Genomic DNA, 42388 nt, shown 5'->3' with positions numbered 1-42388 from the left:
GTCGAAACTCACCGACTCAGGCTGATGGCGGCGACCCGCTGCGCCCGGCTCCGCCGCGCTTGCGATCACCGACCCAGGCTGATGGCGGCGACCCGCTGCGCCCGGCTCCGCCGCGCTTGCGATCACCGACCCAGTTTGTCGAGCACCGACGCAAGCTCGTCGGCGAAGCCCATCTCGCGGGCAATGCGGTCCAACTGCTCGTCGGCGTAGAGGTCGGTCTCGTCGAGGATCACGCTAAGCACCGCCTCGGGCAGACCCACATCGGACAGCAACCCGAGATCGCCCTCGGCGAACGGGTCGGCGTCTTCAAGATCGCCCTGCTCGATGTCGGCGTCAATGTTGTCCAGCACTTCTTCGGCGATGTCGTAGTCCAGTGCCGCGGTCGCGTCAGAAAGCAGCAGCCGAGTTCCGGACGGCGCCGGCCGGACGATCACGAAAAAGTCGTCATCGACATCCAGCAGACCAAAAACCGCTCCGGCACTGCGTAATTCGCGCAGTTCCGTCTCGGCCTCGGACAGACTGACCAAAACCTTGGGCCCCATCGCCGAGCAACGCCATTTGCCGTCCTCGCGCACGACAGCCACACCGAACCCGTCCGGCGTATCGGCCTGCGCAGACGCCCGCTGTGCTCCCATGGGCGCCTACGCTAGTCGCGCGGAAGCCGGTTGACCAGCGCAAGCCCAGCAAACCGCTATCGCGGTCCGCAGCCGGGTATGCCAACCTTGACGGGTGAGTTCTCCCGTTTCGACGACCCCGGCCAAGGCACCGGTGTGCGTGCTGGGCCTGGGACTGATCGGCGGCTCACTTTTGCGTGCCGCCACCGCGGCCGGTCGAGAAGCCTTCGGCTACAACCGCTCGGTCGAGGGTGCCCAGGCCGCCCGCTTCGACGGGTTCGACGCCACGACTGACCTGACCAAAGCGCTCAGACGCGCCGCGGACGTCGGCGCGCTGATCGTTATGGCGGTGCCGATGCCGGCGTTGCCGATCCTGCTCAGCCGCCTCAAACAGTCGGCGCCGGACTGCCCGCTCACCGACGTCACCAGCGTCAAGGGTGCAGTGCTGGACCAGGTGACCGCCGCGGGTCTGCAGGCGCGCTTCGTCGGCGGACACCCGATGACGGGCACCGCGCACTCCGGCTGGGAGGCCGGGCATGCCCGACTCTTCGTCGGAGCCCCCTGGGTGATCAGCGTGGACGACCACGTGGACCCGGCCGTATGGTCGACGGTGCTGCAACTGGCGCTGGATTGCGGGTCGGTGGTGGTGCCGGCCAGATCCGACGAGCACGACGCCGCCGCAGCGGCCATCTCGCATCTGCCGCACCTGCTTGCGGAGGCCCTGGCGGTGACCGCAGCAGAGGTGCCGCTGGCGTTTGCGCTGGCCGCCGGCTCGTTCCGAGACGGCACCCGAGTTGCGGGCAGCGCGCCGGATCTGGTTCGAGCCATGTGCGAAGCGAACGCGGGCCAACTGCTGCCGCGGGTAGATCGCGTCATGGAGCTACTCGGTGAAGCCCGAAAGTCACTGGCGCACAACGACTCCGTTGCCGATTTGGTCGAAAGTGGGCATGCCGCCCGGGCGCGCTATGACAGCTTCTCGCGGCCCGAGATCGTCGGCGTGTTCGTCGGCGACGCACATTGGCGCGGTGAGTTGGCGGCGGCCGGGCGTGCCGGCGGGGTGATCAGATCCGCTCTGCCAAGTCTGGATAGTCCACGATGAACCCGTCGGCGTCGACGGTCAGCGTGGTGTCCGACGTCGGCGAGCGGACCGTCACACCGTCGCCGACGCTGCTGTAGCTGACTGCCGCCGCGGCCACGCTCATCTCTGGCAATTTCACGTAGACCGTCGGCACCGTGATCGAGTCGGTGTGTTCGTGGAGTCCGATCCGGCGGATCGGCAGCGTGTTGAAGAACGGGCTGTACACCACGTCGACGTCGAGGGCACCTTCGTAGGCCGCGCGCGAGTCGCCGTGGTGATCGGTGACCAGCCAGACGTTCTCGTCATCGCGGGCGACCACAAGTTGCCGCTCACGCTCGGCCAGCGTCACGGTCATGCCCAGCCGCTTGGTCGCCCCGGTCTCGTCGGTCAGCAGGTCGTAGTAGGCGGCGAAGGCCGGGTTGGTGTCGGTTTTGGCGGCGACGATGCGGCCGTTGGCCTTGATTCGCTTGCCGGACAACTGCACCCGCACCGATTCCATCCGGCGGTGATCCTGTGAGCGCCAGGTCAGGATCGTCGACCACGCTTCTTTCGTCGGGTCGGACAGGGTTTGGCTCACGGGTCTACGTTAGGCGACGGCGGATAAGCTCTCGACGCCTGGTGGGGTGGCCTTCGGCGCAGTCGCCCGTTTCCGGGAAGTTCGGTTCCCTTTGCCCCGGCAACGGGTAAAGATGGCTTTATGAGCAGCGATCCGCCCGTACCACCTAAACAACCGCCAGTGCCGACCCCGCCGGTCCCGGGCCGGGTATCAGCGCCTGAGTCGGCGGTGAGATTCACCCGTACTGCCGGCCTGTGGTCATTTTTGGCAGCCGGCTTCCTGATCCTGATTGTGTTACTGATCTTCATCACGCAGAACACGGCTCCCGGGGACTTCGCGTTCCTGGGCTGGAAGTGGAGCCTGCCGCTGGGCGTGGCGATTCTGCTGGCCGCGGTGAGCGGCGGGCTGATCACCTTCCTCGCCGGCACCGCGCGGATCTACCAGTTGCGTCGCGCCGCGAAGAAGAACCTGTTCGCCGGCCGGTAGTCGGAGCCTTAACGCTCCTGCTAGGCCCGCTGCAGTTCGGCCAAACCGGCGGCGATCAACGGCGCCACCGTCTCACCCACGCGGTCGGACGCGGCCCCAGCATCGTCGGCACCGCCCGACATCCGCCTGCGGAAGTCGATGCCGGCCGCGATGATCGCCAGCTTGAAGTAGGCCAGCCCCAGGTAGAAGTTCCAGTGCGCCAACGGTTGTCCGGAGGTCTCCGAGTACTTGTGGGCCAGCTCGTCGGCAACCGGCAATTGCGGCGAGGTCCACGCGGCATGGGAGCCCAGGATCAGGTCGAGCGACGGGTCCCGGTAGACGCACATCAGCGCCGCGTCGCTGAGGGGATCGCCCAGCGTGGAGAGTTCCCAGTCGACGACGGCACGTACCTGCGTCGGGTCGTCGGCGTCCAGGATGGTGTTGTCGATCCGGTAGTCGCCGTGCACGATCGACGTCCTGCTCTGCTGCGGGACCGCGTCCTGCAGCGCCGTGCGCAGCCGCGCGACGTCGGCGTCGCGAGCGTCGTCGGGCCGGTGCACGTGCTCCCACTGCGAGCCCCACCGGCGGACCTGGCGCTGCAGATATCCGCTCGGCTTGCCGAAGTCGGCGAGGCCGACGGCCGCCGGGTCGACGGCGTGCAGGTCGGCCAGCACCTTGATCAGCCCGTCGACACACCCGTCGATGACCTGCTGATCGCCCATCGCCTCGAGCTCGACCCGGCTGCGAACAACCTGTCCGGCAACGTATTCGACCATCTGGAACGGCGCGCCGAGCACCGCTGCGTCGTTGCACAGCGTGACCGCGCGGGCCACCGGCACCGGGGTATCGGCCAGCCTGGCGACCACTGTGTATTCCCGCGCCATGTCGTGCGCCGAGGGCGTCAGGCCGTGCAGCGGCGGGCGGCGCAGCACCCACGTCGACGAGTCGTCGGCGACCAGGAAGGTCAGATTGGAACGGCCGCCGGCGATCAACTGTGCGGTCAGCTCACCGTCGCGGCTCACGCCGGCCGATCGCAGGTACTTGTCCAGCGCGGAGAGGTCCAGCCCGTCTAGAGTCACGGGTTCTGTTTATCACCGCCGATTTCTCGGCAGCAGGTCCCATACATGTTCGGTGCCGTTGACCGTCACCACGCTGGCCTGACCGGACCGGGAGAACAGCAGCCGGGTCACCGAGACGTAGTCGATCGGGAACGACAAGATCCGCCGGGTGCCCAGAATCTGGTGTAGCACCACGTTGATCACCCCGCCGTGGCTGAACACCGCGACGGTGTCGTCGTGCTCGGCGGTGGCGGCGACGTTGTCGACGGCGGCCTGCACCCGCGCCCGAAACGCGTCCTCGTCGACCGTGCTCGGCAAGTGTCCCTGCGCCATCCGCGCCCACTCCTGCGGGTTCTCGGCCCGGATCTGTTCGATCGGGATGTAGACCGGAAGCTCCCGGTCGTACTCGGCGAAGCGGTCGTCGATCTCGATGTCCAGCCCACGTGCCGCGGCGACCGGTTCAGCGGTCTGCACGGCACGGCGCTGCGGGCTGCTGATCACCCGGGTGATCGGAAATCGGGCCAGCGCCTCGGGCAGCCGCGCCACCTGCTCGCGTCCCTCGTCGGAGAGGTCCGGGTCGGCACGCTCCCGGTTCGCCGGACCTGGTTCGCTACGCAGCGGCAACGCGTGCCGGACCAGAAGCAACTGCATCCGGACAGCCTTTCATGCGCTTTGGCGGCCTCGTCAGCTCCATGGAGAATGCTATTCTCCGTGCGGAGATTGGGGTGTGCAGATGTTGGACGACGTGGTCCTCGGACGCTGGCTGGACACCAACGGCGCTCCCGGCACCGGCGAGAAGCCGCGGTTCGAGCAGTTGTCCGGTGGCTCGCAGAACAACCTGTATCTGATCCACCGCGGCGACGAGCGAATGGTGCTGCGCATGACCGGCGACCGCACCGACGCCGCCCGCATCGACGGATTGCTCCGCGAGATCAGGTTGGTCCGCGCGCTGCGGGGCACCGACGTGCCGCACGCCGAGTTGATCGCCGACGACGGTGGGGATCTGTTCGGCAGACCGTTCTACGTGATGCAGGCGATCGACGGCTGGAGCCCGATGAACGGCGGCTGGGAGGCGCCGTTCGACGACGACCCGCAGGCTCGTCGCGGCCTGGCCTTCGAACTCGTCGAGGGCGCAGCGAAGCTAGGCCGAGTCGATTGGCAGGCACAGGGTTTGGCGGGCTTCGGCCGGCCGGACGGATTCCACGAACGGCAGGTCGACCGGTGGCTGGCCTTCCTGCGCAGCTACCAGGTCCGCGAGTTGGCCGGCCTCGACGAGGCCGCGGAATGGCTGCGCGCCAACCGGCCCGCGCAGTACCGGCCGGGCATCATGCACGGCGATTACCAGTTCGCCAACGTGATGTTCGCTCACGGTGGACCGGCCCGACTGGCCGCGATCGTGGACTGGGAGATGACCACAATCGGCGATCCGCTGCTGGACCTGGCCTGGTGCCTGCTGGGCTACGACGGCGAACACCCCAAGGAAGACGGGTTTTATCTCGATATGACGGGGATGCCGACGCGTAGCGAGTTGCTCGAGCGCTACGAGCAGGTCAGCGGGTTGTCATGCGACAACATCGACTACTACCTGGTGCTGGCCAACTGGAAGCTCGGCATCGTGCTGGAAAAGACCTACGCTGCTGGGGTGCGCAACGGCAAGGTGGAGCGTGAGATCCAGGACGCGTTTGGTGCGATGGTCCCGCAATTGATCACCACCGCGGCCGAGCTGGCGGGTTCGTTGAAATGAGTTATGCCGGTAGGCTTTTCGACCTGACCGATCAGGTTGTGCTGATCACCGGCGGCAGCCGCGGGCTGGGCCGCGAGATGGCGTTCGGGGTGGCGCGCTGCGGCGCCGACGTGGTGATCGCCAGCCGCAAGTTAGAGAACTGCGTCGCCGTCGCCGAGCAGATCGAGAGCGAGACCGGACGCACGGCGATGCCGTACCAGGTGCACGTCGGTCGCTGGGAGCAACTCGACGGGCTTGTCGACGCGGTCTATGACCGGTTCGGCACGGTCGACACGCTGATCAACAACGCGGGGATGTCGCCGGTCTACGACAAGCTGACCGACGTCACCGAGAAGCTGTTCGACGCCGTGGTGAACCTGAACCTCAAGGGCCCATTTCGGTTGTCCGCGTTGGTCGGTGAGCGGATGGTCGCGGCCGGTCGCGGGTCCATCATCAACGTCAGCACCTCCGGGTCACTGCGCCCGACGCCCGACATCATCCCGTACGCGTCGTCGAAGGCCGGCCTCAACGCGCTGACCGAAGGCTTCGCCCGGGCGCTCGGCCCGCAGGTCCGGGTCAACACGCTGATGGCCGGACCCTTTCTCACCGACGTCAGCAAGTCGTGGAACATCGCGCAGGCCGCGCACAACCCGTTCGCCGGCCTGTCGCTGCAAAGGGCCGGCGATCCGTCCGAAATCGTAGGCGCCGCATTGTTTTTGGCATCGGACGCATCCAGTTTCAGCACCGGCTCGATCCTGCGGGCCGACGGTGGCATCCCCTAGCAAGGCGATCGCAAGCGCGGCGTAACCGCGTGCTGCGGGTCGCCTCTCATCAACCCAGTAGGAGCATCGACATGGCATGGGACTTTTCCACCGAACCCGAGTTCGCGAAGAAGCTCGACTGGATCCGCGAGTTCGTCCACGAGGAGGTCGAACCGCTGGAGGTGTTGTTCGGAGGCTGTGAGTTCCTGCCGCTGAACGACGAGCGACGCAGGATCGTCGACCCGCTCAAACAACAGGTCCGCGACCAGGGGCTGTGGGCGCCGCACCTCGGACCGGAACTCGGCGGGCAGGGCTTCGGCGCGGTCAAGCTGACGCTGATCAACGAGATACTAGGCCGTAGCCCCTGGGCACCCATCGTATTCGGGACCCAGGCGCCCGACACCGGCAACGCCGAGATCATCGCCCGCTTCGGCACCCAGGAGCAGAAGGACCGCTACCTGTCTGGGCTGCTGTCCGGCGAGATCTTCTCCTGCTTCTCGATGACCGAGCCGCAGGGCGGCGCCGACCCCCGGGTCTTCACCACCCGCGCTGTGCAGGACAGCTCCGGAACTGGGGATTGGGTGATCACCGGTCGAAAGTATTTCTCCAGCAACGCTTCCGTCGCATCGTTCTTCATCGTCGTCGCGATCACCAACCCCGACGTGGCGGTGCATCAGGGGGCATCGACATTCCTGATCCCGGCCGACACCCCCGGCCTCAAGGTCGAGGCCAACCACCATCTGGTCGGCGCCGACCCGCACGAGCCGGGGCATTCACTGGTGCACTATGACGACGTCCGGGTGCCGTCGACCGCATTGCTCGGCGAGGCCGGCCAGGGCTTCCTGATCCTGCAGACCCGGTTGGCCGGCGGCCGGCTGCACCACGCGATGCGCGCGATCGGAATGGCCCAGCGCACCGTCGAGATGATGGCGCGACGCGCGAAAAGCCGCTTCACCCAAGGCACGTTGCTGGCCGACAAGCAGCTGGTGCAGGAGTTCGTTGCCGACTCCCACACCGAGCTGACGCCGTTCCGGCTGACCGTGCTGCACGCCGCGTGGCTGATCGACAGCGGCGACGAGCACGGTGCCCGCGCGGAGATCGCCACGTGCAAGATCCTTGCCTCGCAGGTACTGAAATCCATTGCGCTGCGGGCGATTCAAGTCCACGGCGCACTGGGCCTGACCGATCAGATGCCGCTGGTCAACGTCCTGCTTGGCGGTATCGCGCTGGGCCTGGCCGACGGACCGACCGAGGCGCACAAGGTCAACCTGGCCCGGATGCTGCTCAAGAACGTCGAGGCCGAGAGCTCGGAGTGGCCCAGCGAGATGCTCGACGTGCGCCGCGAGGCGGTCCGGGCGAAATACGGCGCCGCCCTTGTCCAGTAACCGCGCCATCGCGATCCGGGTGATGGAACGCGGCGTCGCGATCGTCGTGGCGTATCTGCAACATCAGATGGCCAAGGAGCACACGCCGGCGGGTCAGGTGCGGCGTTGGATCGAAGGAGCGTCGATGCGCGATCTGCTGGTCGAGGCGATTGCGGCGTTGGGCGGCAACAATGTTCGCGGACTGCGGGTCGGCTGATGCGCGCCGCGATTTGCCGCGCCTACGGCCCGCCCGAAGACCTGGTCGTCGAGCAGGTCCCCGACCTGGTTCCGGGTCCCGGCCAGGTGGTGGTGCGGGTGTATGCGGCGGCGGTCAACTTCCCCGACGTGCTGCTGATCGACGGCAAATACCAGGTCAAGATTGCGCCACCGTTCACCCCGGGCAGCGAGTTGGCCGGCGAGGTGATCGCCGTCGGCGAGAAGGTGTCTTTGCGACCCGGCCAACGGGTCTCGGCCACAACGTTTGTCGGCGCGTTTGCCGAGCAAGCGCTGTTGCACGAGGCGGCGCTGACGGCCATACCCGACAGCGCCGATTTCGCGTCTGCGGCGGCGTTCGGGGTCACCTACCGCACCGCGTACCACGCGCTGCGGTCGATCGCCGAAGTCGGGCCGGGCGACTGGGTGGTGGTCCTCGGCGCCGCCGGTGGGGTGGGATTGGCCGCGGTGGATCTCGCCGTGGCGATGAAGGCACGGGTGCTGGCCGCCGCCTCGAGCCCGGAGAAACTCGAGCTGTGCCGCCGGCGCGGCGCCGAAGCGACGGTCGACTACGACCGAGAAGACCTGAAGACCCGCATCCGCGAGCTCACCGGCGACAGCGCCCGCGCGGTGCTCGACCCGGTCGGCGGGCGCTACGCGGAGCCGGCACTGCGCGCTCTGGCACGCGGCGGCACCTTCGTCACGCTGGGCTACGCCGCCGGCGCGATCCCGGCCATCCCCCTGAACCTCATCCTGCTGAAGGGAATCAGCCTCCGCGGCATGGAGATTCGCACGTTCATGGGCGACCGTCCGGACGACTGCGCGCGTGACATGCGGGAGTTGACGCAGATGTTCGCGACGGGCGTGATCCGGCCCTACATCGGCGCGCGGTTCCCGTTGGCCGACACCGCGGCGGCGCTACGACTGGTGGCCGATCGCAAGGCGATCGGCAAGGTGGTCATCGACGTCACGGCGTGACAGCCTTCTCGCGTCCCACCCGTCCCTCACGCCTCCACTCAGCGGGACCATGCGGTTTGCCCACCTCTGAGCGAATTCGTGACGCGAGAGCGGAATTCGCTCGAAGGCGGGCACATTGGTACCCGCCCAGCCGCGGCGACTGGTGGGACGAATGTGACAGCCTTCTCGCGGTGAGGCCGCGAAGCAGAAGTCAGGGTCGTGAATTCGGTGAGACCGCAGCCCTCGGTTCTGTTTCGCGGCGAGAGAGTGCATCACGTCATGGCGTGACGATGTTGAACGACGGATCGGGCCGGTCAAAGACACCCAGGAACCGCATCAGAGCCGCTCGATCGCCGGAGATCGCAAGACCCGGTGAGTCGAAGTCGCCGGCCGCTAACCTGAGGAGCCTAAAAGCGCTGTCCAGCTTGATGGTTGCGGCGGCGGTCGCCGAATCCGCGGGTACCCGCCGATGCACCAGTACCCCGTTACGCAGAGCCAGCCGGTAATTGTCGTCAGCGATCGTGACGTCAAAGGCCAGATCCAGATCCCAGGCCTGCGGCCCGTTGACGGCGATGGCCAGGCCGTCGAAGATCTGCGCCGGGGTCAACTGCGCCAACAGCGACGGCGACGACGTCTGCGCAGCGGTGCCGAAGTTGCCGTCGCGCAACTCGGTCGCCCCGGACAGGAAGAAGTTGCGCCACGTCGCATTCTCGGCGCCGAAAGCCAGTTGCTCAAAGGTTTCCGCCAGCAGCGCGCGAGCACCGGCGTGGCCGCTTTCGGCGAATACCGCGTGATCCAGCAGCGTTGCTGCCCAACGCAAATCACCGTCGTCGAACGCCTGCTGCGCGATCTCCAGCACTCGGTCGATGCCACCGATCGCCTCGACGTAGCGGGTGCCGAGCGCCTCCGGCGGGTGCGGCCACAGCCGGGCCGGGTTGCCGTCGAACCAGCCCATGTAGCGCTGATAGACCGCCTTGACGTTGTGGCTGACCGAGCCGTAGTACCCGTGGGTGTGCCAGGCCCGGTCCAGCGCCGGCGGCATCTGCATGGTCTCGGCGATCTCAGCGCCGCTATGCCCCCGATTGAGCAGCCGCAAGGTCTGGTCATGCAGGTATGCGTACAAATCCCTTTGCAGCGAAAGGAATTTGACGACTCGTTCGCGTCCCCACGTCGGCCAGTGGTGCGAGGCGAAGACCACCTCGGCACGGTCGGCGAACGAGTCGATCGCTTCGGTCAGATATCCGGCCCAGGCGTGCGGATCACGGACCAGGGCACCGCGCAGCGTCACCAGGTTGTGCAGGTTGTGAGTGGCATTCTCGGCCATACACAGCGCGCGGAATTGCGGGAAATAGAAATGCATTTCGGCCGGCGCCTCGGTGCCCGGCGCCATTTGGAATTCGATCTGCACCCCGTCGATCGTGTGTGCTTCGCCGGTGCTGCGAATGTCGACCGTCGGCACGATCAGTGCCACTTCGCCGGTTGACGGAGCCTGCCCCAGACCGCACCCGACGTGCCCGCGGGCCCCGCGCTCCAGCTTGGAGCCGTACATATAGGTCGCCCGTCGAGCCATCGCCGGCCCGGCATAGACGTTCTCCTGCACGGCGTGTTCGGTGAACCCTTCGGGCGCCAGCACCGCCACCTTGCCGGCGTCGACGTCGGCCTGCGACGTCACGCCCAGCACGCCGCCGAAATGGTCGACATGGCTGTGGGTGTAGATGACCGCGACGACGGGCCGGTCACCCCGGTGGGCGCGGTAGAGCCGCAGCGCCGCCGCGGCCACCTCGGTGGAGACCAGCGGGTCGATCACGATCAGACCGGTGTCGCCCTCGACGAGGCTGATGTTCGACAGGTCCAGGCCGCGAATCTGGTAGATCCCGGGCACCACTTCGTAGAGGCCGTGTCTGGAGGTCAGCTTGGATTGCCGCCACAGGCTGGGATGCACGGTCGCGGGCGCCTTTCCGGTGATGAACGCGTAGGCGTCGTTGTCCCACACCACCCGCCCGTCGGCGGCCCTGACCACGCAGGGGCTCAAGGCGCCGATGAAGCCCCGGTCGGCGTCGGCGAAATCGGCGGTGTCATCGTGCGGCAATGAGTCCACCGCGTCATCATGTCAGCGTCTATCGGTCTCTGACACTTGCTGACACGTGGGTGTCGCTGGTGTCGGGGACCGATAGACGCTTTCACGACTCAAGGTAAAGCGGCAACCGGACCGTGAAGTCGGTGTGGCCCGGAGCGCTCCGCAGTGCGATGGTGCCGTGGTGCGCCTTCACCACCGCGGAGACGATGGCCAGGCCCAATCCTGTGCTGCCGCCTTTGCGGGACCGCGACGTGTCGCCGCGGGCGAACCGCTCGAACACTTCCGACTGCAACTGCTCGGGAATGCCGGGGCCGTTGTCGCACACACTCAGCACCGCATGCGTGCCGTCGGACTCCAGTCGGGTCGTCACCACCGTGCCCGCTCCGGTGTGGACGCGGGCATTGGCCAGCAGGTTGGTCGCCACCTGATGCAGCCGCGCCGCATCGCCGGACACCATCACCGGCTCCTCGGGTAGGTCCAGCTTCCACTGCTGGTCCGGGCCGGCGACGTGCGCATCGCTGACCGCGTCGACCGCGACCCGCGAGAGATCGACCGGCTCACGTTCCAGCGGCCGCCCGGAATCGAGGCGGGCCAGCAGCAGTAGGTCCTCGACCAGGTGCGTCATCCGCTCGGTCTCGGACTGCACGCGGGTCATCGCGTGCGCCACCGCATCGCTGTCGTCGCCCATTCGCTGGGCCAATTCGGTGTAGCCGCGGATCGCGGCCAGCGGGGTGCGCAGCTCGTGGCTGGCGTCGGCGACGAATTGCCGCACCCTGGTCTCGCTGGCCTGCCGGGTCGACAACGCGGCGGCGATGTGGTCGAGCATCCGATTGAGCGCGGACCCGAGTTGGCCAACTTCAGTGCGAGGGTTGGCATCTGATTCGAGCACCCGCACCGGCAGGGTGACCTCACCGCGGTCCAGCGGCAGATCCACCACCTCGCCGGCGGTCTGGGCGACGCGCCGCAGCGGCGCCAGTGCTCGCCGGATGATCACGATGCCCGCGGTGGTCGCGGCGGCCACGGCGATCACGGTGACGACGCCGAAGATCAGCAGGACCCGGATCATCGTCGCGTCGACACCGGACATCGACAGGCCGGTGACGACGACGTCGCTGCTGCGGCGGGCGGTCGCGGCGACCACGCGATAGCGGCCGAGTCCATCGACATCCCGGGTCACCGGGCGCCGGTCGGCCGGCAGCGCGGTCAGCTCGGCCCGGGCGGCATCGGTCAGGCCGGCACGCCCGCCCGCCGCCGTCAGGTAGCCGGCCTCGATCGTCCCGTTCGGACTGACCACCGCCCCCACCATGCCCACCGGTTGCGCCGGCGCGTCGAGGAAGATCGGACCCGGCCCAGGGCGCGGGAAAGGGCGTATATGACGCCGCCACGGCGCCATCGGCGGCTCGCCGAATATCCGTGCCGACCGTTGCGACGCGTCATGCAACTCGGTGTCGAGCTGCGCGATCAGGTACTTGTACAGGGCAAGCTCGGTCGCCGCGCCAATGCCGACGCAGACGATGACGACGATGAGGACCTGACCGACCAGCAGACGCAACCGAAGGGACCAGGCCCCGCCCATGACTAGCGGGCCGGCTTGAGGAGGTAGCCGGCGCCGCGCAGCGTGTGGATCATGGGCTGGTGCCCGCTATCGATCTTCTTGCGTAGGTAGGAGATATACAGCTCGACGATGTTGGACCGGCCGCCGAAGTCGTAGCTCCACACCCGGTCCAGGATCTGGGCCTTGCTGAGAACCCGCTTGGAGTTACGCATCATGAAGCGCAACAACTCGAATTCTGTGGACGTCAACGAGATTGGCTCCCCCGCGCGAGTCACCTCGTGGCTGTCCTCGTTGAGCACCAGATCCCCGACCACCAACTGTGCGCCGCTGTCCTCGGTGGTCACCCCGGTGCGCCGCAACAGGGCACGCAGCCGCAGCACCACTTCTTCCAGGCTGAACGGTTTGGTGACGTAGTCGTCGCCACCGGCGGTCAGGCCGGCGATGCGATCCTCGACGGCGTCCTTGGCAGTCAGCAGCAACACCGGCAGCCGGGGCGTTTCCTCGCGGAGTTTGCGCAAGACGTCCAGCCCGCTCATGTCGGGCAGCATCACGTCGAGAACGACCACGTCTGGCCGCTGCGAGCGCGCCGACTCCAGAGCCGATGCCCCGTCGCCCGCGGTCGCGATGTTCCAGCCCTCATACCGCAACGCCATCGACACCATCTCGGCCAGCACGGCTTCGTCGTCGACCACCAGCACGTTGATCGGATTCCCGTCGGCGCGGCGCATGACGACACGTTCGACGGGGGTTTGAGGTTGGCTCACAACTAACCAGTGTGCGCCCGACGATGAGGGCCCGCTATGGCTTTGCTATGCGCCAGCTATGAGCCGACCAACAGCAATGGCTAGAACCAGACTTTCCGGCCACCCACCGGCCGCCCGACGGCCCCGAGAATCCACAGGATCACACCAATGACGATAAGGATCCCGCCGATTGCGTACAAGATGCTGAGGCTGGGCACAAGGTATCCGATGACGAGCAGAAGAATTCCGAGCACGATCATGATGATCCCTTTTCAGTTGTTGAGGCAGTTCTGTGAGAGTGAATGTGCGTCAGTACCAATGACGCCGGCCGCCCACCGAGCGACCGACCGAACCGAGAATCCACAAAACCGCGCCGATGACCAGCAACACCACGCCGATCGTTTTCAGCACAGCAACTTTGAGGACATATCCCACTATCAGAAGAATGACGCCAAGGACGATCATGACGCCTCCATTACTATCGGTTGGTCGATATCCAGAGTGGGCATCGAGCTGGGTTGCGGTAAATGGCAATCAGTCACTTTCGGGTTGACACCCGCGTAATTGAGCGGGCCCGCCAACACGGTGACTGCGATCGTGCCCAGAGTGGCACAATTTTGCTCGTTGTTTTTCAGGTAGTCCCGTTGGAATGCGGCGAGGACGCCGATCGCCAACCAAACCACCACGATCGCACTGATAAGACCTCCACCACGCATCCTGACCTCCGTCAATGTCGGGCACAACCGTAGAGCAGGGCTAATGTACCCGACCGGCGGAAGTCCAAACCCTCGGAAACGGTATCCGACACGCCGACGGTAGAAGGAGACCGGCGGTGTGACGTCAAACAGCGGATTCGCCGCGATGACGCGCCGCGCCAGCAAATCGGGGCTCGAGCCCCTTAGGGACGGCAGGCGGAGGTGAAAACGACGGGCGGCATCACATCGTCTGCGGGAACGGTACGCCCGTGCTCGGCCAGCAGGTCGGCCATGCCGATCGCCGTGGCTTCCCAACCGTGTTCGTCCAACCAGTCGACCAGCTCGGCGCGCTCCTCGGGGTACCAGAGCTCTTCGACGTCGGGGATCTCGGCGCCGAGGACCTGGGCCGCCGCGGCGCGAAAGCGCGTCGACTGCGCGCGCTGACGGGCCAGCAGCTCCGGATTCACCGCATTCTTCGACGGCCCGTTGGTGGCCAGCCGGCTGCCGGGAGCGCTGAGCGAGTCGATCCGCTCGAACAGCAGATCCTGCGCCGCCGCGGGCAGATAGCGCAGCAACCCCTCAGCCGACCACATCGTCGCTACAGATGCGTCAAAACCCGCGTCCTGCAACGCCTTCGGCCAGTCGTCCCGCAGATCGACCGGCACGCTCACCAATCGGGCGGCCGGCTGCGCACCATGGCGCGCCAGGGCGCCCGACTTGAAGTCCAGCACCTTCGCCTGATCCAGTTCGTACACCGTGGTCCCGTCGGGCCAGGGCAGCCGCCAGGACCGGGAGTCGAGGCCGGACGCCAGGATCACCACCTGCCGGACGCCAGATGACACGGCGTCGAGGAACAGTTCGTCGAACCACTTGGTCCGCACCGCCATGAAGTCGACCATCACCTGCCGGTAGGCGCCCACGTCGGGTTCCAGATCGGTCAGCGCCGTCGAGAGCTTCGGGTCGGAGGTCAGACTCCACATGCCCGGACCGGCGGCGTCGAGGAAGACCTGCGCGAACGGGTCCTGGATCAGCGGGTTCTCGCTGACGGTCTCGGCGGCACGCGCCGCGGCCACGCCGAGCGCGGTCGACCCCACGCTCTCGGTGATCTCCCATGAATCGTCGTCGGTCCGCGCCATCGTCAATCCTCTCGATAGTAGCCAGCATCGGACACTACGCGGGCCGCCTGTGAGAGCGCTGGGCCCTGCGGTAGCTTCACCTTCGTGGAGGAGCTCAAAGCCCCGGACGGCCTCGCGGAGTGGATGTCGGATCAGGGGTTGGGCGATGGCCCGCTGGAAAACGTCGCCCCGATCAGCGGCGGCACGCAAAACATCATGCTGCGGTTCACCCGCTCCGGACGAGAGTACGTGCTGCGGCGCGGGCCCAAGCACCTGCGTCCGCGCAGCAACGTGGTCATCATGCGCGAGACCGAGGTGCTGGCGGCGCTGGCCGGTAGCGACGTGCCGCACCCGCGCCTGATCGCCAGTTGCGCCGACGCCGAGGTGCTCGGCGACGCGGTCTTCTATCTGATGGAACCGATCGACGGGTTCAACGCCGGCGAGGAACTGCCGGCGTTGCACGCCAGCGACCCGGCGGTGCGGTTCGGGATGGGACTGTCGATGGCCGAGTCGTTGGCCAAACTCGGCGCGATCGACTACACCGCGGTGGGTCTGAGCGACTATGGCAAGCCGGAAGGTTTCCTGGAACGTCAAGTGCCACGGTGGCTTTCAGAGTTGGAGTCGTATCGGGGGTTCGACAACTACCCGGGCGCGGCAATCCCCGGCGTCGACGACGTCGCCACGTGGCTCGACGAGGCGCGCCCGTCGCACTGGACGCCTGGAATCATGCACGGCGACTATCACGCGGCCAACGTGATGTTCTCCCGCACCGGCCCTGAGGTCGTCGCGATCGTCGACTGGGAGATGTCCACGATCGGCGACCCCCTGCTCGACCTGGGCTGGCTGCTGGCCACCTGGGGACAGTCCGCAGCATTCGGCGGCCAGCTGTTCGAGTATGGCGGGATGGCCGCCCCCAGCGACCTGGTCGAGCGGTACGCCCGCAACACCACCCGCGACCTGACACAGGTCACCTGGTACACGGTGTTAGCGTGTTTCAAGCTCGGCATTGTGCTGGAAGGCACACATGCACGCGCCTTTGCGGGCAAGGCCCCCAAAGAAATCGGCGACCTGCTGCACGACGCCACCGTGCGACTGTTCGAGCAGGCCTTGACTCTGATGGACACTCGATGATCGACTTCGACATCCCGGCCGACGTCGCCGCGCTGCGGGACCAGATCCGCGCCTTCGTCGACGACAAGATTGTGCCGTACGAAACCGATTCCCGACTCACCCGGCACGGCCCCGACGACGAGTTGCGCGCCGAACTGGTCGGGCTGGCCCGCGACGCCGGGCTGCTGACGTTCCAGGCGCCCAAGCGTTTTGGCGGACGCGAGCCGTCGCACCGCGAACAGGCGGTGTTGTTCGAGGCGGCCGGCTGGTCGACGCTGGGCCCGATCGCGCTCAACTGCGCCGCGCCCGACGAGGGCAACATGTTTCTGCTGGGTCGGGTTGCCAGCGCAGAGCAAGTGGAACAGTTCCTTGTCCCGGTGATCGACGGACGCCAGCGGTCGGTGTTCGCCATGACCGAACCTGGCGGTGCCGGTTCAGATCCCAACCAGCTCAACACAACCGCCGAATTCGACGGCAGCCACTACGTGATCAACGGACGCAAGTGGTTGATCACCGGCGCCAAGGGCGCGCGAACCTGGATCATCATGGCCCGCGTCGCACCCAACCCGCACGGCGCCGACGGCCCGACCCTGTTCCTGTGCGAGGGCGACACCGCGGGCATCGAGATCGAGCGGGTGATGAACACCATGGACCGCAACTACGTCGAGGGACACGGCGTCGTGCGGTTCGACGATCTGCGACTACCGGCGTCGGCGGTGCTGGGTGAGGTCGGCCAGGCCCTGCGCTACGCCCAGCTGCGGCTGGCGCCGGCAAGGCTGACGCACTGCATGCGTTGGCTGGGCGCCGCATCCCGCGCTCAGTCGATCGCGATCAGGCACGCCCGCGAGCGGACGGCGTTCGGCAAGACGCTCGGTGAGCATCAAGGCGTCAGCTTCATGATCGCCGACAACGAAATCGCCTTGCAGCAATGCAGACTCGCGATTTGGTGGGCGTGCTGGACGCTGGACATGGGCGATCGGGGTACCGGCCGGCATGAAAGCTCGATGGTCAAGGCCTACGTGTCCGAGGAACTGTTCAAGGTCGCCGACCGGTGCGTTCAAATCCTGGGCGGCATAGGCATTTCCGACGAGACGCCGGTGGGGATGATCTTCTCCGACATGCGGGCCTTCCGGCTCTACGACGGCCCGACCGAAGTGCACAAGTACGCGATCGCCCGCCAGGTGCTGCGGCCGTAGGTGTTACGCCTCCGTCGCGCTTAGCGCGGCATCCAGCGTCGGGTACAGCGCGACGACACTGTCCAGGCCGGTCAGCTGGATCGGCCTGCTGGCCGCCGGACTGTTTGCCACTACCGCGATTCGGGTCGACTCGCCGACCTTCTCGTTGGTGGCCGCCAGTATCCGCAGTCCGATCGACGACATGAACGTAACCTCGGAGAGTTCGATGGCGAGAACGCTGGGATTGGCCGCGAGGGCCTGCGCAATCGCATCTTCGAACGCGGGCGCGGTGCTCAAATCGATTTCGCCGCCAATGCTGACCACGACGGCGCCACCCCGATGCGCGACGGAAGTGCTGATCGGACCCGCAGCTGTCAACGGCCATCCCTCATCTGAAGTCTCGTCGTTCCTGGCAGCGACCGTGCTGATCCGGACCGCGGTGGGAAATTCGCCACATATTACTGCACGGTCCGGGACCGTGTGGCTCGGTTAGTCTGAGCGTTAGACTTATGTCCAACGCGGAGAGCCCGGAGGTTCCATGTCGACGTCGTCGCGCCGGCTCTGGTGATCGCCGCGCCGGTGTCCACCGCATGAAGGTCGACGATTTCCTGATCCAGTACGCGGCAGCGCTGCGCGCTCACCTGCAGGCGAGCGGTGCGCGAGACCCCGCTGTGGGCAATCAGCTTGGGCGCCAGGCACTACACCACAACATCAGCATGCTCAAAATCGTCGAGGGACACGCTGGGCTTGTCCGGCAATTGGCGCTGGAGATTCCCGACTTCGACGGCGCAGAGGCGCTGGCGTTTCTCCTGCACACCCTCGCCCCCCTCGATGCCGCGACGCGGATATCCGAGGAACAGCGGGCCCGCGCGGAAGATCTCGCCGATCGCGATGAGTTCCGCGACGCCGTGGTGAACTCGCTGCAGGAGGGGTTTTTCGTCTCCGACCACACCGGCGCGGTGATCGAACTCAACGACGCCTTTGCCAAACTCACCGGCTACGGGGCCCAGGGGCTGCCGTACCGGTGGCCGCATCCGTGGCTGGTCGACGAGAAGGTGGCGCAGCTGCAACAGGCCCGGCTGAACGACGAAGCCCAGGTCCAGTACGAGACCCCGATCCGGCATCGTGACGGCCGGCTGGTGTGGGTCGCGGCGAACGTCAACCGGGTCACAGCCGACACCACCGACGGCGATGTCTTTGTGGGCACCCTTCGTGACGTCACCGCCGAGCGCGCATTCGCCGCCCGGGAAAGCTCGGTGCTGCGACTGGCCACGGCGGTCAGTGTGGCCAAGAGCATGTCGGACGTGCTGGCGATCACCCTCGATGAGTGCCGGCTGGCCCTCGACGTACACCGAGTGGTGGCCGCGGTATGGCCGACGGACGGCGTCGAGCCGATTATTCAGGTTGCCGGAGAAGGTATTTCGCCCGATTGGCGGCACCTCGATCCGACGCTGCGGGAAATCTTCGAGCAGGCTCGCCGCCAACTGCCGCTGACCGTTCAGCCGATTGAAAATCCAGCCGCGCCGGGCCAATCGAGTGGTGTGGTCGCGGTAATCACCGGCGGCGCAGGGGTCGCACTGTGGCTCGAGCTTCGGGTGCCACGACGGCTCAGCGCCGAAGATCGTCTGCTGATCACGGTGCTGGTCGGTCATCTCGGGCTCGCGATTCAGCACGTGCGCCAGTTCGAGGCGGCCCGCGAAACCTCGTTGACCCTCCAGCACGCCATGCTGTCACCCACCAAGCTGCCGCCCGGCTTCGCGGTGCGCTACGAGCCGGCGGTCCCACCGCTCGAAATCGGCGGCGACTGGTACGACGTGCTGCGCATCGGCGGCCATCGGATCGGCATCATCGTCGGCGACTGCGTCGGTCGCGGCCTTGCCGCCGCGGCGGTGATGGGACAGTTACGTGCCTCCGCGCGGGCGCTGCTGCTCACCGGCGCCGAGCCGGCGATGCTACTCGAGGAACTCGACGCGGTAGCCGAACTGATTCCAAATGCGTTCTGCACCACGGTATTTCTGGCCGTCCTTGATACCGAGTCCGGCGAATTCTGCTACAGCTGCGCCGGTCATCCGCCCGCGGTACTGGCGGTGCCGGGAAGAGCCCATACTTTGATCACCGACGCCCGTTCGGTGCCGTTAGCCGTGCGGCGCAAGGCTTCTCGCCCGCAAGCGTCGGTGCCCCTGCCACCGGGATCGACGCTGATGCTCTACACCGACGGTCTGGTCGAGCGGCACGACGTCTCCCTCGACGACGGGATCGCCCACCTCGGCGCGACGGTGGCCGGCGCGATGAACCAGACCGTCGACGACGTCGCCGACGCGGCGCTCACCGAACTCGCGCCGCCCGCCGGCTACGACGACGACATTGCCATCGTCGTGTACCGCCGGCCATACCCTCCGCTGTCCATCCACCGGGTGGTCAAAGCCGATCAACTCGGCGTTCTGCGGCACCACATCGCGGTGTGGCTGGGAGGCGCCGGGGTGTCCGAGGAGCGAGTGGCCGACATTGTGCTGGCGGTCAACGAGGCCGTCGCGAATTGCATCGAACACGGTTACCGAGGCCGCAAGCCGGGCAAGATCCGTCTCAAAGGCGAAAACGACGGCGCGCGAATCCGCATCAAGATCGCCGACAAAGGATCGTGGAAGCCCGCGGCCACCGACCCCGGCGTCCGGGGACGCGGGCTGCTGCTGATTCGCGCGGTGAGCGACTGGCTTGAGATGGATTGCACGTCAAAGGGAACGACGCTGGATATGAGTTTCAGCCTGACAACCTAGCTAGTTAGGGCAGCACGGTGTGCATCAGCATCACGTCGTACGCCGACCACAGCGACAGGTTGAAGTACAGATCCTTGCCGCTCGACCATGGGTGGATCATCGGCGCGTAGATACCGCCCGGCATCTGGAACGACGAGACGAGTGGCTGCTCGGGGCTCCACGGCCCCTCCGGCGCGGGCGCGGTGCGGGCGATGACGTCGTTGTTGCCACCGTTGGTGTAGAGCACCAGATACTGCTTCAGGTAGTCGTTGTACTGCGCCGACATCTCGCCCACCGGACCGGGGAAGATCGGCGTCGCCGCGGACGGATCGACCGGGACCCAGCCGCGTCCCTCACCGTTCCAGTACTGGTACTTGCCCAGATCCGGCAACGCATTCGGCTGCACCCGGGACAGGAAGGCCGCACCGCTACGGCCGGATGGCGTTCCGAAGTTGTAGAGATAGCCGTCCTTGCCGCGCATGAACGCACCCATCTGGAAGTTCTCGTTGCCGGGGAAGAACCGCGCGCCGGGCACGGTGTCCGCGGCGGCCAGCCGGATGCTGCCCGGGTAGACACCCCATGACTGACCGTTGTCCAGCGAGCGGGCGATACCCGAATAGTTCGTCGACCATTCGCCGTCGCGGCCCCAGTTCTTGATCGACATGAAGTTCATGTACTGGGTCCGCCCGAGTGAGATCGCCGATGTCGGGATCATGCCCGTCTCGTGACTGGCCTTGTGGATGCTGTTGAGCACCTGCTTGGACAGGCCGGGCGCCCACACCGGCGAGCCGGAGTACGGGTTGTTGGGCACACCGTCGGCGACGTGGATGCCGTGCGACAGGTCATGGTCGTTACTGCGGAACAGCACGTTGTACCGCCACTGCTGGCCGTGCACCGCGCAGTAGCCGAAGGTGTCGCCGAACGCCATCAGCACCTGACGATTGGCGGGATCGCCGTTGTCCCATGGGATCCCGAGGTCTGTGCCGGAAATCGCGAAGCGTTCCAGGGTTCGGTTCGGGCTGTTCGGTCCGGTGACGAATTCGACCAGTGAGGTCGGTGCACCCGCAATTCCAGCGGGCGGCGGCGACGGCGGCACCGGAACCGCCTCTGGGACAGCCTGATTGGCGTTGGGCGATTGCGGGACGGCGGCTCCGGGCACCGGCGGCGCGGGCGTCACCGCTGCCTGGAGTTGGGCAGGCCGCAGCGGAATGGCTTTGAGCAGGCCCGAGATCAGCGGACCCAGTTTGGGCAGCGGCGCGTTGTCATTGGTGCCGCGTGGCCTGCGGCCCGTCGGCGGTGCGGCCGGGCCCGGCGACGGGATGGTCGGCATCCCGGCAGGAGGCGGACCGTTGGCCTCGGGCGCGCTGCACGGGACCGCAAAGGCGGGCGGCGCGTAGCTGATCGGCACGATGAGCCCGACGACAGTCACCAGGGCCACGGGTACCGAAACAATTCGACGGGTCGTCGACATGTACCACCTCTCCAGTGGGCGAGCCGTCGCCGTTGCAACACTTTGACGTCCGCGGTTACTCATGTGACGATAGATGCGGATGTGATTTTTGGGACTGTCCAGTTTTCAATAGGTATGCATCTGTGACCGTGTCGCAACTCGACGGGACGCGACGAAAAGCGCCGCTAGACAGCCACTTATCGGACCAGTTCGAATGTTTGATCGCCCCGGGTGTCAGTCGGGGGCGTCGAGATGTCGGTGGGCCTTGGCGAACCGAGCAGGCATCAGGACTTGCTGGCGAGAGCCGACGCCGGCGAGGCTGAGCGGCCGCGTGATGGCGTCGTCGACGGGTCGCTGCGGCCCAGTGTCCTCCCGCACCGGAAAGCTGTCGCCCGCTCCGTGCTGCCGCAACAAGACACGCACCGACGCGCGGGTACCGACCGGTTCAAGGAGCGAACTGGCCGGGCGGGGGCGCACGATCTGTGGCCACCAGAACCAACGCCCCAGCAGCGCAGCGATGGCCGGCGTCATGAACGAGCGCACGATCAAAGTGTCGAACAACAGGCCCAGACCGATGGTGGTACCCACTTGAGCGATGATGCGCAGGTCGCTGACCGCCATCGCCATCATGGTGAATGCGAACACCAAGCCTGCATTCGTCACGACCTTGCCGGTACCACCCATCGCTCTGATGATGCCGGTGTTTATACCGGCGGCTATTTCCTCTTTCATCCGGGACACCAGCAGCAGGTTGTAGTCGGACCCCACCGCCAAAAGGATGATGACGCAAAAAGCAAGTACCATCCAATGTAATTTGATGCCCAGAATATACTGCCAGACCAGCACCGCCAGCCCAAACGATGCGCCCAATGAAAGCGCGATAGTACCCACGATGACTAAGGCGGCAATCAAACTTCGCGTCATGATCAGCATGATGACGAGAATGAGGCAGAGCGCAGCAATACCCGCGATCAACAGGTCATATTTAGAGCCGTCGCGAAAATCTTTAAAGGTCGACGCGGACCCTGCGACAAAAATCTTGGCGTTCGCCAAAGGAGTTGCCTTGAGCGCCTCCTCGGCAGCCGGCTTTATCCGCTCAGCACGCTTGAGGCCCTCGGGAGTTCCGGGGTCGCCGCGTTGGGAAATGATGAATCGAGCTGCTTTGCCGTCGGGAGACAAGTAAGACTTCATCGCGCTCTGGAAGTCTTTGTTCTGGAAAATCTCGGCCGGCAGATAGAAAGAGTCGTCGTTTTTGGCGGCGTCGAAGGCTTGGCCCATCGCGCTGGCGTCCTGGGTCATGTCGTCCAATTGGTCGAACATCCCGGACATCGTGCTGTACATGCGCTGCATCATGGTTCGCGATCTCTCCACGGTCGCGATCATCGGCGGGAACTGGGCCACCAGTTGCGGCATGAGCACATCCAGTTGATCGAGATCTTTGATGAGATCGTGCATTTTGTCGCTGAGCACGTCAATACCATCGATTGTTTCGAACACGGACTTCAGCGACCAACAGATAGGAATGTCATAGCAATGTTTTTCCCAGTAAAAGTAGCTGCGGATCGGCCTGAAGAAATCTTCGAAGTTCGCAATGTTGTCACGCAACTCGTCGGTGACTTGGGTGACTTCTTTCGTTTCCATAATCGTGTGATGAGTGATGGTGTTCATCTGCTGCATGAGGCTGTACTGCTTTTGCATCACCGCGAGCATTTTCGTTATCTCACCGATCTGCTGCCTCATGTCGTTCACGCGATTTTTCATGAACTTCATGTCTTGCACCATGCTGGCGTTCTGCACGCTGAGAAGAAACGGGATCGACGTATGTTCGATCGGCGTACCCTCGGGGCGCGTAATGCCTTGCACTCGAGAGATTCCATTAACTTTCAGAATTGCCTTCGCTACCCTGTTCAGTATCAGGAAATCCGATGGGTTGCGCAGATCATGATCCGACTCGAGCAGCAGGATCTCGGGCATCATTCGCGCCTGGGAGAAATGGCGATCCGCGGCCGCGTAGCCCTGGTTGGCCGGCAAGGCTTTGGACATATAGAGCCGGTCGTCGTAGCTCGTCTTATATCCCGGCAGCGCTAACAAGCCTATCAGCGCGATGGCGCAAGCACCGGCCAGAATCGGCACGGGCCAGCGGACGATGGCGGTACCGACCCGGCGCCACCGGTAAACCCCGATCGTGCGCTTGGGCTCGAATAGCCCGAAACGGCCCCCGGCGGATAAAACCGCTGGTACCAGCGTGACCGCCACTGCGACCGTGACGAGCATACCGACTGCGCACGGGACGCCCATGGAGTGAAAGTAGGGCAACCGGGTGAAAGTCAGACACAAAATTGCCCCGGCGATCGTCAGACCGGACGCCAAGACCACGGGCGCTACGCCGCGATATGCGGTGTAGTAAGCCTTTTCAGGATCCTCGCCGGCCTGACGTGACTCTTGATATCGACCGAAGAAAAATATTCCATAGTCGGTTCCAGCGGCCATCCCGAGCGCCACCAGGAAATTGGTGGCAACGGTCGAGAGGTCAAAGACATTGTGCTCACCGAGATATGCGACGATTCCCCGAGCGGCGAGCAATTCGAGTCCGACCATGACCAACAACAGAATTACGGTGATGATCGATCGGTAGACGACCAGCAAAACCAGGCAGATTATCACGGCGGCTGCCACGGTGATCTTCACAATGGATTTGTTGCCGGTGTGCTGCATCTCCGAAACGAGCGGTGCCCCGCCGGTGAGGTAGACCTTGACCCCGGCAGGCGGCGGCGTCCGATCGACGATGCGCCGGACCGCCTGCACGGATTCCTCGCCCAGGGGCGTGCCTTGGTTGCCGGCTAGATTCAGTTGCACATAGGCGGCTTTTTCGTCGGGGCTTTGCGCACCCGTCGCCGTGAGTCGATCTCCCCACAAATCCTGCACATGCTCGACGTGTTTCGAGTCGGCTCTCAACTCGCGAACCAACACCGAATAATAGCTGCGGGCATCGTCGCCAAGAGCCTGCTGACCCTCCAGCACGATCATCGCGAAACTGTCTGAATCGGATTCTTGGAAATCCTTGCCCATGCGCTTCATGGCCAGCGCCGCCGGCGCGTCTTGGGGTGCCAGCGATACCGAATGCTCGTCCCCGACCTGTTCCAGCGATGGAACCGCGAACGTCACCAGCAGAGTCAGCGCCACCCAAGCCAGAATGACCAACGGCGAAGCCCTGCGGATTGCCCGTGCTACCCATGGGAACTGGGGGCGCTCGCCGCTCATACGTCCTTCAATCGGCGGAAGGTCGACGCCACATCGTCATTGCTTGCGCGCATTATGACGACCCACAGTGGCAGTGCCCCACATGAATGCTCCCGCGGCCGTCGTCGCCGTCATGCCCGGGTATAGACACGATCACCGTTCTGTCGCTGAGACGTATCCTCGCCGTGCTGCCCGTTGCGAACCGCCGCACCGTCACCTGCGGGGGGCTCTCGCAACAGCAGGGCACGAACCAGCGGACGCGGGCCTGTCGACCGGAGCAGAGAACTGGCGGGACGCGGACGCACTAATTGCGGCCACCAGAACCAGCGTCCGAGCAACGCGGCGACCGACGGCGTCATGAACGCCCGCACAACGAGCGTGTCGAACAACAGACCCATACCGATGGTGGTGCCCAATTGGGCGATACTGCGCAGGTCGCTGACCGCCATGGACGCCATGGTGAAGGCGAACACCAGGCCCGCGTTCGTCACAACCTTCCCGGTACCGGCCATCGCTCGGATGATGCCGGTGTTTATCCCAGCACCTATTTCTTCTTTCATTCGTGACACCAGCAGCAGGTTGTAGTCAGACCCCACCGCCAAAAGGACGATGACCGACATCACCAGCACGACGTAATGCAACTGCGTGCCGAGAAGGTACTGCCAGACGAGCACGGACAGTCCGAAGGATGCGCCGAGGGAGAGCGCTACGGTACCCACGATGACGAGGGCGGCGATCAAACTGCGCGTCACCATCAACATGATGATGAAAATGAGGCAGAGCGCGGCGACTCCGGCGATCAATAGATCGTATTTGGAGCCGTCCACAACGTCTTTCGTCATCGCTGCCGTGCCGGAGAGGTAGATCTTGGCATTTTCGAGCGGCGTTGCCTTGAGCGCCTCTTCGGCCGCGCTTTTGATCGGGTTGACCCGGGCGATTCCCTCGGGAGTCGCGGGATCGCCACTCTGGGTAATGAGCATGCGGGCGGCTTTCCCGTCCGGCGACACGAAGACCTTCAGGATGCGCTGAAAGTCTTTGTTCTTGAAAATGTCCGCCGCGATGTAAAAAGAATCGTCATCTTTGGCGGTGTCGAACGCCCTACCCATGGCGCTGGCGTTCGTGCTCTGTTCGTCCATCTGGCCGAAGATTCCGGCCATTGTGCTGTGCATGGTCAGGAGCATGGTCCGCATGCTCTGCATGGTCTCGATCATCGGCAGAAGCTGAGCCAACATTTGCGGCATGAGTATATCCAGCTGATCCATGTCTTTGACGAGATCCCGCATCTTGTCGCTAACCTCGTCGACACCGTCGAGTGTGTCGAATATGGATCTGATCGACCAACAGATGGGAATGTCGTAGCAGTGTTTCTCCCAATAGAAGTAACTGCGGATCGGCCTCCAGAAATCCTCGAAGTCCGAAATGTAGCCCATCAACTGCTCGATCACATTCTGAAGGTCGTGCGTTTCGGCGACCATGTGATGAGTCGTGATGTTCAGTTGTTGCATCAACCTGTACATGTTCTGCATCAAGCTGATTGATTTCGCCATGTCGTCAGCCTGCGTGAGCAGATCTTTCATCCGTTCTTTCTGGAAGCCCATATTTTGGAGCATGCCGGCGCTTTGCATGCTGAGCATAAACGGTATGGACGTGTGCGGGATCGGAGCGCCGGTAGGGCGAGTTATGGACTGCACACTGGAAACCCCGGGAACCGCCAGGACGGCTTTGGCTAATTTGTTGAGGATCAGGAAGTCGGCCGGGTTACGCAAATCATGATCGGCCTCCACCATGAGCAGCTCGGGTGCCATCATTCGGGACTTAGAAAAATGTCGGCCGGCAGCCTCGTACCCCTGATTGGCGGGGATGCCTTTGGGGATGAACTGCTGGTCGTTGTAGCTGGGTTTATAACTCGGCAGTGTTAATAGCCCGATAAGCGCAATTGCTATTGTCGCAGCGAGAATTGGCCCGGGCCAACGGACGATCGCGGTGCCGACCCGCCGCCAGCCACCGACTCTGATCATGTGCTTGGGGTCGAACAACCCAATGCGACTGCCGACGGCAATCACTGCCGGCACGAGCGTGAGAGCCACCGCGACCGCGACGAACACACCCACCGCGCAAGGGACACCCATGGCTTGGAAGCTGGGCAGCCGGGTAAAGCTCAGGCAGAACAGGGCTCCGGCGATCGTCGAACCGGAGGCCAATACGACTTTAGCGACCCCACGGTAGGTGGTGTAGAACGCCGTTTCCCGGTCTTCACCGGCCTGGCGTGCCTCTTGATAGCGGCCGACGAAGAATATTCCATAGTCCGTTCCCGCCGCGATCCCGATGGATGTCAGCATATTAACGACAAAGGTAGTAAGACCGATGATCCCGTAATGGCCGAGGAACGCGACGAACCCCCTAGCCACCATCAATTCGATCCCGACCATCAGCAGTAAAAGAATTACTGTGAAAATCGAGCGGTAGACGAGGAGCAACATCACGAAGATCACCACGAGGCTGACCGCGGTGATTCTTTCAACCGTGCTGTCGCCGCTGCTGCGCATATCCGCAGAGATGGCCGCCGGCCCGGTGACATAGGCTTTGACTCCCGGCGGAGGTTGCGTCCGCCCGACGATGTCCCGGACAGCCTGTGTCGAATCGTGCGCTAAGGCCGAGCCAATGTGACCGGCAAGGTCCAATTGGACGTACACGGCCTTACCGTCGCCGCTCTGCGCGGCACCCGCGGTGAGTGAATCTCCCCAGAAATCCTGAATGTGCCGCACATGTTTCGGATCAGCCTTCAACTGACCAACCAGCTGATCGTAGTAGCGGTGAGCGTCATTACCCAGGGGTTGCTGGCCCTCCAGGACCACCATCGCCACAGTGTCGGAATTCGCTTGCTTGAAATCCGTGACCATGCGATCCATCGCCTTGAACGACGGCGCATCTTTGGGTGTCTCGGATACTGAATGCTCTTTCTCGACCTGCTCGAGCGGTGGGAGGCCGACAGTCACGATGACGGTGATTGCCAACCACGCCACGATGACGGGCAGCGCCAGCCGATGGATCGTGCGCGCTACGAACGGCCGGTCATTGGCCAGCTGATGGTTGCTCATTGGTCCTTCAATTTGCAGGAGGTAAACGCGCTCGCCTCGTGCGTGGTCTTCTGCGCTTTGACCACGCCGTCCACCAAGATGCGGCAACCGAGGCTGTCACCGGTGCCCTGCGCCGCGACGCCTGCCAGGGCCGTCGCCTCGGTCATGGCGAACTCGACCGACCACGGCAGCTGCGCTTCTTCGACTCGCCGCGGGTCAGCATCGACGTCGAAGTAGCTGATGCTGGCCACGGTCCCGGGCGGTCCGAACACCTCGTATGTCATGCGCTTGGGGTTGAAGGGTGTGCTGTCGCTGATTCTGATATCGGCATACAGCGGGCGTTCCTGGGTGCCGAAAACGCCGTGCAGCCGCGACACGGTCCATCCACCAGCGCCGATCACCGTCACGATGACCAACGGGATCCACAGCCGCCTCAAGACCCTGAAAATCGCGAATTCCCTTCACCTGATATTCGGTGCCAGGTCACCCGCTCGAATATCGGCGCAGGTCGGCGAAGAGCTGCTGCCGTCAACGCGGTCGGACAGCTTGACACTCACCGCGTCTCCAGGGGGCTTAGTTGACACGAGTGGAACAAGTCAAAAACATACTGTAGGTCACAGCGACGATCCAGTGTTTCGGTAAAAAGGTCCGAGTTTCGGACCGTCCGATCGCCCGAGCGACGACACCCGCGGATCGCGTTCTTACTAGGCACACGTGTTATAGGGTGATCCGCTATGGCGCTCCTCGACGACACAGAGCGGGCATTACCTGTCGCTGCGACACAACGCCCGGAATGCGCAAGCGCGACCCCCGTCGAACCGACTCGGATGCTGACTCGCCACTTCGTCGCCGTGGTCAGCGCGCTCAGCGGCATCCAGTTGCTGGCGACGATGGACGGCACCGTCGCGATCTTCGCGCTTCCGAGGATCCAAGACGATCTTGGACTGTCGGACGGCACACGGAGCTGGGTGATCTCTATCTACGTGCTGGCCTCTGGCGGCCTGCTGCTGCTGGGCGGCCGCATCGGTGACACCATCGGGCACAAGCGCACCTTGCTCATCGGCGCCGCGCTGTTCACCATCACCTCGGCGATGTGCGGCATCGCCTGGGGCGGGGGGGTGCTTATCTTTGCTCGGCTTCTGAAGGGCGTGGCCGCCGCTATCGTCACCCCGACCGCGATGGCGCTGGTGGCAACCATGTTCCCGAAGGGCCCAGAGCGCAACACCGCGATGGTGGTGTTCGGCACCGTGGCCAGTGTCGGGTCGATGGTGGGCCTGGTGGCGGGTGGAGCGCTCACCGAGGTCTCCTGGCGGCTGGCGTTTTTCGTGAACGTGCCGCTCGGGCTAGTGGTGATCTACCTGGCCCAAGCCGCGCTGCAGGAAACCCAGAAGCGGCGGATGAAGCTCGACGCCGCCGGCGGTGTGCTGGCCACGTTGGCCTGCACCGCCGCGGTTTTGTGCATGTCGACGGGTGCGGAGCATGGGTGGCTGTCGGCGACCACGCTCGGTTCGAGTCTGGTGGCGCTGGCCGCTTTCGTAGCGTTCACCCTGGTGGAGCGCACGGCCGAGAACCCCATCGTGCCGTTGAGCCTGTTCTCCGACCGCAACCGGGTAGCCACCTTCGCGACCATGTTTTTCTTCGGTGGGGTGACGTTTGCCATAACTGTGCTGATCGGCCTGTATGTGCAAAACGTCATGGGCTACGGTCCGCTGCGCTCGGCTGTCGGCTTTATCCCGTTCGCCTTCGCGACGCCCATCGGAGGGATCCTGTCCACACGGTTGGTGACGCGGCTCTCACCGCGGGTGGTGGTGATCGCCGGCAGTATTCTGCTTATGGGTGCGATCCTCTGCGGCTCGACACTGCTGCACCGCGGCGTCCCCTACTTCCCGAACCTCGTGCTGCCGATCGTCCTCGGCGGTATCGGTCTCGGCATGATCGGCCTTCCCCTCGGGCTGGCGCTGATCGCCAGCGTCGGCGCGGACCGCATCGGGCCCGCCTCGGCAGTCTCGGTGATGTTGCGCAGCCTCGGCGGGCCGCTGGTGCTGGGCGTCGTCCAGGTCGCCGTCACGGTACGCACGCTGCACCTCGGTGGCACCACCGGGCCGGTGAAGATCATGAACGACGTCCAGATGTATGCGCTGGACCACGGCTATACATTCGGCCTGCTGTGCTTAGGAGGGGTCGTCATCCTGATGTGCGGGGTGGCGCTGCTGATCAACTACACCGCACAGCAGATAGCGGTCGCGCAGGAAGCCACCGACGCCGACGGACAGTAGCTCAGCGCGACGATTTCTCAGTCGATCTGCCCCGCCAAGTCGAACTCAGCCAGTGCGCGCGCAGCCAGCGCACGCAACGCGGGCTTGGTGTTCTCGGCGCCCGGTTGGTAAGCGAGGACGTGGATGGAGATTTTGCCGCACACCGGCAGGCGGAAAGACAGCAGCTGCATCTGACCACCGATCCGCTCAAGCCACTGCCGCGTTACCCGTTTTCTGGTACCTCGCGCGTAGGCGTATTCGCAGTGGGTGCCGTCGGGCTGGCTGATTATCTGGCCGACGTCGCCGATGTTGGAATACACCACCGGGCGATCGGGGTCGGATAACGCCGCTTCGACACCCCGCTTCCACGTCCGTTTCGGCGTGAACGGGACCAGCGAGGCGAGCTGCAGTGACTCATCGGGCGTTTCCCGCCGAGTGTCCAGCGCCTGTTTGATGTCGGCGCGGGTGTCACGCAGATCCGTCGTTGCCCGCGTCGGGTCGACGGCGACGTGCGCAATCGACACTGCCAACGCACGTGAATCGTCGCCGTCCGTGCGCTCGCTCATGATGAGTTGCACGGTGACGGCGCCGTCACCACGACGCCGCCCGATGCGCTCCCCGAGCTTTGCGGTCAACGCGGCGGCCAAGGTGTTACTCGTTCCGCCGAGGGCTTTCGCTCGGGCGTCCCATTCAGCCAGGTCGACGGCGATCGTGATGCCGGGCACGACGACAGGGGTATCGCCTTCGACTCCACCGAGTGCGACACGCTGCGATGACGATGACTGGGCAGTATCGTCCCGGCGACCCGCCTGCTTGCGGGCCAGCTTTGCCGCCGCGACGAGCGCCCGGGCAACCTGAGGTAAGTCCCGGGCCGTTTGACGGGCATCCTGAACCACCGCACCCAGCCGAGTGCGTGAACGGGGTGGCGGGTAGCCGGGGTCACGCGTGTTGCCGAGGATCGCATCGGCCATCGCGGCGCATAATCCAAGGCCGTCGAGCAGGTAATGGGAAGCCACCAGGCTGACCGCGGTGGAGCCGTCGGTAAGGGGAAGGACACCGAGATGCCAGCCGGGCCCCTCTTCCGGATCAGTCTGCAGTTGTGCGCGTTCGTCAGCCCAGTCGCTGAGTTCAGCGCGTGGGCGGGCACATTCGGCGATGTCGATGTCCGGCGGTTCATGATCAGCGACCCACCGGTGCCGGCCGAACGGCAGCGGCGAACGCTCGATGCGCCGTCCCAACCACCCGTGACCGAGAAGACGGTGAAAACGCCTGAGGCCATCGAAGTCGAGGGCATGCTCGTAAACCCATACGACCTGCATGACTTCGTCCTGGCCTGCGGCACGCTGCCCGGCAAAGAAGCCCTGGTCCACCAACGCCAGCCGATTGTCAGGCCGCGCATCACGGGCAGGACGTACCCGGACTGCCACCGATCACCCTTGATTCGGGTCGGACCAATTCATCAGATGTAGAGTAGCCGACGCCATGGCCACCCACCGACGGATTGCCGCGAAGCCCTAGGGGCCACGGAGACGCGATGAAATTTGTGCTGGCGTTCTACGGAACTCGTGGCGATGTCGAGCCCGGTATCGCTGCCGGTCGTGAGCTGCTGCGCCGAGGCCACGACGTCCACATGGCCGTCCCGCCCGACCTGATTGGCTTCGCCGAGTCCGCCGGGCTTGCGGCGGTCGGCTACGGGCCGGATACGCAGGCGTGGCTGGAAGTGACGCGCAACTTCTGGGCGCGCTTCTTCCGCACCTGCTGGAAGGTGCGGGAGCTGAAGAAGATGCTGCGCGAATCTCGCGAGCCCGGCACGCAGAGCTGGGGCGAGATGAGCACGACGCTGGCGTCACTGGCGGACGGGGCCGACCTGCTGATAACCGGCATGAGCTACCAGGAGCTCGCCGCGAATGTCGCCGAGTACCAACAGATTCCGTTGGCGACGCTGCTCTGGTTACCGATCCGGGTCAACGGGCACATCGTTCCGTTCCTGCCGGCGCCGTTGATCCGCTCGGCGATGACGGCGTATGAGTGGCTGGTGTGGCGCGGGGTGAAGAAGGTCGAGGACGCGCAGCGCCGCGAGCTCGGCCTACCGAAGGCCACCGGCCCCGCGCCCCGGCGCATCGCAGAACGCGGATCCCTGGAAATCCAGGCCTACGACCAGGTGTGCTTTCCCGGGTTGAGGGCCGAATGGGCGAGATGGGACGGCCAGCGGCCCTTTGTCGGCACGCTGACGATGGAGTTGCCGACGGATGCCGATGACGAGGTCACGTCGTGGATTGCCGCAGGCACACCGCCGATTTTCTTCGGCTTCGGCAGCATCCCCGTCGAATCTCCGGCGGACGCGATAGCCATGATCGGCGGGGCCTGCGCACAGTTAGGCGAGCGGGCGCTGGTTGGCGCCGGCTGGAGCGACTTCAGCAGCGTCGCGCACCTCGACCACGTCAAGGTGGTAGGCGCGATCAATTACGCGGCGATCTTCCCGGCCTGCCGCGCGCTCGTGCACCACGGTGGCGCGGGCACCACGGCCGCCGGCCTGCGCGCCGGAGTCCCCGCGCTGATCCTCTGGATGGCCGACGTCCAATTCATCTGGGGTGCTGCCCTCAAACGGCTGAAAGTCGGCACCGCACGGCGTTTTTCGACCACCGACGAGAAATCATTGGTCGCCGACCTGCGTCGCATCCTGACTCCGCAATACCGCGCCCGCGCCCGCGAGATCGCCGCTCGGATGAACCAGCCCGCCGAAAGTCTCGCGGCCGCCGCTGATCATATGGAGAACTTCGCTCGCCTGCGGTCTGTCGGCTGAGGGGCGACCGCCTGGTTGTCAGTTGGCGAAATGCGCGTGGTTGATGTGCGCGGCCACCCGCAAGGCGTTGGCGGCGACCGTCAAACTGGGATTCAGGCCGGTGCTGGAAGGAAAAAACGAGGCGTCCACCACGTAGAGGTTGTCCACCTCGTGCGCGCGGTTTTGTGGGTCGAGCACGCTGACGGTGGGATCGGTGCCGAAGCGGCAGGTGCCGCAGACGTGGCCCAGGTTCGAATTGTTGGCGCCGGTCCGCAGGGTGAGTGTGCGAAACGCGTTCAATGCCTCTTTTACCTGCGGCACAAACACTGCGCGCCGCTCGATTTCGTTGGCGTGCAAACGGTATTGCATGCGTAGCCGCTGGCGGTTGTCCAGGCCGGGCCGATCACTCGGCAGGACGCGGTTGTCCAGATACGGCAGGTCTTCCATCATCACGGTCAGCACCAGCCCACCGCCGACGACGCGGTCATAGACCGGCCGCAGCGCCGGGCTTGCCAGACGCAGCGCCTTGGGCCGCCAGCCGGGCTGGTTGGTCAGCATCTCCATGGATGCCAGCGAGGCCATCGCGCCGGCCGACTGCACGGTGCCGTATTTCTGGCCCTCCCAGAAATAGAAATCGTTGAGCCCGATCTCTTTATTTTCGGCCGTGATCTTGCAGCCGCGCTGAGGCCAGACCTCGATCCAGTCGAGCAGATGACGCATCAGGTTGCGGCCCACCGAGTCTGAGCCGTTGGCCAATCCGCGCGGCCAATCACCGGAGCGGGAATTGAGCAGCAACAGCGGGGTGGCCAGTGCGCCGGCGGCCAGCACCACCAGCTTGGCCTGCAGGGCCAGCGTGCCGGAGCGACTCTGACAGATCACCTGCCGCACCCGGGTGCGGTCGGCTTCCAGGCGCAGCACCCGACATTGGTCCAGCAGGTGTGCGCCGTGCTCGGCGACGGCGGGCAGCACCCCATTGCGGCCGGCGTCGTATTTGCACGACTTCTCGCACAGGTAGGCCTGACAGGTGGCACAACCCTCGGTGTAATCACAGGCCATCGGCAGGTGATAGGGATGCAATCCGCGAGCAGCAAAATGCTCGACCAGCGGCTGATTGTCTGGCGAAAACGGCGGTGCCGGTGGCAGACCGACGTCGGCGGCTTCCGGGCGCAGGGGATCGGGCTGGCCCCGCACCCCCAGCAGCTTTTCGGCTTGCGCGTACCAGGGCCGCATCTGGTCATAGGTGATCGGCCAGGCCTCGGGCACGGTGGAATCACCGGGGTTGCGGAAGTTCTGCCGGGGAGTGAAATCGGCAGCGAAGAATCGTTCGCAGACCATGCCGTAGAGGGCCGAGGATCCGCCGGTGCCGCTGCCGATGAACGGCACGAACCGGCGCGGGAATCGCCGGCTGATGTCCTCGATCTCGTCGGTGGAGCGCCCGGCCCGGGCCAACGCATCGAAGTACGCATCGGGGGATCGGCCCGCTCGCGGCTCGGCCAACTCTGGCATCGCAGCGCGGATCGTTCCCGGCGTGCCGGGCAGCGTCGAGCGTCCCTTTTCCACGAAGAGCACTGTGCGGCCTGACTGGGCCAGCCGGTGGCCCAGCATCCCGCCACCCATACCGGTGCCCACGACGATCACATCCCACATCACGCGTTCGGCCTCGCGTGCAGTCAGTTCGCCGTTAGCCAATCGAGCTCCTCTTCGAACCGAGAAGTTATCACACGGCTGTTCAATAGAGCTGTTGGTCAACTGCTAGCATCCCGCCCTATGTCTGGACGCGGCGCCCCGGTGCGGATCGGGGTCCTGGGGGCAGCACGCATTACACCGTCGGCGCTGATCAAACCGGCTCGGATAAACGACGAAGTCGTGGTGGCCGCGGTGGCAGCCCGCGACGTGTCGCGTGCTCAAGCCTTCGCTGACAAACACGGCATCGCCCGGGTGCACGACAGCTACGAGGCACTGATCGCCGATCCGGACGTGGACGCTATCTACAATCCGCTGCCGGTTGCTTTGCACGGCAGGTGGACTCGGGCGGCGATTGCGGCGGGCAAGCATGTGCTGTGTGAAAAGCCGTTCACCGCCAATGCCGCCGAGGCTCGCGAGGTCGCCGAACTGGCCGCCGAGTCAAACCGGGTGGTGATGGAGGCATTTCATTACCGCTACCATCCGTGTGCTTCGCGCATCGACGACATCATCGCCTCGGGAGAGCTGGGCACGCTGGAGCGGGTGGACGCGCATTGGTGCTTCTGGATGCCGAAGTTCTCCGGCATCCGCTACGACTACTCCCTCGCCGGTGGTGCGCTCATGGACCTCGGTTGTTACGCGGTCGACATGGTGCGCAGGTTCGGCGGCTCGACGCCGGAAGTTGTTTCGGCGCAGGCGAAGCTGCGCGGTCCGGAGATTGACCGGGCCATGACGGCTCGGTTGCGGTTCGCCGGCGGGCACACCGGCCGAGTGCACTGCTCGATGTGGTCGACCGATCTACCGCGCTTCACCGTGAAGGTGGTCGGCGACCGCGGCGAGCTTCGGCTGCATCCACTGATCCCTTTTCAGCGGTTCTCGGTTCGGTCAACCAGCGGAAAGCGTGTGGAGAACTTTCCGGGGCACTCCACCTATGCCAATCAGCTTGACGCTTTCGCCGCGGCCGTGCTTCGGGGTGGACCGGTGAAGACGACGCCGGAAGAGGCGGTCGAGAACATGACCGTCATCGATGCGATCTATCGTGCCGCCGGCCTCTCGCTCCGGCGACCGGCCTGACCACCGAGGGTGCGCAGAATCCTAGAGGCCAAGAATGGCAGCGAGTTCATCGTCGTGACGGTCTCGTTGGAAGCGCTCCGCTGATTCGATCGCGCCAACGGCGAGGCTGCGCCGCAGGTCCTCGTTCGATTCGAGCGCCATCAGATTGGCCGCAAGTGCAGTCGCGTCGCCGGCTGGGCCTAGCAGTCCGTTGACTCCTGGATCGATGATCTCCGGCGTGCCACCAGTATTCGTCCCGCACACCGGCAGCCCGGCCCGCATCGCCTCCACCGAAACCCGGCCGAATGCCTCGCATTCACTGCACATAAGGCCGACGTGGGCAGCGGCCCAGTACCGGCCGAGGTCGCGCGTCGGCCCGTCGATTGTCACCAGGTCGTCGACGCCCAAACATTGAGCAAGCTTGCGAAATGGTTTCTGGTTTCCAGAACCGACGAGTGTCAACTCGATGTCGACGCCCGCCTTTCGAGCAATAGCGATTGCCTCGATCGCCAGGCGTTGTCCCTTGGCGTGAGATAAATAGCCGACCAACACGGTTCGCATCGGTTCACCCGGGAGGCGCTTCGGTGGCGAGCCGAGTGGGGTGTCGACAACCGGGTGCACTACGTAGGTCATCGGCTTGGAATCTATTGCTAGGAAAGCCTTCTCGACGGCGTATGAATTGCAGATCACCGACTCCGACAGGCGACCGATCAGGCGGACGCTCCTGCGATGGCCCAACAGGAACCAAAGCTGATGGTCGGCCTTGCCGAACTCGCGGACCATCCAGTAGTGCGGAATGCCAAGCAGTTTGGCGGCGATTGCATGCGCGGGAATGACCATCGTGTTGGTGAGGACCAGCCTCGGGCGTTCTCGAACGAGTAGCAACACTGCCGGCACGATGCCCGAAAGGAGAAGCGCCACGCGGAGAAGCGCACCGATGAGTGCCTCAACGCGGGGAGCCGGCCCCCATACAAGAAAAGCCCACCCCGGCATCCAGGCAATCTTGGTCCGGACGCCGTTCCGAGCGCACTCCGCCGCCAGCGTCCCCTTCCCCGGGCAAACGGCGACCACATCCAAGTCCGGACGCCTTTCCCGGATCGCCGAGACCATGTCACGAAATCCGACTGCGCCGCCGCCACCGAAATTACCTACGTTCGAGACCACCACCACCCGCGGCGAAAGGCTCTCTTTGCTTAATGCTGTGATCGTGCGCATCCGGGCTCCCATGCGTCGCAAAACCCCAGCGTCAGACATTGCCAGAGTGTATGTCGGCGGTGACACGCGCTGACAGAGGCGAGCCGCACTTGTCCGTGGGTCATTTCCGGACGGCCGGCGCACCGTTCTGTGTAAGGATTGCCCGGTGGTGAAAGCCGAGATCGTCACGTTGCCCGAGACAGCGATGGTGACGCTGTGGTGCCGGGCAAGCGAAGCGCGCCGACCCGACGGGATCATCGATGATCCGGTGGCGATCCGGTTGGTGGATTCAATCGACTACGACTTCAGCAAATTCAGCCTCGCCGCTCGCCAAGACGTCGCGCTGCGGGCGCTTGCATTCGACGGCAACGCGCACCGCTATCTTTCCGATCACCCGCAAGCCACCGTCGTAGCGCTCGGCGAAGGGCTGCAGACCAGCTTCTGGCGCCTTGATGCCTCCGGCCTCGGCGATGAATTCCGTTGGCTGACAGTCGATCTGCCGGCGATTATCGACCTTCGTCTGCAGTTGCTACCGCATTCGCCGCGCATTTCGACATCCGCCCGGTCGGTGCTGGACTTCACCTGGATGGATCAGGTGAACCCGCAGGATGGCGTGTTCATCACTGCGGAGGGATTGCTGCCATACCTGCAGCCGGACGATGCGCTCAGTGTTATCCGCGAGTGCGCGCGCCGCTTCCCGCGCGGCCAGATCATGTTCGACCTGCCGTCGAAGTTCCAGGCGTTTCTGGCCCGCCGGCGCATCTGGACCACGCTGCGCGGCGGATGGCCGCGGACGCCGTTTGCCCTCTCCGCACGTGAGGCTGCCGGCTTGGCCGACCGCGTGCGGGGCGTTCGCGCGGCGCACAATCTGCCGGTGGCCCGCGGCCGCGGCCCGGTGATCGATCAGATGCTCTGGCCGACGGTGGCGACGTTGACTCTGCTCGAGTTCGACTCCTAGCGTCGCGCGCCGAACGCCACCGCCCACGGGCGCTGCCGCGGTTCTCCGTCAATCTCGAAGCAAATGACTGAACCGCCCCCGGCGGCCGCGGAACTAGAAATAATGACCGATGCCGCTGACATTGCACATGCGTACAACGACTGAAGGCCAGGATCCGCGATGAAATTTGTGCTGGCATGTTACGGAATGCGTGGCGACGTCGAGAACTCCATCGTTGTCGGCCGTGAGCTGCTGAGCCGGGGGCATGACGTGCGCATCGCCGTCCCGCCCAACCTGGTTGACTTCGCCGAGGCGGCTGGGCTTGCGGCAGTCGCTTACGGGCTGGATTCGCGGGCCCTCTCGGAAGCGCAGCTCAAATACTGGGCATGTTTCTTCCATAAACCCTGGAGGGTTCAGGATCTGGACAGGTTGGGGCGCGAAATTTCGGAGTTCGTTACCCGGTGCTGGACGAAGGCGGCGACGACGACTCTGATTCCGCTGGCGGATGGGGCTGACTTACTCATCGCCGGCTTGGGTTTCGAGCAGTTCGCCGCCAACGTCGCGGAGTACTATAACCTGCCGTTGGCCACGCTGCATATGTCGCCGATGCGGGCCAACGGCCAGCTCCTGCCATTCCTGCCGGCGCCGTTGGGCCTGCGCGTGATGACGGTTTGGGATCGGCTGTCTTGGGGCGGCGCGATGAGGGACGTCGAGGACGCGCAGCGTCGTGAACTCGGTCTGGCGAAGGCAACATGCCCCTGGTCGCGACGGATCGCCGAACGCGGGTCGCTGGAAATCCAGGCCTACGACGAAGTGTGCTTTCCCGGGCTGGCAGCCGAATGGACGAAATGGGGTGGCCAGCGGCCGTTCGTCGGCACGTTGACGTTGGAGTTGCAGACCGACGCCGACGGCGAGGCCGCGTCGTGGATTGCCGCGGGAAAACCGCCGATTTACGTCGGGTTCGGCAGCATAGCGGTTGGATCTGCCGGCGAGACGCTTGCCATGATCAACTCGGCCTGCGCGCAGATAGGCGAGCGGGCGTTGGTGAGCGCCGGCGGGACCGACTTCAGCAGCGCCCCTCGTTTCGAGCACGTCAAGGTGGTGGGCCCGCTGAACTACGCGGCGATCTTTCCGCTGTGCCGCGCGGTCGTGCACCACGGTGGCTCAGGTGCCACCGCCGCGAGCCTGCGCGCCGGAGTTCCGCAGGTGATCCTCTGGACCCTGACCGATCAGGCGGGCTTCGGAGGTGCGGTCAAACGATTGGAGGTAGGCACCGCCCGGCGCCTCTCGACCACCACCGAGAAATCGCTAGGCGCGGACCTCCGCCGCATCCTTGCCCCGCACTACCTCACCCGGGCCCGCGAGATCGCCACCCGGATGACCAAACCCACCGCAAACGCCACGGCCGCCGCTGATCTATTGGAGGATTTCGCCCGTGTGGGACGTGTTGGCTGATCGGCGAACCTGACGAGAAGATTCACGTGAGGTGAGTTCGCGGGGTGAGTGCCTCGTTCTCGCATTCCCCATTCGACAACAACAACGGCGCTTCCGGTGCCTAGCTGAAATAAGGACACCGACCTACACCTTTATTTGCGAGACACGGACACGCCGACGGATTCAGTCTTACTGATTGCAAAGGTGTCCGGGGTGTCGGTCGCCTGAAAGCCCAAGCGCAGGAAAATATCTTGGCACGGGCCGTTGACCTCGGTTGGGCTGATCGTGCCGAGGATGAAAGGTCCTTCGTCCTGGTCACGGACGAGGTCCAGAATCTGCTTTAGGGCGTCAACTTCGACATCATTGCCGAGTACGCGACAGCTCATCACGAACTGACGTATGACGCCTCCGCTGACGAAAACCGCGCCCACCAGACCATAATCGGCAAACTTGTCCTGCACACTTACGGCGAACACCGCGCCCTGGTTCTTGATAAAGGTGGTCAGTTCAGTTGGTGTCCACTTCAAGCCGGTGGTGTTGAACTGGGTGGTCTTGTTCGATAGCTCCAACACGCGGGGCAGCAGCGGCGAATCGATTTCGGTGAGGTGATCGAGTTTGACGCGGATTTGCAGACCCCGCAGAAAGGACTCGCGATCCATCGACACCATCTCCCCATTGCGCGCGATGATGCCGCGATAGGATGTCTCTCGGTTCATCGATTCGTCGGTCATAACGCTGCGCTGCGTTTCGGCCGACCACAACAGAATTCGGCGAGTCACGAACGGGTTGCCGCCGATCGCGCGGATGCCCGGCACGCCGCTGAGCACCTCGCTGCGCTCGACAGGACTGTCATCGACGAACAGGGCACTCTTGGAGGTAAGGTTCAGTTCCGACAGGATGGCTCGGACGTTTGCCGATTTGCGTTGCCAGTTGATCTTCGGCGCGATGAAGTCATCTAACGAGATCCACGGTAGGCTAACTGGGCGCGACCAGCGGTCGCGGACCAAGGTTTCGTCGTTCTTCGAACACAGGGACACAAGGATGCCCCGCCGCCGAAGGTGATGCACGGTCTCCCACATGCCGACTGGCCAGTTGTGTATGTCCGGCCAGGCACGCCCGGTTTCGTAGTGCTCCGCGATCTGCCCGCGCCACAACGTGTTGTCGAGGTCGAAGATGACGATCTTGACCGGATCCACTTGCTGTGCCACGCGATACAGATAGCGGATTTGGTCGAGAATTAACTTACAGAAGGGTTCAGGCTGCAGCTGATATAACCCGGCGAGGTCAGGCACCGGCTCGACACGCGCGCAGTTTGGAGCGGACCAGACCGGCCAGTTATCGTGCTGCGCCCAAGCCTCGTCAATTGCAACCTGGCTGCCGAGTATGGAGCCGTGGCTGTAGAAATAGACGATGTCGTCGAGGAAGTGGCGCTTGCCGTACGAATTCGCCAGACTGTTCACGTCTGCCACATACGCGTTCTTGTACTTGCGCACCAGATGGGTGAGCGCACTGTTCAATTCGGTTATCAGCGCAGCGAGATCGTCTTCGCCGCCCAGGTTGGCGAGGCTGGGCGCGGCATGGCCCTGGGGTACAAAAAAATTGGCGACGAGCGTCAGCAGCCCGTGCTGCTTGTTGTAGGCCATTGCAGCATCGAGCATCGCAGCCAGGATGGCGCGTGCGTCGTCGATAATCTCGCCGAAACCGTGTGCCCGGTCGATATCGCAGACGCGGACGATGCGGTCGGTCAACACCTCGCGCAGCGGGAGCTGAATGTACTGCAGCTGGTACGTATCAAGTTGGGCCGCTTTAAGCGTCGGTAATTGCTGGAGGTTGTTCAAGAAGATGTGGCGGACCTTCAGGCCGGGATCGATCTCGCGGAAACGGTTCACGTATTCCTGGCTCAGACAGGAGCCGATCAGCAATATCTTCTTCAAGGGGACATCGGTGACCTGTAATTCGTTCGGGAACAAATAAGTGGAAATGTCGATCGGATCATCGTCTGCCGGCCCGGCCACTGTGCTGTCTGCGGCGAGGAGAACGGCAGCCTGACGGGCCAGGGACTGGTGGTAACGCTGCCCACGGGCGGTGCGCGGAATCAGATTTCTGTGATTGAAGAGATACATGATCCAGCGTTGACGGACTGCACTCAGAGAGGGCGGCTGCCTGCCACTGCCAAACCGGCGGGATCGACTACCCCCGCGGCGCAGGCGGGCACCTTGATCGACGCCGAGGATGCGGTGATGCGGTTTCTCGGGCAACATATCTCCAGCGTTGCTTGGGGCTCCGAGCATAGCCGAACGGAGCGCTGCTGACCGGCAAGACCCATGCGCCATCTGGCTTGACCCGTCTGTTGGACGCAAGGCCGAGCGGCTTGTGCCGTCCGAGTGGGGTCGGCCTTCGCAGTAGACACACTTGACCTCAGCGCCGGCCGATTGTGCGTAGGTTACAGACTCGTCGGTCCAGCCGCGGGCAGCCGGCGTAGCGGCCGCCTTGGACAGACATTAGTTAGGTACCGGTTTTAGATCTCGACTGTCATTGTGGCGAACGGTCCTAATGCTGCGTTCTCGCAGCACACCGCAGGGCGGCCAACGGAGCGGAGCAGGTCGTCCTCGCGGGCGCACCATGCGAGCCGCAATGACGTCTACTGGCTGGATTCAATCGGTCGTCGCGATACCTGGATTTTCCGGAACGCCGTGGCAGGTCGTTGGCGAGCTGGCCGGTGGGCAGTGGAGGGGGCGAAGCAAGCCCCACCATGGGGACCGGGCGTGGTGCACAAGGTGGAGTCCTGAACGAAACCGGCGACCGCGGGATCAGATCTAGGGACCCTTGGTCCCTAGGACTCATGGACTTGTCTTGAGTTTTCAGGCTACTTTGAGTGGCAGTCTGGCGGCGTCGATGTACTGGACTACGTGAGTATTGATGGTGCGCAGGGCTTTTTGGAGTGTTGGTGGCGCGGGCGGTTGAACCGAACCGGCAGCCCACCCGGCACCGTCAGCGTTCGGTTATGTGGAGTGGGAACCTCAGACGGTGATCTCATCAGGAGTCCTGGGGTCAGGACGCCGTGGCCTACCCAGATCCGGGCACCTTCGGTGGTGTCGATCTAGCTGCGATCCCAGCAGTAGCCTCGTTTGAGGGTGCTGACGCGGCCTTCACAGCCTGTGCGCCATTTGATGGTTCGTCGAAACGCGGGCCAGCGTGGCCGTGACAGCCTGAACTGGCCCCGGGAGGGCGGCTTGAAATGGCCCCACCTGCGAGGCGGCTGGAGTGTCGT

Annotated in this window: 35 protein-coding genes; 15 read left to right on the top strand and 20 right to left on the bottom strand. The window is 64.6% G+C overall.

Annotated features, from left to right (window positions below; all coding sequences use genetic code 11):
- Nucleotides 1–122: 122 nt before the first annotated feature.
- On the bottom strand, nucleotides 123–635 hold the full coding sequence (locus tag ABDV69_RS11430) for a tRNA adenosine deaminase-associated protein (RefSeq protein WP_343574298.1): 513 nt from the start codon (nucleotides 633–635) through the stop codon (nucleotides 123–125).
- Between the two features lie 133 nt (nucleotides 636–768).
- Between ABDV69_RS11430 and ABDV69_RS11425 the strand changes: the two genes are divergently transcribed.
- Nucleotides 769–1713, top strand: a complete 945-nt coding sequence (locus ABDV69_RS11425) for a prephenate dehydrogenase (RefSeq protein ID WP_343574307.1) — start codon at nucleotides 769–771, stop codon at nucleotides 1711–1713.
- Here the strand turns inward: ABDV69_RS11425 and ABDV69_RS11420 are convergent.
- The gene (locus ABDV69_RS11420) at nucleotides 1676–2191 is read right to left on the bottom strand and encodes a putative glycolipid-binding domain-containing protein (protein ID WP_343574305.1); all 516 of its coding nucleotides are present in this window, start codon (nucleotides 2189–2191) and stop codon (nucleotides 1676–1678) included. The genes ABDV69_RS11425 and ABDV69_RS11420 overlap by 38 nt on opposite strands.
- A gap of 198 nt (nucleotides 2192–2389) precedes the next feature.
- On the opposite strand from ABDV69_RS11420, the gene ABDV69_RS11415 reads away from it, so the two are divergent.
- On the top strand, nucleotides 2390–2734 hold the full coding sequence (locus tag ABDV69_RS11415) for a lipopolysaccharide assembly protein LapA domain-containing protein (RefSeq protein WP_343574297.1): 345 nt from the start codon (nucleotides 2390–2392) through the stop codon (nucleotides 2732–2734).
- Between the two features lie 20 nt (nucleotides 2735–2754).
- Here ABDV69_RS11415 and ABDV69_RS11410 read toward each other — a convergent pair whose 3' ends face one another.
- Together ABDV69_RS11410 and ABDV69_RS11405 are read right to left on the bottom strand one after the other, a co-directional pair.
- Nucleotides 2755–3792 (bottom strand): phosphotransferase family protein, encoded by a 1038-nt coding sequence (locus ABDV69_RS11410; RefSeq protein WP_343574295.1) that lies wholly within the window; start codon nucleotides 3790–3792, stop codon nucleotides 2755–2757.
- 12 nt (nucleotides 3793–3804) lie between these two features.
- Nucleotides 3805–4422, bottom strand: a complete 618-nt coding sequence (locus ABDV69_RS11405; protein WP_343574293.1) for a histidine phosphatase family protein — start codon at nucleotides 4420–4422, stop codon at nucleotides 3805–3807.
- An 82-nt stretch (nucleotides 4423–4504) separates the two neighbouring features.
- Between ABDV69_RS11405 and ABDV69_RS11400 the strand changes: the two genes are divergently transcribed.
- The 5 genes from ABDV69_RS11400 to ABDV69_RS11380 all read left to right on the top strand — a co-directional run bounded on the left by ABDV69_RS11400 (nucleotide 4505) and on the right by ABDV69_RS11380 (nucleotide 8810).
- A complete protein-coding gene (locus tag ABDV69_RS11400; protein WP_343574290.1) occupies nucleotides 4505–5515 on the top strand; it encodes a phosphotransferase family protein in 1011 nt (336 codons plus the stop codon).
- Nucleotides 5512–6276, top strand: coding sequence for an SDR family oxidoreductase (locus ABDV69_RS11395; RefSeq protein ID WP_343574287.1), 765 nt, complete (start codon nucleotides 5512–5514; stop codon nucleotides 6274–6276). Before ABDV69_RS11400 ends, ABDV69_RS11395 begins: the two co-directional genes overlap by 4 nt.
- 71 nt (nucleotides 6277–6347) lie before the next feature.
- Nucleotides 6348–7640, top strand: coding sequence for an acyl-CoA dehydrogenase family protein (locus tag ABDV69_RS11390; protein WP_343574284.1), 1293 nt, complete (start codon nucleotides 6348–6350; stop codon nucleotides 7638–7640).
- Nucleotides 7630–7836 carry a hypothetical protein gene (locus ABDV69_RS11385; protein WP_343574313.1) on the top strand — a complete coding sequence of 69 codons (207 nt, stop codon included), beginning with the start codon at nucleotides 7630–7632 and terminating at the stop codon, nucleotides 7834–7836. The genes ABDV69_RS11390 and ABDV69_RS11385 overlap by 11 nt, the downstream gene beginning before the upstream one ends.
- Entirely contained in the window at nucleotides 7836–8810 is a 975-nt protein-coding gene (locus ABDV69_RS11380) for an NADPH:quinone oxidoreductase family protein (protein ID WP_343574282.1), read from the top strand. Before ABDV69_RS11385 ends, ABDV69_RS11380 begins: the two co-directional genes overlap by 1 nt.
- A gap of 256 nt (nucleotides 8811–9066) precedes the next feature.
- On the opposite strand, the gene ABDV69_RS11375 is transcribed toward ABDV69_RS11380, so the two are convergent.
- From ABDV69_RS11375 to ABDV69_RS11345, 7 genes are all read right to left on the bottom strand, one after another.
- Nucleotides 9067–10887, bottom strand: coding sequence for an alkyl sulfatase dimerization domain-containing protein (locus tag ABDV69_RS11375; RefSeq protein WP_343574279.1), 1821 nt, complete (start codon nucleotides 10885–10887; stop codon nucleotides 9067–9069).
- Nucleotides 10888–10969: 82 nt separating this feature from the next.
- Nucleotides 10970–12442, bottom strand: a complete 1473-nt coding sequence (locus ABDV69_RS11370) for a HAMP domain-containing sensor histidine kinase (RefSeq protein WP_343574276.1) — start codon at nucleotides 12440–12442, stop codon at nucleotides 10970–10972.
- A 2-nt stretch (nucleotides 12443–12444) separates the two neighbouring features.
- Nucleotides 12445–13149, bottom strand: coding sequence for a response regulator transcription factor (locus ABDV69_RS11365; protein WP_343574303.1), 705 nt, complete (start codon nucleotides 13147–13149; stop codon nucleotides 12445–12447).
- 116 nt (nucleotides 13150–13265) lie between these two features.
- A complete protein-coding gene (locus tag ABDV69_RS11360) occupies nucleotides 13266–13424 on the bottom strand; it encodes a DUF6131 family protein (RefSeq protein ID WP_343574274.1) in 159 nt (52 codons plus the stop codon).
- A 49-nt stretch (nucleotides 13425–13473) separates the two neighbouring features.
- Nucleotides 13474–13629, bottom strand: coding sequence for a DUF6131 family protein (locus ABDV69_RS11355; protein WP_343574271.1), 156 nt, complete (start codon nucleotides 13627–13629; stop codon nucleotides 13474–13476).
- Nucleotides 13626–13880 carry a hypothetical protein gene (locus ABDV69_RS11350; protein ID WP_343574270.1) on the bottom strand — a complete coding sequence of 85 codons (255 nt, stop codon included), beginning with the start codon at nucleotides 13878–13880 and terminating at the stop codon, nucleotides 13626–13628. Before ABDV69_RS11350 ends, ABDV69_RS11355 begins: the two co-directional genes overlap by 4 nt.
- Before the next feature lie 182 nt (nucleotides 13881–14062).
- On the bottom strand, nucleotides 14063–14995 hold the full coding sequence (locus tag ABDV69_RS11345) for a class I SAM-dependent methyltransferase (RefSeq protein ID WP_343574269.1): 933 nt from the start codon (nucleotides 14993–14995) through the stop codon (nucleotides 14063–14065).
- Nucleotides 14996–15118: 123 nt separating this feature from the next.
- Between ABDV69_RS11345 and ABDV69_RS11340 the strand changes: the two genes are divergently transcribed.
- Nucleotides 15119–16105 (top strand): phosphotransferase family protein, encoded by a 987-nt coding sequence (locus ABDV69_RS11340; protein WP_343574301.1) that lies wholly within the window; start codon nucleotides 15119–15121, stop codon nucleotides 16103–16105.
- Nucleotides 16102–17280, top strand: a complete 1179-nt coding sequence (locus ABDV69_RS11335) for an acyl-CoA dehydrogenase family protein (protein WP_343574266.1) — start codon at nucleotides 16102–16104, stop codon at nucleotides 17278–17280. Before ABDV69_RS11340 ends, ABDV69_RS11335 begins: the two co-directional genes overlap by 4 nt.
- 3 nt (nucleotides 17281–17283) lie before the next feature.
- Here ABDV69_RS11335 and ABDV69_RS11330 read toward each other — a convergent pair whose 3' ends face one another.
- Complete coding sequence (locus tag ABDV69_RS11330) at nucleotides 17284–17637, bottom strand: STAS domain-containing protein (RefSeq protein ID WP_343574263.1); 354 nt, start codon at nucleotides 17635–17637, stop codon at nucleotides 17284–17286.
- A gap of 212 nt (nucleotides 17638–17849) precedes the next feature.
- On the opposite strand from ABDV69_RS11330, the gene ABDV69_RS11325 reads away from it, so the two are divergent.
- Nucleotides 17850–20033 (top strand): SpoIIE family protein phosphatase, encoded by a 2184-nt coding sequence (locus ABDV69_RS11325; protein WP_343574261.1) that lies wholly within the window; start codon nucleotides 17850–17852, stop codon nucleotides 20031–20033.
- A 4-nt stretch (nucleotides 20034–20037) separates the two neighbouring features.
- Here ABDV69_RS11325 and ABDV69_RS11320 read toward each other — a convergent pair whose 3' ends face one another.
- The 4 genes from ABDV69_RS11320 to ABDV69_RS11305 form a co-directional block, all read right to left on the bottom strand.
- Complete coding sequence (locus ABDV69_RS11320) at nucleotides 20038–21483, bottom strand: DUF4185 domain-containing protein (protein WP_343574259.1); 1446 nt, start codon at nucleotides 21481–21483, stop codon at nucleotides 20038–20040.
- A 213-nt stretch (nucleotides 21484–21696) separates the two neighbouring features.
- Nucleotides 21697–24723, bottom strand: a complete 3027-nt coding sequence (locus tag ABDV69_RS11315; RefSeq protein WP_343574257.1) for an RND family transporter — start codon at nucleotides 24721–24723, stop codon at nucleotides 21697–21699.
- 110 nt (nucleotides 24724–24833) lie between these two features.
- Entirely contained in the window at nucleotides 24834–27800 is a 2967-nt protein-coding gene (locus ABDV69_RS11310) for an RND family transporter (protein WP_343574254.1), read from the bottom strand.
- A complete protein-coding gene (locus tag ABDV69_RS11305; protein WP_343574252.1) occupies nucleotides 27797–28216 on the bottom strand; it encodes an MmpS family protein in 420 nt (139 codons plus the stop codon). Before ABDV69_RS11305 ends, ABDV69_RS11310 begins: the two co-directional genes overlap by 4 nt.
- Before the next feature lie 297 nt (nucleotides 28217–28513).
- Between ABDV69_RS11305 and ABDV69_RS11300 the strand changes: the two genes are divergently transcribed.
- Nucleotides 28514–30055 (top strand): MFS transporter, encoded by a 1542-nt coding sequence (locus tag ABDV69_RS11300; protein ID WP_343574250.1) that lies wholly within the window; start codon nucleotides 28514–28516, stop codon nucleotides 30053–30055.
- A gap of 17 nt (nucleotides 30056–30072) precedes the next feature.
- On the opposite strand, the gene ABDV69_RS11295 is transcribed toward ABDV69_RS11300, so the two are convergent.
- Entirely contained in the window at nucleotides 30073–31461 is a 1389-nt protein-coding gene (locus ABDV69_RS11295; RefSeq protein WP_343574248.1) for a hypothetical protein, read from the bottom strand.
- A gap of 107 nt (nucleotides 31462–31568) precedes the next feature.
- On the opposite strand from ABDV69_RS11295, the gene ABDV69_RS11290 reads away from it, so the two are divergent.
- Nucleotides 31569–32837 (top strand): glycosyltransferase, encoded by a 1269-nt coding sequence (locus tag ABDV69_RS11290; protein ID WP_343574246.1) that lies wholly within the window; start codon nucleotides 31569–31571, stop codon nucleotides 32835–32837.
- Between the two features lie 18 nt (nucleotides 32838–32855).
- On the opposite strand, the gene ABDV69_RS11285 is transcribed toward ABDV69_RS11290, so the two are convergent.
- On the bottom strand, nucleotides 32856–34505 hold the full coding sequence (locus ABDV69_RS11285; protein ID WP_343574244.1) for a GMC family oxidoreductase: 1650 nt from the start codon (nucleotides 34503–34505) through the stop codon (nucleotides 32856–32858).
- A 78-nt stretch (nucleotides 34506–34583) separates the two neighbouring features.
- On the opposite strand from ABDV69_RS11285, the gene ABDV69_RS11280 reads away from it, so the two are divergent.
- Nucleotides 34584–35573: a Gfo/Idh/MocA family oxidoreductase gene (locus ABDV69_RS11280; RefSeq protein WP_343574243.1), complete on the top strand. Its 990-nt coding sequence runs from the start codon at nucleotides 34584–34586 to the stop codon at nucleotides 35571–35573.
- A 21-nt stretch (nucleotides 35574–35594) separates the two neighbouring features.
- Here ABDV69_RS11280 and ABDV69_RS11275 read toward each other — a convergent pair whose 3' ends face one another.
- The gene (locus tag ABDV69_RS11275) at nucleotides 35595–36767 is read right to left on the bottom strand and encodes a glycosyltransferase (RefSeq protein ID WP_343574241.1); all 1173 of its coding nucleotides are present in this window, start codon (nucleotides 36765–36767) and stop codon (nucleotides 35595–35597) included.
- A gap of 145 nt (nucleotides 36768–36912) precedes the next feature.
- Here ABDV69_RS11275 and ABDV69_RS11270 point away from each other — a divergent pair, with 145 nt between their 5' ends.
- Nucleotides 36913–37704, top strand: coding sequence for a class I SAM-dependent methyltransferase (locus ABDV69_RS11270; RefSeq protein WP_343574239.1), 792 nt, complete (start codon nucleotides 36913–36915; stop codon nucleotides 37702–37704).
- Nucleotides 37705–37863: 159 nt separating this feature from the next.
- The gene (locus tag ABDV69_RS11265; protein ID WP_343574237.1) at nucleotides 37864–39138 is read left to right on the top strand and encodes a glycosyltransferase; all 1275 of its coding nucleotides are present in this window, start codon (nucleotides 37864–37866) and stop codon (nucleotides 39136–39138) included.
- A gap of 131 nt (nucleotides 39139–39269) precedes the next feature.
- Here the strand turns inward: ABDV69_RS11265 and ABDV69_RS11260 are convergent, their stop codons facing one another.
- Nucleotides 39270–41378 carry an HAD-IIIC family phosphatase gene (locus ABDV69_RS11260; protein WP_343574235.1) on the bottom strand — a complete coding sequence of 703 codons (2109 nt, stop codon included), beginning with the start codon at nucleotides 41376–41378 and terminating at the stop codon, nucleotides 39270–39272.
- Nucleotides 41379–42388 lie beyond the last annotated feature (1010 nt).

Origin of the sequence: Mycobacterium sp. (assembly GCF_039583785.1) — a bacterium.
Classification (GTDB): domain Bacteria; phylum Actinomycetota; class Actinomycetes; order Mycobacteriales; family Mycobacteriaceae; genus Mycobacterium.
This window is presented reverse-complemented; position numbering and strand designations above follow the sequence as displayed.

What these genes read in the sequence shown, in the direction of transcription:
- ABDV69_RS11430 (WP_343574298.1), bottom strand. Translation starts at nt 635, where the DNA reads ATGGGAGCACAGCGGGCGTCTGCGCAGGCCGATACGCCGGACGGGTTC.
- ABDV69_RS11420 (WP_343574305.1), bottom strand. Translation starts at nt 2,191, where the DNA reads ATGGAATCGGTGCGGGTGCAGTTGTCCGGCAAGCGAATCAAGGCCAAC.
- ABDV69_RS11415 (WP_343574297.1), top strand. Translation starts at nt 2,390, where the DNA reads ATGAGCAGCGATCCGCCCGTACCACCTAAACAACCGCCAGTGCCGACC.
- ABDV69_RS11405 (WP_343574293.1), bottom strand. Translation starts at nt 4,422, where the DNA reads ATGCAGTTGCTTCTGGTCCGGCACGCGTTGCCGCTGCGTAGCGAACCA.
- ABDV69_RS11400 (WP_343574290.1), top strand. Translation starts at nt 4,505, where the DNA reads ATGTTGGACGACGTGGTCCTCGGACGCTGGCTGGACACCAACGGCGCT.
- ABDV69_RS11395 (WP_343574287.1), top strand. Translation starts at nt 5,512, where the DNA reads ATGAGTTATGCCGGTAGGCTTTTCGACCTGACCGATCAGGTTGTGCTG.
- ABDV69_RS11390 (WP_343574284.1), top strand. Translation starts at nt 6,348, where the DNA reads ATGGCATGGGACTTTTCCACCGAACCCGAGTTCGCGAAGAAGCTCGAC.
- ABDV69_RS11380 (WP_343574282.1), top strand. Translation starts at nt 7,836, where the DNA reads ATGCGCGCCGCGATTTGCCGCGCCTACGGCCCGCCCGAAGACCTGGTC.
- ABDV69_RS11370 (WP_343574276.1), bottom strand. Translation starts at nt 12,442, where the DNA reads ATGGGCGGGGCCTGGTCCCTTCGGTTGCGTCTGCTGGTCGGTCAGGTC.
- ABDV69_RS11365 (WP_343574303.1), bottom strand. Translation starts at nt 13,149, where the DNA reads ATGCGCCGCGCCGACGGGAATCCGATCAACGTGCTGGTGGTCGACGAC.
- ABDV69_RS11360 (WP_343574274.1), bottom strand. Translation starts at nt 13,424, where the DNA reads ATGATCGTGCTCGGAATTCTTCTGCTCGTCATCGGATACCTTGTGCCC.
- ABDV69_RS11355 (WP_343574271.1), bottom strand. Translation starts at nt 13,629, where the DNA reads ATGATCGTCCTTGGCGTCATTCTTCTGATAGTGGGATATGTCCTCAAA.
- ABDV69_RS11350 (WP_343574270.1), bottom strand. Translation starts at nt 13,880, where the DNA reads ATGCGTGGTGGAGGTCTTATCAGTGCGATCGTGGTGGTTTGGTTGGCG.
- ABDV69_RS11345 (WP_343574269.1), bottom strand. Translation starts at nt 14,995, where the DNA reads ATGGCGCGGACCGACGACGATTCATGGGAGATCACCGAGAGCGTGGGG.
- ABDV69_RS11340 (WP_343574301.1), top strand. Translation starts at nt 15,119, where the DNA reads ATGTCGGATCAGGGGTTGGGCGATGGCCCGCTGGAAAACGTCGCCCCG.
- ABDV69_RS11335 (WP_343574266.1), top strand. Translation starts at nt 16,102, where the DNA reads ATGATCGACTTCGACATCCCGGCCGACGTCGCCGCGCTGCGGGACCAG.
- ABDV69_RS11325 (WP_343574261.1), top strand. Translation starts at nt 17,850, where the DNA reads ATGAAGGTCGACGATTTCCTGATCCAGTACGCGGCAGCGCTGCGCGCT.
- ABDV69_RS11320 (WP_343574259.1), bottom strand. Translation starts at nt 21,483, where the DNA reads ATGTCGACGACCCGTCGAATTGTTTCGGTACCCGTGGCCCTGGTGACT.
- ABDV69_RS11315 (WP_343574257.1), bottom strand. Translation starts at nt 24,723, where the DNA reads ATGAGCGGCGAGCGCCCCCAGTTCCCATGGGTAGCACGGGCAATCCGC.
- ABDV69_RS11310 (WP_343574254.1), bottom strand. Translation starts at nt 27,800, where the DNA reads ATGAGCAACCATCAGCTGGCCAATGACCGGCCGTTCGTAGCGCGCACG.
- ABDV69_RS11300 (WP_343574250.1), top strand. Translation starts at nt 28,514, where the DNA reads ATGGCGCTCCTCGACGACACAGAGCGGGCATTACCTGTCGCTGCGACA.
- ABDV69_RS11290 (WP_343574246.1), top strand. Translation starts at nt 31,569, where the DNA reads ATGAAATTTGTGCTGGCGTTCTACGGAACTCGTGGCGATGTCGAGCCC.
- ABDV69_RS11280 (WP_343574243.1), top strand. Translation starts at nt 34,584, where the DNA reads ATGTCTGGACGCGGCGCCCCGGTGCGGATCGGGGTCCTGGGGGCAGCA.
- ABDV69_RS11275 (WP_343574241.1), bottom strand. Translation starts at nt 36,767, where the DNA reads ATGCGCACGATCACAGCATTAAGCAAAGAGAGCCTTTCGCCGCGGGTG.
- ABDV69_RS11265 (WP_343574237.1), top strand. Translation starts at nt 37,864, where the DNA reads ATGAAATTTGTGCTGGCATGTTACGGAATGCGTGGCGACGTCGAGAAC.
- ABDV69_RS11260 (WP_343574235.1), bottom strand. Translation starts at nt 41,378, where the DNA reads ATGTTGCCCGAGAAACCGCATCACCGCATCCTCGGCGTCGATCAAGGT.